This is a genomic window from Parendozoicomonas callyspongiae, from assembly GCF_023502345.1.
GTDB lineage: Bacteria > Pseudomonadota > Gammaproteobacteria > Pseudomonadales > Endozoicomonadaceae > Sansalvadorimonas > Sansalvadorimonas callyspongiae.
This window is the reverse complement of the sequence record NZ_JAMFLX010000002.1, coordinates 230,685-274,720: the sequence shown is the minus strand read 5'-3', so window position 1 is coordinate 274,720 and position 44,036 is coordinate 230,685. Positions and strand designations below refer to the sequence as shown.

At 44.4% G+C, this 44,036-nt stretch carries 38 protein-coding genes (1 of these 38 only partly in view); 21 read left to right on the top strand and 17 right to left on the bottom strand.

Annotated elements, in window-relative coordinates:
• A partial coding sequence (locus M3P05_RS02640; protein ID WP_249697678.1) for a hypothetical protein occupies positions 1-1,589 on the top strand: 1,589 nt, incomplete at its 5' end.
• A gap of 296 nt (positions 1,590-1,885) precedes the next feature.
• Here the strand turns inward: M3P05_RS02640 and M3P05_RS02635 are convergent.
• The 5 genes from M3P05_RS02635 to M3P05_RS02615 all read right to left on the bottom strand — a co-directional run bounded on the left by M3P05_RS02635 (position 1,886) and on the right by M3P05_RS02615 (position 5,118).
• The gene (locus M3P05_RS02635) at positions 1,886-2,665 is read right to left on the bottom strand and encodes a heme ABC transporter ATP-binding protein (protein ID WP_249697677.1); all 780 of its coding nucleotides are present in this window, start codon (positions 2,663-2,665) and stop codon (positions 1,886-1,888) included.
• 2 nt (positions 2,666-2,667) lie between these two features.
• Complete coding sequence (locus M3P05_RS02630; protein WP_249697676.1) at positions 2,668-3,717, bottom strand: FecCD family ABC transporter permease; 1,050 nt, start codon at positions 3,715-3,717, stop codon at positions 2,668-2,670.
• Complete coding sequence (locus tag M3P05_RS02625) at positions 3,717-3,872, bottom strand: hypothetical protein (protein WP_249697675.1); 156 nt, start codon at positions 3,870-3,872, stop codon at positions 3,717-3,719. Before M3P05_RS02625 ends, M3P05_RS02630 begins: the two co-directional genes overlap by 1 nt.
• A gap of 5 nt (positions 3,873-3,877) precedes the next feature.
• A complete protein-coding gene (locus M3P05_RS02620) occupies positions 3,878-4,090 on the bottom strand; it encodes a TroA family protein (protein WP_249697674.1) in 213 nt (70 codons plus the stop codon).
• A 332-nt stretch (positions 4,091-4,422) separates the two neighbouring features.
• Positions 4,423-5,118 (bottom strand): Fic family protein, encoded by a 696-nt coding sequence (locus M3P05_RS02615; RefSeq protein WP_249697673.1) that lies wholly within the window; start codon positions 5,116-5,118, stop codon positions 4,423-4,425.
• A gap of 318 nt (positions 5,119-5,436) precedes the next feature.
• Between M3P05_RS02615 and M3P05_RS02610 the strand changes: the two genes are divergently transcribed.
• Complete coding sequence (locus tag M3P05_RS02610; RefSeq protein WP_249697672.1) at positions 5,437-5,733, top strand: PAAR domain-containing protein; 297 nt, start codon at positions 5,437-5,439, stop codon at positions 5,731-5,733.
• 6 nt (positions 5,734-5,739) lie between these two features.
• Positions 5,740-6,228 carry a type VI secretion system lipoprotein TssJ gene (gene tssJ, locus M3P05_RS21185; RefSeq protein ID WP_408635850.1) on the top strand — a complete coding sequence of 163 codons (489 nt, stop codon included), beginning with the start codon at positions 5,740-5,742 and terminating at the stop codon, positions 6,226-6,228.
• A gap of 35 nt (positions 6,229-6,263) precedes the next feature.
• Here the strand turns inward: tssJ and M3P05_RS02605 are convergent, their stop codons facing one another.
• On the bottom strand, positions 6,264-8,291 hold the full coding sequence (locus M3P05_RS02605) for a type VI secretion system Vgr family protein (RefSeq protein WP_249697671.1): 2,028 nt from the start codon (positions 8,289-8,291) through the stop codon (positions 6,264-6,266).
• A 322-nt stretch (positions 8,292-8,613) separates the two neighbouring features.
• Here M3P05_RS02605 and M3P05_RS02600 point away from each other — a divergent pair, with 322 nt between their 5' ends.
• The 15 genes from M3P05_RS02600 to M3P05_RS02530 all read left to right on the top strand — a co-directional run bounded on the left by M3P05_RS02600 (position 8,614) and on the right by M3P05_RS02530 (position 26,368).
• Positions 8,614-9,258 (top strand): YopT-type cysteine protease domain-containing protein, encoded by a 645-nt coding sequence (locus tag M3P05_RS02600; RefSeq protein ID WP_249697670.1) that lies wholly within the window; start codon positions 8,614-8,616, stop codon positions 9,256-9,258.
• A gap of 131 nt (positions 9,259-9,389) precedes the next feature.
• Positions 9,390-10,382: a hypothetical protein gene (locus tag M3P05_RS02595; protein ID WP_249697669.1), complete on the top strand. Its 993-nt coding sequence runs from the start codon at positions 9,390-9,392 to the stop codon at positions 10,380-10,382.
• 11 nt (positions 10,383-10,393) lie between these two features.
• Entirely contained in the window at positions 10,394-10,996 is a 603-nt protein-coding gene (locus M3P05_RS02590; protein ID WP_249697668.1) for a DUF6931 family protein, read from the top strand.
• A gap of 75 nt (positions 10,997-11,071) precedes the next feature.
• The gene (locus M3P05_RS02585; RefSeq protein WP_249697667.1) at positions 11,072-12,196 is read left to right on the top strand and encodes a hypothetical protein; all 1,125 of its coding nucleotides are present in this window, start codon (positions 11,072-11,074) and stop codon (positions 12,194-12,196) included.
• A gap of 127 nt (positions 12,197-12,323) precedes the next feature.
• Positions 12,324-12,875, top strand: coding sequence for a type VI secretion system tube protein Hcp (locus tag M3P05_RS02580; protein ID WP_249697666.1), 552 nt, complete (start codon positions 12,324-12,326; stop codon positions 12,873-12,875).
• 28 nt (positions 12,876-12,903) lie between these two features.
• Positions 12,904-13,410: a type VI secretion system contractile sheath small subunit gene (gene tssB / locus M3P05_RS02575; protein WP_249697665.1), complete on the top strand. Its 507-nt coding sequence runs from the start codon at positions 12,904-12,906 to the stop codon at positions 13,408-13,410.
• Positions 13,411-13,490: 80 nt separating this feature from the next.
• Complete coding sequence (gene tssC, locus M3P05_RS02570) at positions 13,491-15,014, top strand: type VI secretion system contractile sheath large subunit (protein ID WP_249697664.1); 1,524 nt, start codon at positions 13,491-13,493, stop codon at positions 15,012-15,014.
• 19 nt (positions 15,015-15,033) lie between these two features.
• The gene (locus M3P05_RS02565) at positions 15,034-16,272 is read left to right on the top strand and encodes a type VI secretion system contractile sheath domain-containing protein (RefSeq protein WP_249697663.1); all 1,239 of its coding nucleotides are present in this window, start codon (positions 15,034-15,036) and stop codon (positions 16,270-16,272) included.
• Complete coding sequence (locus M3P05_RS02560) at positions 16,265-16,612, top strand: hypothetical protein (protein WP_249697662.1); 348 nt, start codon at positions 16,265-16,267, stop codon at positions 16,610-16,612. Before M3P05_RS02565 ends, M3P05_RS02560 begins: the two co-directional genes overlap by 8 nt.
• A gap of 2 nt (positions 16,613-16,614) precedes the next feature.
• Entirely contained in the window at positions 16,615-18,375 is a 1,761-nt protein-coding gene (locus M3P05_RS02555; RefSeq protein WP_249697661.1) for a type VI secretion system baseplate subunit TssF, read from the top strand.
• A gap of 2 nt (positions 18,376-18,377) precedes the next feature.
• A complete protein-coding gene (locus M3P05_RS02550) occupies positions 18,378-19,322 on the top strand; it encodes a type VI secretion system baseplate subunit TssG (protein WP_249697660.1) in 945 nt (314 codons plus the stop codon).
• 113 nt (positions 19,323-19,435) lie between these two features.
• A complete protein-coding gene (tssK, locus tag M3P05_RS02545; protein ID WP_249697659.1) occupies positions 19,436-20,761 on the top strand; it encodes a type VI secretion system baseplate subunit TssK in 1,326 nt (441 codons plus the stop codon).
• A gap of 2 nt (positions 20,762-20,763) precedes the next feature.
• Positions 20,764-21,561, top strand: coding sequence for a DotU family type IV/VI secretion system protein (locus tag M3P05_RS02540; RefSeq protein WP_249697658.1), 798 nt, complete (start codon positions 20,764-20,766; stop codon positions 21,559-21,561).
• Positions 21,545-24,877, top strand: a complete 3,333-nt coding sequence (locus M3P05_RS02535; protein WP_249697657.1) for an ImcF-related family protein — start codon at positions 21,545-21,547, stop codon at positions 24,875-24,877. Before M3P05_RS02540 ends, M3P05_RS02535 begins: the two co-directional genes overlap by 17 nt.
• 414 nt (positions 24,878-25,291) lie before the next feature.
• Positions 25,292-26,368 carry a 3-deoxy-7-phosphoheptulonate synthase gene (locus tag M3P05_RS02530; protein WP_249697656.1) on the top strand — a complete coding sequence of 359 codons (1,077 nt, stop codon included), beginning with the start codon at positions 25,292-25,294 and terminating at the stop codon, positions 26,366-26,368.
• A 42-nt stretch (positions 26,369-26,410) separates the two neighbouring features.
• On the opposite strand, the gene M3P05_RS02525 is transcribed toward M3P05_RS02530, so the two are convergent.
• Together M3P05_RS02525 and greB are read right to left on the bottom strand one after the other, a co-directional pair.
• Positions 26,411-26,671, bottom strand: a complete 261-nt coding sequence (locus M3P05_RS02525; RefSeq protein WP_249697655.1) for a hypothetical protein — start codon at positions 26,669-26,671, stop codon at positions 26,411-26,413.
• 242 nt (positions 26,672-26,913) lie between these two features.
• Entirely contained in the window at positions 26,914-27,399 is a 486-nt protein-coding gene (greB, locus tag M3P05_RS02520) for a transcription elongation factor GreB (protein WP_249697654.1), read from the bottom strand.
• Between the two features lie 179 nt (positions 27,400-27,578).
• Here greB and M3P05_RS02515 point away from each other — a divergent pair, with 179 nt between their 5' ends.
• Positions 27,579-33,116 carry a hypothetical protein gene (locus M3P05_RS02515; protein ID WP_249697653.1) on the top strand — a complete coding sequence of 1,846 codons (5,538 nt, stop codon included), beginning with the start codon at positions 27,579-27,581 and terminating at the stop codon, positions 33,114-33,116.
• Between the two features lie 53 nt (positions 33,117-33,169).
• Here the strand turns inward: M3P05_RS02515 and M3P05_RS02510 are convergent, their stop codons facing one another.
• Complete coding sequence (locus M3P05_RS02510; protein ID WP_249697652.1) at positions 33,170-34,408, bottom strand: aminotransferase class III-fold pyridoxal phosphate-dependent enzyme; 1,239 nt, start codon at positions 34,406-34,408, stop codon at positions 33,170-33,172.
• Positions 34,409-34,907: 499 nt separating this feature from the next.
• Here M3P05_RS02510 and M3P05_RS02505 point away from each other — a divergent pair, with 499 nt between their 5' ends.
• Positions 34,908-35,222 (top strand): SCP2 sterol-binding domain-containing protein, encoded by a 315-nt coding sequence (locus tag M3P05_RS02505; RefSeq protein ID WP_249697651.1) that lies wholly within the window; start codon positions 34,908-34,910, stop codon positions 35,220-35,222.
• 131 nt (positions 35,223-35,353) lie between these two features.
• Entirely contained in the window at positions 35,354-36,892 is a 1,539-nt protein-coding gene (locus tag M3P05_RS02500) for an OprD family outer membrane porin (RefSeq protein WP_249697650.1), read from the top strand.
• A 158-nt stretch (positions 36,893-37,050) separates the two neighbouring features.
• Here the strand turns inward: M3P05_RS02500 and M3P05_RS02495 are convergent, their stop codons facing one another.
• The 8 genes from M3P05_RS02495 to M3P05_RS02460 all read right to left on the bottom strand — a co-directional run.
• Complete coding sequence (locus M3P05_RS02495) at positions 37,051-38,337, bottom strand: Y-family DNA polymerase (protein WP_249697649.1); 1,287 nt, start codon at positions 38,335-38,337, stop codon at positions 37,051-37,053.
• Between the two features lie 3 nt (positions 38,338-38,340).
• Complete coding sequence (locus tag M3P05_RS02490; protein ID WP_249697648.1) at positions 38,341-38,796, bottom strand: LexA family protein; 456 nt, start codon at positions 38,794-38,796, stop codon at positions 38,341-38,343.
• A gap of 184 nt (positions 38,797-38,980) precedes the next feature.
• Positions 38,981-39,535 carry a disulfide bond formation protein DsbB gene (gene dsbB / locus M3P05_RS02485; RefSeq protein WP_249697647.1) on the bottom strand — a complete coding sequence of 185 codons (555 nt, stop codon included), beginning with the start codon at positions 39,533-39,535 and terminating at the stop codon, positions 38,981-38,983.
• A gap of 31 nt (positions 39,536-39,566) precedes the next feature.
• The gene (locus tag M3P05_RS02480; protein ID WP_249697646.1) at positions 39,567-40,178 is read right to left on the bottom strand and encodes a thioredoxin domain-containing protein; all 612 of its coding nucleotides are present in this window, start codon (positions 40,176-40,178) and stop codon (positions 39,567-39,569) included.
• Positions 40,179-40,363: 185 nt separating this feature from the next.
• Complete coding sequence (locus tag M3P05_RS02475) at positions 40,364-41,188, bottom strand: carbohydrate ABC transporter permease (RefSeq protein WP_249697645.1); 825 nt, start codon at positions 41,186-41,188, stop codon at positions 40,364-40,366.
• Between the two features lie 3 nt (positions 41,189-41,191).
• Complete coding sequence (locus tag M3P05_RS02470) at positions 41,192-42,310, bottom strand: carbohydrate ABC transporter permease (protein ID WP_249697644.1); 1,119 nt, start codon at positions 42,308-42,310, stop codon at positions 41,192-41,194.
• A gap of 102 nt (positions 42,311-42,412) precedes the next feature.
• Complete coding sequence (locus M3P05_RS02465) at positions 42,413-43,672, bottom strand: ABC transporter substrate-binding protein (RefSeq protein ID WP_249697643.1); 1,260 nt, start codon at positions 43,670-43,672, stop codon at positions 42,413-42,415.
• A 16-nt stretch (positions 43,673-43,688) separates the two neighbouring features.
• Positions 43,689-44,036 carry the final stretch of an ABC transporter ATP-binding protein gene (locus tag M3P05_RS02460; RefSeq protein ID WP_249697642.1) on the bottom strand. It continues 834 nt past the right edge of the window, so 348 of the gene's 1,182 nt are visible here — the last part of the coding sequence; its start codon lies off the right edge, out of view; it ends in the stop codon at positions 43,689-43,691.

Below are 44,036 nucleotides of genomic sequence, written 5' to 3'. Positions count from 1 at the left end.
AGACTACTAATGACTCTTTAACCACACAAACATATCTTAGTTCCAAACGCCCAGTCCTGAGTCGCACTGACTTGACCCAGAAGCTTCAAGCCAGAAACATCCAAGAAATTTCAGTAGATGATCGCGTAAATCCATTAGATGAAGCTTATACCACTCACTATCAGTCGATGGTTGGTACCGACGGATATGTTCCCCCTAATATAGTTGTAAGTTGTCATAGGGCAGATTCACTTAAAGGCCACTGTGGATGGGGTGATCTTGCTTTTGGCAGAAAAATGAGTGAGGCAATGTTGCGGCGGTTTCCTGATACAACAGTAACTCTGATAGGTGGTGCCAAGATAGAGCCACAGCAGCGTCGAATTGCTGAAGAAATTCTGAATGTTCAAGGCGTAAAATCCGTTTTTATTGACGAAAAAGAACCTCACCACGATATGAAGGGGGGCGAAGCTAAGCATGCTGTTGAACAAGCAGATGTCGTTATTGTCGGGCCATCTGAGGTGGTTGAAGAGATAGCTGATGTACTTAGTGAAAACACTGTTCATATAACAGAGTATGCAAGCAATACATGCCTGAATAACCCTCGTAGCGAAAAGCCTGTAACAACGGGGATTTTTGGTGCTGGTGTATTTGTCGAACAAAATCCGCTTATCACCCGTACCCCAAAAAGCGCCATTTTAGAAAAATTTGTGGGCAACCATATTGAACATTGTGGTTTTGAGCGTCCTTCAAATGGATTGTATTTTACCTATAACTCTCATGACCCTATTGGGACAGCACTTTCTCTTGCGCAAATTCATGAAGATACACTTGGCAATATTAAACTTGTGTGTCGATTGGGGCGAGAAGATAGAGGGAAAGGTCTGCTGGAGAGTGGAAACGATGAGGCTTTTCTAAAAAACCTTGGTAAAAAGGGAATAGAAAAAGTTGTAATTGTGCATAAGGGTGAAGAAAAAGTTCATAGCACTGGAGCTGTTTCCTCAGAGGGAAAGACACTATTCCTTATAGATCCGTTTCCTTTAGCTGGTGAAGATATCCACCTTCTGGTTGATGGGAGTGGTCCTATTATCGGTACTACAGGAGATATCAGTTTTTCTGAAGTTATCGCATGCGGAAAGTTACCAATTCCCCACGAGACGCAAAAATATGAATTGAAAAGAGACTTAATGTCATTATCAGTAGCAATTCTTGGAGCAGATCATCCTTTAATTAGGTATCTAGCTTTAACTTCGAGTATGCATTCATTATCACCTTATATTCTCAGAAGAGTGTATAGCACTAAACCAGATTGTGACATGGCCAAAGGCTCCAAAAAGATTGCTGCATTACTCAAAAATGAGGATGAGCGTTTACAGATCCAGGAGGGAATAGAAGTTGTGTTAAGTGTTTTGCGTACCCATTACAATTTGGAAAAATACCTCCACACTCAGGTATGCAAAACCTTACTTCATCGACAGTTCCCAGAGCTGACGGACTTCCACAAACAACTCGTGGAAAACCAATGCTTAACTCAGCAGGAAAAAAAAGCGCAACTTGCTGAGTTTATGCAATTAGTTCGGAGTTCAAGACGAATGGATGAACAACTAAAATGAAGGCGCATTCAGCCATGTAAGCATTTCGTATGGAAAACGGGAATTTTCTATTTTTGGCCCTTTAAAACAATGGGTTAACCGCGATGTGGGTCTGAAAAGGGTAAGTATTCGGTGAACCCATGTCATATCCCCAGTTTTCAAGGGCTGTAGCAACATAGTTACTTCGTACCAAAAAAAAGAACTCCTCTGGTACCAAGGGATTGCGAGCTCAGCAAATGGGTTCACCGAATGTTTACATTTGATGGCCATACCTCCGATTCTTATCTAAAAGCGGTCTCAAAATTTCTGCATAGCGGCTATTCAGCAAGAACTACCGGATTGCCGTTTACGGGGTGGGGCAGAATGCAGACATCTATATCCAGTAACTGCTTCAGCAACTCTTTGGTTAATACTTTCTCGGGTTTACCATGAGCCTGCAGTCTGCCTTTCGATAAAAGAACCAGACGATCGGCGTACTGGCTGGCCAGGTTCAGATCGTGAAGAATCACCACGACTGCTACCCGGTGCCTGGCAAACTCTCGGGCAATGCGCAGGGTCTGATGCTGGTGGGCCGGATCAAGGGCTGATGTCGGTTCATCCAGAAGCAGAAGACGTGCGCCCTGCTCCGGCTCTGTCCAGATCTGAACCAGAACCCTGGCCAGATGAACCCGTTGCTTCTCACCTCCCGACAAGGTTGTATAGTTGCGGTCCTGAAGATGCCAGGCATCAACCTTTTCCAGGGCTTCCTTCACATACTGGTCATTCTGTTCACTGCTTGTGCTACAGGGGGAACGACCCAGCAGAACAACTTCCTGCACGGTAAAAGGAAAATTCAGGGAAGAAGACTGAGGCAGAATACCAACGACCTGGGCACGTTGTTCAGGAGCCCAGTACTGTACCGGGGTGCCGTGAAGAAGAACGTTGCCACTATCAGGTTTCAGTTCGTCGGTGATAACCCTGAACAGGGTGGTTTTACCCGCACCATTAGGGCCGAGTATCGCCACAACTTCTCCGGGTTCAGCCAAGAAAGAGACATCCTCCAGAAGCTGATGGTTTCCAAGGCGAACAGAAACATTTTTGACGTCAAGTCCGTCCATGATTACCCGATCCTGTTTCTCTGCTGCCACAGCAGCGACATAAAGAAAGGCGCACCCAAAAGCGCAGTGACAATACCAATAGGCAGTTCAGCAGGCGTAACGATAACCCGGGCGATAACATCAGCCAGTGTCAGCAAGGAACCACCCAGCAGGGCTGAAGCAGTCAGCAGATAGCGGTGATCCGGACCTATCGTCATACGGACAAGGTGCGGAACAACCAGCCCGACAAAACCGATCATTCCGGATACAGAGACAGCAATTCCCACACCAAGTGCGGTCAGAATAATCAGGCGTACTTTCAGATTCTGAATATTAAAACCCAGATGTCTCGCTTCCGATTCCCCCAACAGCAGTGCATTCAGACCTTTTGCCTGGGCTATAAGAAAAAGCTGTATACCCAGCATAATGGGAATTATCACCAGCAGCTGTTTCCAGGTTGCACCTCCCAGACTGCCCATCTGCCAGAAGGTCAGATTGCGCAACATGGTATCGTCAGAGATATAAGTCAGAATGCCCATACCCGCCCCACTCAGGGCACCAATGGCAATACCGGCCAGCAACATGGTGGCAACCGACGACCCATGACTGGTTGTTCCGATCTTGTAAACCAGCAGCGTGGCACCAAAACCGCCTAGAAATGCCAAAAATGGCACGGTATAAATCTGCAGAGTTAACACAAAGGCAACCGGAAGCATTCCCACCAGGATAATGCCAACCCCGGCTCCCAGAGCTGCACCGCTGGATACACCAATAATGCTTGGATCGGCCAGTGGGTTTCTGAATAACCCCTGCATGGCACCACCACAGACGGCAAGTGTACTGCCTACCAGTATTCCCAAAAGAGTTCTTGGCAATCGGATAACTTCAATCACCATCTGGCTTTGTGACCCGGCACCTTCATCAGAAGCGAACCCGAGCCACTTCTGCAGCAGCTGAAGAAAATCAGCCAGCGACACCGGAACGGCGCCGATGGAAATGGATAAAACAATAGTTGCTGGCAAAATCATTGCCAGTGCAGCCATAAATAAACGTGCTCTGCTTTCCCTGGTCATCACGGCTTCGCTGTCGGTTCCATTATATACATCTGTTTTGCCAGTTTAAGAGCCACCTCGCCAATACGGGGGCCAAGACCAGCCTGAATAACGCTGCCATCAATAATAAACATCTGCCTGTTTCTTCCTGCCGATGTTGCTTTCAATCCAGACATCAGTTTCAGCACGGCATCCAGATCCTTCTCTTTGCGGACAGTGTCGACTGGCTGACAACAATTACATCCGAAGCCATTAAAAGCAGAGGCTCACTGGAAACAGGCTTGTATCCGTCAAAATTTCTGGCAGCCGGATTACTGGCACTAGCCATTTCAATCAGATTGTTAACCGTGGTTTTGTTTCCTGCCAGCAACGGTATACCGGAATGTACCATCATTCACCTTTTCGACGGGGCTGGCAGTGACCAGAAAATGTCCCGTAAAAAGATGAAGAGGCAAAAGCTGATAGAATACATTGCAACACTGGAGTCTTGCACTATACGCTCGCACACACGGAAATGTCGCTGTAGTTGCACTGGCAAATAAGTTAGCACGTATTGCTTGGGCTTTTCTGACAAAACAGACCACTACAGAGCAGTTTGAGATTAGCTCAAGCAAGTATTTGAAATAGCTCCGACAATTAATTGCGAAGAGAATGTATTTGATCAGCCTGAAATCTGGTACTGCCTAATGACTTAACAGAGAACCGTAGTTACCTGTTAGCCATGTATCACTGGAAGTTTTCTATGATTTTTGGGTTGATACACTCACGCAGAAATTGATTCATGGGAGCCATATTGCCGGAGCTGTAGAATTCAAGCATGAACTGGTTGAATTCTTTCTGTCTTTTGGCTGGAACATTAATAATGGGGTAACCGGCTTCAAGAAGAATTCCATTCATCATGAACCTGCCCATGCGTTTATTCACATCCCAAAAGAGCTGTGCCCTTGCCATTCTCAGAAAGGCGGTAACTGCCCGATCATAGATGTCATTGCATGAACTCACTTCCTTTTCAATGTCAGCCCAGATTTGATCCAGTTCTTTAGGAGAAGGTGGTTCATAACTTGAACCACTGATAGTTACGTTACCAGTACGAAATGCTCCCCACGCTAAAGCTTCTTCTTTACAAGCAATTTTATGAATGTCTAAAGCGACTGGTTTTGAAAAAGAAAAGGCATTGTCTGATACCAGCTTAAAAAGGTGTTTCCATGCATCAGCCTGGTTTAGAGCCATGTTCTGATCGCTGATTTTGTGACCACCAACAGTTATCCCGTCCAGAAGCGTCTGCACCTCTGGTAAGGTCATCGCTACACCTTCAAGATTTACAGCATCATAAACGAGGGACGGAACATCACGAACGGCAAGCTGCTTGGCCATCGCAGGATTGGGATTCATTCCCCAAACTGTGTCTTTTGCCGTTATCATTGGCGTTTCTCAGGAATTCTATGGAAATTCTTATCATTATATCCGGATGAGCATTTCTCGTCATTCTGGGCTGGTGCCTGAGTATGCTCCTGAAGGATATCCCGAAATGCCTGAGAGCAATATTGGCTACCCCTGTCACTGTGGATTATGAACAGGCTCTTAGAGAGGTGTCCATAACTACTGCCCCGCATCACTGTTCCGCAAAGAAGTAGGGATGACACCCAAAAAATTCAGGGACAGAAGCCCAGCTTCAGCAGGAAGCGAGTTTTGGCATTTTGGCCTAACATAGTACCTTTAATTTTTGCGGAGTTGTTTATTATGCCAATGCCTGCTGCCCGAGCTGGTGATATGCACATGTGCCCAATGCAGACACCCGGTCCGGTTCCTGTTCCTCATGTCGGTGGCCCGCTGGCCCCCATGCCCTCGACTGTTATGATCGGGAAGCTGCCTGCTGCAACTGCTGGTCAACCCGGTGTCTGCGTTGGTCCCCCAGATGCAGTGCCGATGGGCAGTACAACTGTTTTAATTACAAAACGTCCAGCATTAAGGCTGGGGGACTCAAGCAGCCATGGCGGTACTATTGTTATGGGTTGTCCAACGGTAATGATCGGCTAGATTCCCATGATAAGGTTCAAATTCAAAAATAAAGCACCTCTATTTTTTTTATTACTGCTGCTCTCAGCATGCGGTACCTTTAAGCGTGAACAAAAGCAACCTACTCTTGAACTCACCATATCAACCAGTCAGGGAATAAATCCAGGGATAGACTACCCAAGTAACCCTGTTTTTCTGCGTATATATCAGCTGGCAGGTTATGAATATTTTCAGCAGGCACGGTTTCTGGAGTTATACAGAGGAAGCGCTTCACAGGCTTTGGGAAACCAGCTTGTTTTGGAACACCCGCAGATTGTTCTCAAACCTGGCGAGACAGCAACTTATAAGTTTACTGTTCAACCGCAGACAGCCTTCGTCGGAGCATTTGTGCAATTCCACCAGTTTGAAGGTGCCACAAACAAGGCCTGGATTCCCATCAGCAGAGAACCCGGCAAACAAAACAGAGTGAACCTATTCATCTCAGGCTTAACCGTCAAAATTGAGAGTGGCAAATAAGACAAACTATCAGGCTTAAGCGGATATGCTGCCAATTAATTTATCATCGTGATTCCTCCTTTTGCCATCACCATGGCATCCCCCTTGAGCTCAGCTAAAGTGCTTGCTGCAATCTGCACAATAAGCCCTTTCAAAGCCGCTTGAGCAGTGGCCTCCTGTTTGATATTCAGAGCTTTCAGCTCCATAACTGTTTTTGCATCCAGAGTGACCTTCATACCATTGATAGCAATACCAGAAGGTGTCAACTGAATTTCAGAACTCCCGGCCTTTAACGTGATACCCTGTGGAGCCTCAATGGTGACCTTGGTTTTTGCCTTAAAACTACCCTCTTTCCCATCAAGAGTAATCGCATCTTTAGACTTAAATTCTGCCGCCTTGGTTACATCAAAACTCAGGGCATCATCTGTCTTGACTGAAACTGCCTTTTTGGTTTCCACCGCAAGTGCTCCTTCAAGAGAACACTCAGCATCTTCCTTAACAGAAACCTTGCTGGTTTTCTCGATTTCCAGTGTATGCTCGGCTGTGACCTTTGTTGTTAGATTGTTTTTTACTTCAATATTCATATCTTTCTGAGCCTGAACAAAAAGCTCTTCACTGTCTTTCGTATCAGTTAATCTTAATATGTGCCCGTCTTCCTTACCCCCATCTGGCGTTGAACGTGTTACCAGCTGTATAACTTCTGCATTTGTTTCTGGCGGTTTGTTGGCTCCATTATGCAACGTGCCAATGATAACCGGACGATCCGGATCACCATCAAGAAATGATACAACGACCTCCTGCCCCGTTCTCGGAAGAATATGAGTTCCAAATCCAGTACCAGCCAGAGAACGCATAACCGGAAGCCAGCAGGGTGTTTCTGCATCTTTATCCCAATGAAAAACAACCTGAACTTTGGCCTGATCATCAGAAGCACACTCTTTATCATCGGCATTTTTAACCAGTGCACTGTGTACACCCGCAAGCTGCGGTCTTGGACAGACAGCTGGTCGCAGAGGAAGCTCAACTGGCTGAAGCTGCAGATCACACACGTAGCTATAATTTGCCGATGCGTTTGTTATTTCTGCATCTGGCGTACGGATAGAATGCTCGACACTGGTGATAACGTATTCTCTGTTTTGTTTGGGATCAGAGTGACCTTCCAGAGAGAACTTCATGCCAGCATTAAAACCGGGAATGGTTGTGGATGTTATGACGCTGCTGCTGGCGCAATCATCCCTTTCAGCCTGTCGTTCAGCCCAGGTATTCAAAGCATCCTCATCTTGTAACTGGCCCTCCCAGACATGGCCAGCCGCCAGAAGACCATGGGTATTACTGCCTGCTGGTGACACAGACTTGCCGTGTATAGCTTTGGCCCTTTCCGAATCCCATGAACTGGCTTGTTGTGAAGCGGCTCCCAAGGAATAAAGCGGCTCCCAGTTTGTCAGGCTTGGTTGATCAGACTTTTCCAGGGGAGGCAGACGCATCGTGCTGTGCGGCGCATCAGAAAATTCACTGTTTGTGGTGCAGATAATCATTTCATGGGCTGATTCTGCCTGCGAAAAATAGTATGACAACCCTTCTTCACTGAGCAACCTGGTCAGAAACTGTTGATCTGTCTCATTGGCCTGCGTACAGATTTTTCTCTTGGAAGCAGGCTTAGTACAAAATCGAAAAGGGTGTTCAAAAGAGTATTCCGATAACACTTTATCAAAGATTTCACTGACATCAGCATCCTGAAAAATCCGGTAATGCGGTGCGCGTGACAAAAGATCAAACCAGCTGCATATTTTGAGCTGATAGACGTAGTGCTGGGTCATTATTCCCGGAGTCACTGCCTGTATGCTTTCGACCAGACCATGAAAGTAATAGCAGGTGTTCCCGTCTGACTGCTTCGGCTGAAATTTAATTTTCAGTGCTTTACCTAGAATCTGGTCTGCATCAAGTCGTTCCCGGCATAGGAGTTGAAGCTGGGAGGAAAGTGGATTATTGACAGCATGGTGAAAAACCATGCCCCGGCAGACATGAATTGTGCCATTGCAGTCTTCCGCTGTTAAAACACGTCCGACAGCAGAAAGCTCACCCATTAGAACCTGACTCTCAGAAATTATTGATTTAAGTAACCAGTAGTAAAGTAGATTACCCTAACGCAAAACGTATAGTTATCTTTCTTACAACGTCGTGTGCCGTACGCAAGCTATCCATTACGCAGAATCTTGTTACTGGAAAACTTCTAAAAGATGAACCACGCTTTCCATCACTCTCAGAGTGCGGCTGATGTCGTTTTATTTAAGACAGGCACTACCTTTTTAAAGGAAAGAAAATATAAACAGTGCTGTATTTAGCAAAAAAATATAAGACGTCGCCCGCATTTCTCTAGACTGAACTCATTTCTACAGGAGCCGCAGTATGCCTAACTGGGAACTTCAAGCTATTGAGATGGAAAGGGTGATAGCTGACCTGAAGGGGAAAAAAGTACACACCTTTGATCAAACAGCCATAGAACATAGGCTGGATACAACGGGAGCGGGCCTTCCTGATGACGCTAAGGGTGGTCAGTGTTTCGCTTACAGCACCTATTTTCTTGAGTGCGAGTGCGACTGGCAGGATTTCACCGATGATGTCGCTAACAATAAAGCAGTAAGGAGCAAGATCAGAGGATATCAGCAGCTGCTTTGCGCCCGGGGAATTCAGGTCTGGAATATGACGACACATAGCAGCGCACATACGGATCTTTTTTACAGAGCCGCTCATGATTTGGCCGCCATAATTTTAAAGAGGCAAGGTGCTTTCCTCATATCTGATAAAAAGCCCGATATCTGCAAGTTTATTAACAATCAGCCGTCGGGCTCTATGTTTCTATTTCAAATAAGTACCCCAGGTTCTTCTCATGCAATTGCCTTTCGCAAAAAGACAAGCGAATTTATTTTTTTTGAGCCAAACTATTACATCGCCACCTTTCCCATTAACTATGCACATGACATGATTGAACGGTATATGAATGACGCTTGGTCAGATGCCAGCTATTATTTCGCTTCATGTTTCTCTGTTTAGGCCACTCCATGTTTCACACAACATTCTGTTGTCACGTAGTACACAACATTCTGTTGTCACGTAGTTGGCTTGTGGTTCGAGTACTATGCCCCTACCAACCCGAAACAGAATATGAAACGTACAGTGACGTTATGATGAAATACTTAAAATCACATGCAAATCTTCAAATCTCCATCCTGTTATTTGGTCTGCTCTGTTTTATGTCGGCCCAAGCGACAGGATGGATATGCGAAGATGGGCACATTAGTAACCTTACTACAGCGATATGTCCAAAATGCGGAAAAGACCAGCTTGACAGCCAGCTATGGAACATACCTATTGATGAAATTTTGCAACCGAATGCAAGCACAGCATCACCTCTGAATTTATACAAATCATGCTTTGAATATATTGATTCCCTTAGAAAAAGCCGTTCATATCAAAAAAGAAATAGCAAGATTGAGCTGAAAACGCCTGATGCAAATGCATTTACTCGCGCCATTACTGACCAGGAAAAAGCCTTAATGCCAACCCTGTTGGTATTGGCCCACAGACAAAATCCTGTTAGTGACGATTATGAAAGCAACCTTGAAAATTTATTTGAGGAAGTGCAAGCGGGCAGGCTCCCGGAAGTAACAGATGAACTCAACAGTAGTCTCGGTGGTGATTTAAAATCAGCTTTAGATATCCTCAGTAAATGGATGGTAGCAATAGATCCTGCCGCTACCGCTTTACTTGAAGTGGCGGCAAAACCGACAACCCAGCTTTTGGAACCACTGGACATTAAAAATGATCCCGCACAGGACTTAGTGGTAATAAAAGATGGAATTCCAGCGCCGTATAAAATTGTTCGCATAACAGGCACGGGGACAGCGATCCAGCTATACAGATCAGAAAGCACTGGTGATTATAGCTTTCATTTAGGAGCTATTAGTATAAAAAATCTAACCGCTTCTGATCTTTTTGGGCTATTTGATTACCTGCAAGAAAATAGTGAGTTTTCTGAACAACAAGAACAAGTGAATGGTTTGCAACTCTCTCCCCCCGCCCGCTTTCAGACCGAGCCTATTACCAGCGATGAGAATCCCCAAGCAGGGTCTCAAATAATCAAAATAACAAATGCAGGCACAGGCACATTAAAGTAATAACATACATTATGACTTTGAATAATAACGGTATCGATAAAACCATTAAATTGTGCCAGTTATCTCAACTGGCTATTGATCTGGCTGAAAACGCACAAGCGCATCAAGAGTTTATCAACTGTTTGCTTGAGCATCAGTGTTACCGTGACTGTATTGACTTTATGGCACATGCCCTCGAAAAAGACAAAGCTATATGCTGGGGGTTTGAATGTCAGCAAAGCGTTGCTGCAAACCATAACCCTAAAGAAGCCCGCTTAATGGACCTGATTAGTGAGTGGCTCAACTCACCAACTGATGAAAACCGGCGTATGCATGAATCCAGCCTTGACACTATTGGTGTTGGTTCGCCTGTCGCGTGGCTATCTATGGCCATATTCTGGAGTGGCGGAAGCCTGACCCCTGTTGGATCTGCCGTTGTTGAAGCACAACCCTTTATGACAGGCCACGCCGTTTCTGGCTCACAATTGCTGACGATCTATGATCAAGATGCAAAATATCAGGATAAGCGGTTCCATCTTTTTATCGAGAAAGGCGCGCAACTCATCAGTCATAGTAAACGTCACAATGCCACTAATGATCAACCCCAGGATAGGGGCTGGGGGTCATTAGACTAAGCTAACGGTTAATGCCCACCTTCACAGGAATACAGTGTCACCTTCTGCAATATTACCGAAAAATGTGAGGTTGTGATGTCTGACGAGTATCAGCTTCTTATCCAGGAACTTTGGGAATTGCTGGATAGTGACCAGCATGAATTTCGCATGACAACCAGCAGTGCCAAATATGATCAATTTCGTCCCATGCTTCGTGTAGCTCAGAAAAGTCTTAGCGACTGGATAGATGAGCCCGACGAACAGGCGAGAACCGCACTGGCTTTAGATAATGCTCTTGCCTGGCAAACGCTGTTCGAATGGCTGGTTACGGCTATGAAAAGCGGAGACTGGAACCCGGAATGGCTTGGATGGTGCTGTTACGGCTTGCTGTTTGGGCCATCTCCCTTGGAGCATCATAACAATATGCTTGAAGTTATCCTGCTCTGGATTGAAAAACATAAACAGCCCGAAACATCTGATCAACAAAGAGCCTACTCTGCATGTTTCCAAAAAATGGAAGCAATTTATTGCGATAGTCAGGGTGAGCCGCTGATTCTGGTACCAATAAGGATGATTCCTCTAACAGGCCACGTGGGCTATGCAGAATTATCCAGTTACAGCCAGGAGCAACTGACGGAGCTTCGAGATGAAATCGGCTCCCCAGGCTTGCAAAATATGGAAGCAATGAGAAAGCTGGTCACCCAGGCCAGGTTGCTTTACCAGAAAATTTTTCAAATTTCACAGAAAAAAGAACATCCGTTACCCATCAACATGGTAGAGACCGAACTGACATCTATCTCAAACCTGATGACAGCCATAATTGGTGACAGCGGCATTGAACTGCCAGAGTCAAGCGAAGCTGAGCAGCAACATACGCCAGATGTCGTCTCTCAATCTCTGAATGAACTTAATGAAACAGCCTCCTCAAGCGAAACGACTTCCTCACTGGCGACAGCAATTCCTTCAATCGACAATATACAAACCATGCCTCAAAACAGAGATCAGGCCCGAGCAATTCTCAAGACGCTGGTGCAATTTTTTCAGGCCACTGAACCATTAAGCCCCGTTCCCTACCTACTGGATAAAGCCTTACGCTGGACGGGATATACCTTACCACAGTTGTTAACGTACGAACTGAAAACAGATTCAGAAACAAGGTCAAGGTTATGTCAGCATCTCGGTTTGCATGAACTTTCTGGCAAACACACAAATTCTGTCTAAGCTTGCGCTCTGGGTTCAGCTCCATTTGCAACTGTTACAGTTGAGCGACTCTGTGGGTACGTGGGTACGTGGGAATGCGTGCTTGTGAGTTCGTCAGTATATTAGCCGTAATAATTTGGGATATGTTATGTCAAACCTGTATATGACGATCAGCAACAGTCAGGAAAATTTAAAAGGCGTCAGCGATATAAAGATACAAGGCGGGCGTGATGTTGCTGAGAAAAGTTGGATACCTATCTCATCTGCCGGGACCGTAGTTGTCAGGGGGGTGCAGATGGGGGTTGGTAAGCCCTTACAGGATACAGGCAAAGTAGACCTGCGCCCTTACACAATAACCAGATCAGTAGACAGGGCGACTGAAATCTTGAGAAGCCTCGTGTATCAGACCGAAAAGGTTGGATTTGATCTGACTATTGTACAGACGATGCAGGCTGGAAAAATTGACAAAGGATTTCATGTTCATCATCAGATTGATCTGTTCAATTGCAGGTTTGCAAGTTATGAGGAATCGATTATTGATGACCAACTAGGAATGGAAACTATAGTGGTTGCTTACCAAAAGATTCAGGAAGAAAACTACTTTGCCAAACCAGGTGATGATGAGCCGGCAACATCGCATGGCCCTATTGATTATGATATCGAAACAGGGGCTGCATCATCGGTTATTGCAGCCAAGTAATTGGCACATAAAAAATTGGTTATTAATTATGGCACTTGATTCACAGCATAAGCGTATTCGCAAAAACAGAGTTAGCATTACCTATGATGTTGAAACACTTGGCTCATCTGAGAAAAAGGAGTTGCCTTTTGTAGTTGGTGTTATTGGCAATTATTCCGGGGAATGCCCTGATGATGCCAAAGTTCCTATTGAAGAACGGGAATTTATTAATGTCACGAAAGATAACTTTAATAAGGTCATGAAGCGAATTGGACCTCAGTTAAATATTGAAGTTGAAAACACCTTATCAAAGGAAGAAGATGCCGATGCTCTTGTATGTTCATTAAAATTTGAATCGATAAAGGATTTTTCACCACCTCATTTAATTACCCAGATACCTGAGTTAAATCAACTAGTCAGTATCCGTAACCAATTACTGGTATTGCTTGGCAAGGCTGACCGGTCACGTGCTTTAGAGAAGGAACTTAAAGATCTACTGCAGAGCAATGATAATGTTCAGAGCCTCGCTACTGAGCTTGGTGTTGAATCAGGTTAAAATCATAATTGCCAAATAATTAGTTATTACCACAAAACCTCAGAATATACTCATCTCAATTGATTTTTGAGTTAAATACAATGGTCGATCCAAAAGAATCAGATGCTTCTGGTAGTTTCACTGAAGTAGATCCCGAACGGGAAGAATCATTACTTAATGAAATACTGTCTTCTGCAGAAGACAGCCGACTGCGGCGTTTAACATTGGCCAGAGGGCAGGCCGGCGTTGAAGAGGTAAAGAGCCTATTTCAGGTTCTTGCAAGCCAGGCACTTGATGGCACTGTTACCTGGAACCGTAATCTTACGGACACTATACGTGACGCAGTTAGAAAGATAGATGAGACAGTATCCAACCAATTACGAAAAGTGTATCAGGCTGATAACTTTCGAGACCTTGAAGGTCGATGGCTTGGTTTTCAGAAACTGGTTAAAGAAAGTGAGCTTGGTAATGACCTGAAAATAAAATTAATGGACATTTCCAAAGACGAAATACTGGATCAGTTTGACAGTGCTCCAGCCATTGACAGAAGTGTTTTTTTTAACACAATTTACCAACATGAATACGGTACTGCCGGCGGAGAACCCTATAGCGTAATGCTTGCAGATTATTATATGGGGTTTGGTGCGCGTGATGTAAACCTGATGCGCTACCTGGGTGAAGTAGGAGCCGCTTCCCATTGCCCAGTGATAACAGCTACAAAACCCGATATGTTCGGATTAGCAGACTTTAAAGGATTTGCAGAAGGGCGACCAATTGCCTCGGGGTTCAGTTCACCGGCTTATGCTTCCTGGAACTCCCTGCGTGACAGTAATGATGCGCATTACCTTGTGATGACTATGCCCCGGGTTCTGGCAAGAATGCCCTATGGTTTGGACAACCCCGTGTCAGAATTTGAATTTAACGAAATTAAGAAAAAAGAAAATAACTTATATGATCTGGATTCAAACAGAGACTTTGTCTGGAATAATGCCTGCTATGAATTCGGCTTAAGGATGACTGAAGCATACTATAAATTCGGCTGGTGTACGGCAATTCGAGGAATGGAAAATGGCGGCAAAGTTGAAAACCTGCCTAATTTCACCTACGACTCTGAAGCAGGTGATATTATCCAGCAGTGTCCGGTCGAAGTAAATTTAACTGACGAGCAGGAGAAGGAACTCAGCGATTTAGGATTTCTTCCTTTAATTCATTACAAATCCAGAGACTTTGCAGTTTTTATTGGTGCGCAGACAATCCAAAAACCGAAGAGATACACTAACCCCGACGCAACAGCCAATGCAGAAATTTCGGCCAGGCTGCCATATGTTATGGCTAGCTCGCGGATTGCGCACTACATGAAGGTAATGGGTCGCGATATGATTGGCTCCAGCATGACCCCAGCGGACGTGCAGACCTCATTAACAAATTGGCTGAACATATATACAAACGCTAATGCCGTTGGAAATGAAGCGCGTGCAAAGTATCCTTTAAGTGAATCAAAGGTGTCTGTTATTGAGCAGCCCGGCAGGCCGGGCTGCTATTCGGCTGTAGCTTACCTGAAACCCTGGCTTCAACTTGAAGAGTTGACTACATCCCTGCGAACTGTAGCCTCAATTCCTGGTTAAATAAGTACCTGATATCTGTATGTTCGATTCATTAACTACTCAGCAGTCAAAGCTCTATCAGTTAATTATTCGCATAAATGATTTAATTAACAAACAAGTAAGTACTATTGTAAAATCTCAGGAATTTAAATTGCTTTGGGCAACATGGTACGGGCTTTTTTATCTAGCATCAGACGCAAATGAAGGTCAGGCTGTCATCAGAATTCTTAACATGTCGTGGCCTGAATTAATTACTGATATTACTATGAAATCACATAAAAATTCACGCCTGTATCATCTTCTTCATGGGAGGGAGCTTGATAGCCATGGAGGAGAACCTTTTGGACTGATATCTGTAAATTACAACCTGTCTATACCTGACCAACCTTTAGCTGAAAAAGTCATTTCTTCAATGGCAGACCTTGGGCTTGAAGCTCTCTGCCCATTTTTGTTTGACCTGGACGAGACTTGGTTAACCCCTCAGAATGAAATACTTGCTTATAGTAAAGCGCGCCTTGATCGATTCTACGAAAATGATTCAATGATGAAATTTCGACGGCTTCGGACAAAACAGTCAAGCCGTTTTATTGGGATCGTATGGCCGGGTATCTATATCACTCCATCTAATTTTGAAAGCTGGGACAGGGTCCCGCACCAAAGACCTGTAATAGGAGGATCCATAGCCCTTTTGGCGTGCGTTCTGCGTGAGTATAATCTCTTTGGCTGGTTTTCCGGGCTACAGGCTTGGGGAAATGAAACCCCGGGGGGAGCTATTCTTCCCCCTGCCAGCTCAGGTGGTCCTGAACCCTGGCTGGTCCTGACAGAGGCTCTTGAAGAGCAATATGACAGCCTTGGAATAATCCCTCTCGCAACGACCTGGTATGAGCATTATCCTGCTTTTTTTAGCCAGACCATGCTGTATTTTGGCCAAGACCAATATATGAAAACTGTAACGCTATGTTGCATGCTTATGGTTTGCCGAATAGGGCATTACCTGAAAGTTATTTTAAGGAAGTATATTGGTGTAACCAAGTCAGCTTCCGAGTGCCAGTGGGAACTAAATAGCTGGCTAAATCAGTACTGCGGAGGAGCTTCCGTTAAAACTCGTGAGTACCTTTCCAAATACCCTCTACAACGTGCAAGAGTTGAGATATCACCCTCACTAGAAGAAGTTGGCCATTACAAAGCTACAGTCACAATACAACCCAGCCTTCCCCCCAATGTTGTGACTGGAGAGATTGTTATTCATATCTCATATAAGCAGGATCGGGATGATTGAATTATTTACAGAACCCAAAAGGCCTGAGCTGGAGCACGTTAAAGCGTGTGTTATAAATTCGTTGTCAGCTCTGTTATCGACACGAGCACCAGTTGTTTCGGCCAGTAAGGCATCTTCTATCCCATTACTTGGCTATGGAGTTCCGTGCTGGCAGTACCCGACTTGTGACTTGGAAGAAATAGGTGAGGAACTCACTCGACGAATAGAACATCATATCCATAAATTGGAAAAGGTAGTTGTCAAACCGCTCAGTTTATCAGCCAAAAGGGGTGTAGGTTTCGTTGTAGAAGGTTGGATTTATGTTAACCGTGATTATGTCCACATAAGACACATTATTTAATTATGAATATCTGGCAGTTTCTTCGTGAAAAAAATAACTTTCAGAGCTACGTAGAGCAGGAAATAGATTTCCTGAAGTCTTATTTAAGGAATTTTGCTCAGCTTTACCCTGACATTGCTGAAAAAATTGGTATTACCGGAGGCCTGCCAACAGATACGGATATGACCTTACTGCTGCAGGGTATGGCACATCTTACAGCGGGTCTAAACCAGAGAGTTGACGACGGTTATAGTGACATCTGTCGCCAACTGCTGGATATTATGGCACAGGATCTGATGGCACCACTCCCTGCGGTAGCGGTTTCCGAGTTTACAACCTTACAAAACGATCAATCTGTAGTACTTAAAAAAGGCACCCGCTTCTCTATACAAGGTGATAGAAAGACTTACGATGCAGTTTGCCCCGTTGACATTAACATTTCGCCATGGTCTGTTGAATATGTTGACCTTAATCGTGGTCCTTTTCCCACCAATAAGCAGATTTGCCCCTCGGCAGGAGCCGGGCTCCACCTTACCCTGGCTCCACTTCAACCCGGACTGACTCCGGCTGAAAGTAATTTGAGCAGGCTTATGTTTTACATGGATCCTAATGCAGCACAGGCCAATGTGTTATTTGACCTGTTAATGGGTCACTTAACATCAATTATTATCAGTATTGGGGGTGAATTATATGAACTGGACTCAGAATGTCTGACGGTTTCAGGCCTGTCAGACAAATGGTGGATATTGCCTGATCAGAATATGGTTTTTCCCGGATTACGCTTGTTACAGGAATTTTTTGCTTATCCCAACTGCTTTCGTTTTATTTCGCTGGACATAGAAGTTATCGCCTCACAAGGTAGAAGCTTACCATTAGAAATCTGGTTCTTACTGGAAGATGCTCCAACAACTCTGATTGGTAATATTGGCGCACAACATATTCGCTTAAACTGTTTTCCACTTATTAACACTTTTTCAACTCGTTTAGGACCACAGGTTCTAGATCACCAGCAAATTTTGCTCCCCCTTGACTCCGGGACTGTATATCCTGACTGCCGGGTCTACAGTATTCAGCAGGTGACGAATATATCTACCCCCAGCAACCCACAAACAGTTCCATGCACTCATAATTATGAACCTCAAAGTGATGCTTTAGGTTGGACTATGATACGGCAGAAGGATAGTGATGCCTTATTATTTTCTGATACAAGACGGGATCGAAACAGTGCTGAACCAACCCCATTTGTCGTAGATGCACTTTGCTTTGACAGTGAGGCCAAGGGCTTTATCCCAAATGCCCTTGCTGATTGTCACTCCAACATTTTTCCTGGAGCTGAAACGCGCCTTATTGATTCAGGTTATTCACTAAGAAGTCAAAGTCCACTTGATATGCAGTCTCCATGGAGTCTTATGTCTGCACTCATGCTGAACTGCCAAGCATTATTCAGAGATAGTAAAACGGCACAGAGACTCAACCATTTGCTGGGCTTGTTCTACTGTAGAGATTCAGGTATTGATAGTTCAATACTAACTGCAATAACAGACTTGGACTACAGTCAGGAAATTATGCCAGCGCAAAGTCAAGGTTGTTTCTATACTGCTCTTGGCTGTCGTTACTGGTTGAGGATCAATGAAAAGAGCATTCATGGTGTACCTGTCTTACTTTTCATCAATGTAATTGAACGGCTATTACGATACTGGCGCCCTTTTGGTGATTACACCAGTCTGACGGCTGGTTACACCAACGATGCAACATGGCGCTGGACTTTTAGTGAGAATTCCTGAGCATGACTGTAAACAGCGGTTGGTATGCCCGGTTAAGGGCAAATCCAAAAAACTTTGGATACTCACAGGTGATGCGTCTTCTGGACGGTAATCGAAATATTAGAATTCAAATCAAAGCACAAAAAATAGGTTATAACGGCCAGTGGGATCTTTTTGATGTCTATGATAATAATCTAAGAGATATAGTTCTTATTACCAACAGATGTTCACTGATAGGAACCGGCAGCATTTTGCCACACTACATTAATGATGCGTCCAAGCATGCTTATTATGATCTCGATGATTACTCCCTGGACAGCTTCTTCCAAATATTTAATGAACGATATCTAAGGCTTGATTACCGTGTTGAAATTTGTAGATATCTCCCCCTCTATTTTGAAAGAATATGGTTAAGTAATACAAAACCACCCAAGCATTTCCTTGATTTTTCCGGACTATTAACAAATACATCACACTGGATGCTTTCGTATTCTTTGCGTTGCCAGATAAAAACCAGAGCGCTCGAAGGTGTTGCGAGTCATCTCTCCAAGTTGATAAACCATCCTATCACAGTCGAACAGCAGGATCTGTCAAGATGGCCAATAACACTTGAACGAATATGGCATCTTAACAATAAATTCAAACTTGGAAAAAACATAATGATTGGTAGTTTTTCCTGGATTAAGGGGCAAATAATAAGAGTCATTATTCACGTGAGTTCTGCTGACGAATGGATCGAAATCAGTAAAACAACACTACTCCATACTCGAATAGAATTTCTTTCCCGAGCCCTACTTCCACATCGATATATAAACTACTATGTAGAATTATTGCAGACATCAACTGAACCTCCTAAGCTTTCTTGTCAGCAAAAAGGATATAGACTTTCATACTTTAATAGTGACACTACCAGAGCCCCCAGGGGCTACGTACGTATAGCCCTCCAAACAACAAGCAAAGACAGCTAACAAGGTGTGTAGTGTGTAATCTACAGGTCATTTTCTTAGCGATTTTTTAGTATTCACCCACAAAAAATGAGCAAACACGACAAGTCATATTGCCAGCGAGAAAGAGGTGCATCTTGATACGAATCGATCCAGTTGCCTGGTTAGAAGGAGCCTACGTTTCCCCACAACACTTTCAACAGCAGGAGAGATACTATGAAAACTACATCTCTCGCTTCTTCTACCTACAACACCCTGGGGAATTTGGGTTTAGTGAACTTGTTATTGCAAAGGAGCTACTACGGATAGGTAAGTTTGCAATTCGACAGGCAGAAGGGATTTTCTCAGATATGACACCCTTTGTGCTTAATCAGCAGCTCGTTATTGATATTCCAGAGGATTATAAAGACAGTTATGTATATCTTGTTATACCTTTAAGTAGGCAAGGGGATCAGGAAATTGGTTCTTCCGAATCAGACGCTGGAAGGTATCGTTACCATCTTTATCAAGAAGAGCTGATAGACAATACCAATATACATAATCCATCAGTAAATGTTCATATTGCCCGCCCCCATATCAGCCTTATGCATGAGGGAAAAGATCTAAGTCTGTTTGCCTATCTTCCAGTTGCAAAAGTTAAGAACGTCGACAGTAATTGTAATGTAATATTGGATCACCAGTTTATCCCACCCATTTTGAATATCCACCTGAGTGAGTATATTGATCTATGGATGCAGAATTATCTTGCAAGATTAACACAACAAATAGATATTCTTCGAAGGCGGTTAACAGAAGGCTCAAATTATAAAAGCCCACACACGCAATATAAAGACCAACTTTGGCTTATATCTATTGCCCAATGGGAGACTATTTTAGTAACTTTAGTTGAATCGAGGCAGGTTAACCCTCGTATGCTCTATATCACACTCAGATCACTGGCAGGCACACTCGCTGGTTTAACACTAACCAGTCCTCCCCCCCCGAAAGAACTGAATCCCTATAAATTAAATAATATCTTTCAGCCCCTTTTTGAGTATCTGTCAGAGTCTATGCAAGATGCAGGAGCAGAATGGATAGAAGAATTGACGATAATTAAAGAAAACCTATCAACAACAGGGCTTCTTGAATATCAACTTCCCCGCATGCATGATAATGATCGTTTGATCATTGCCGTTCAGGAAGCAAGACTATTGAATTTGGATAGTGATGCAAGTAAATACATTACTATTGGGCCTGTTTCTTTAATACATCAACTTGTTCTCAATGCTGAACCAGGTGTACCGTTAAAAAGGCCTGCGACACCGCCACTAGAGCTTAACCTGACCGGCCAGATTTTCTTTGAACCTCTTAAAAGTTCCTCTTTATTCAAACAGATTATAAACCAAGAAGAAAACCTTGCAGTGCATCTTGATGAAAAACTGGAAAACACTGTTCTTAGAATATTCTTGATCAGGCATCAGTAGTTATGACAGGCAATCTGAATCCTCCTTTACTAACCGAACGGTATAACATTCAAGATAATATTGGTTTCAAGGAGCTTCTTCTTTTTGACAGCAGCGACAGTCTGGTCAATAAAGCATCATCAGTTTTAGCTTTAATCGCATTTTTAGGGCGAGTAAAATCATTAGAAAATCATTGTAACATCTACTCTCATCTCATTGAGCAAATTGAAAGCATTCGCTTGTCAGGTTCAGATTCCCCTGATTATGAGGGTGTTTGTCTATGGTTAGCCGCAACAGCAGATGAGATGCTGGCCTTATCACTTGGCCCTGAATCTTTGAATAGAAAATCATTTTGCAGTGAACTATTTAAACGTAGGGATGCTGGTGTATATTGCTACGTTTTACTGGATAAATGGCTTGTTCGCCATGAAATGTATTTATCCCACCTTCAAATTGCTTACCTTTGCATGAAAGTTGGTTTTAAAGGGCAGTACCGTAGAATAAATCAGGAATTCTGTATTGAACTACAAATCAAAGCCCATACAATTCTTTCTGAAAACAGCTGTTTTCAAACGATTAAGCCATCCTCACCGCGCATTAAAAAAAACGAAAAAAGAACAAACAGAATTTCTCTTAAAAGAGCAATATCAATATCATTACTCTTAATAATTTGCAGTACAACAGGTTCGGTAATATTATCAAAATCCGAACAAGAATCGTATATCAAACATTTAACCAAAATTCGTACAGAAAACAAAACCTCTCTTCATCTTCCTTCCTCTCATTCTCGGAAAGAAATTCGCGATGCGTTCTATCAATGACCAAAACAAAACAAACTTAATTATACTTTGCTTATTCTGTATCAGTATAATTTTACTTGCTTTTGGAATCACTGCCTCATCACTTGATTTCTACTGGGGTCGCTATCTAATTCTTACGGCAGTTGTTTGCACTCTTGTTTTGTCTGGGGTCTACACGGTCATATTATTTATACGTCACAACAAGAAACCCATGCATTTCCAGTTAATTCGTGATTATTTCTGGTTACTACGCTATCGCGCATCAACTTTGTATATTGGTAATATTCTGACAGCTCCTTGGTTCTATCTTTCAAGTTTTAGTGATACAGAATCAACTAAATCGGCCTTGGAAGCTATAGGTATGAGTTTGTTCCCGGCAAAAAATTCAGAAGTCTATGAACACTTGGAAATATGGGTTAGTCCAAAATGTGTGGTTTTGATCACAGGATCAGGATGTACTGATACAGAGCGATGCTCACAAGTTATGAAACTTGTTTTGTTACATGTACGGCGCCTGAGAAGGCAACAACCACTTAATGGGATTCTTGTACATGTAACACCTCACTTCCTTCTTCACCACCCACCATATTCAGAGGATATTATCAAGCATTTTGAGATGGTTTGTGAATTTTGCAGGCAAGTATTACCACTTGTGCTGTTTTTGTCCGAGCTTGATACTTTGGTTGGATTCTCAACCTTCAGCCGTTTTTTCCATAAAGATGAACTCAGTCAATCTTGGGGCGCGTGGCGTGAAGATGAAGCGTCTGACCCGGTTCTTTGGTTTGAGCTTTCCTGGAAAAAACATTCGAACGAAGTATATCAGACTAACTGCGAAGTTAGTGGTGGAAATAACAGAAGTATTGCTTTTATCTTTGAGTTCATTCTACTTGGCCATCAACTTAAAGTGCTGTTCGAACACATTTGTACTCATAATGAAAAGAAATGGATGAGCCCCAGAGGTTACTTCCTTCTCGGAAGTCTTGGTAGTCACGTCGAGGACTTTTTATCAGCTTTCTGTCAAAAGCATTATGGAATTTCAGAAAGTAGAAATTCAATTCAAGAGCCATCACCGGAACGATGTTTCAATTCAGCTGTCGATTCTTCAATCCTTATTCCAATGTCGCATTATGCTGGTTTCAATTTCAGGGCATCCCTATTGAGTAAAGCAATACATAGAGCGGGTTTTCTTATTTGGATCTGTGCCGCTTCAGGTGTCTCATATTGGGCTTATAAAAATCAGAAGTACTCTTCAGAATTTTCTTTAAGGTCTTTAGATGCAATAAACAATTATATCGTAGGAGTTACGACATTAACCAATGAAGAACGTGAACAATTTACACCGGTTCTTGAAAATCTTAAGCTCCTGAGGCAAAGAGTAGTCGAAGGAAGAGTGATACCTCAATGGATGTTAATTACAAACTGGGCCACAATGCGCATAAGACATAATACAGAGGCTTATTATCATGACCAGCTGAAACGTCTTGTTATGCCATATAATGAAAAATCTCTTAGGCTAAGATTGGCTAGCGGGTTAAAACATCATGATCCACAGATAACATTCGAGAACTTGCACTTATACAAAATGATCTTTGTTTCTGAAGGCTTACATAAAAATGAGTTAACATCCGTTTTGATGTCATCTTTAAGTACTGAATATAATCTGTCGAAGTATTTTACTGAGTTATTATCTCAAATGCAGCAGGATCTTTTTTCAAATAATGACTATCCATCAGTTTTACCACATAACCAATATCTTGCCCTTGCCCGCAATAGATTACAGGGTCTTTCTGACGAGCAGCTCATATTTCACCGGCTAAAAGCTGATCCTCAGTTTTCTCGACAAGTACCGGTAACTGATTTTACCGGGGCGAACTTTGATCATGTTTTTTCCTTTCGAAATAATCAGTCAGGAGGTGGAACTTATATTCCCGTGTTGTTTACTAATAATACGTGGCTTCTAGACATTTTTTCTGAGAATTCTAGCAAGATTACAGAGAGCCTTAATGACATAAATTTAATACAGGGCGGTAAACTGGTAACCAGTCCCAGTAGACTTAGCCGAACTGTTAATGAATTAGGGAAGCAATATGTAATCGAATATATTAGTCATTGGCATAGTTTTATCGATAGCATTCAGATCAAGAGTCTTGATACTGTTGAGGAACAGATGAATGCAATAAGGTTTCTTTCCAGATGGCATACATCACCAATCATAGCAATACTTGAAAGCCTTACAAGAAATACAAGGTATGTTCAAAATGAGGATAATGAAAGCAATAAATTTACTTTTCAACTTTCAAAAATCACAGAAAAATTTGAACCATATCATAAAATAATCAGTGGTGATCAGTCCCAAGTATATTCATCTGAATTTCAGGATATCTTCGGAAAACTATATAGAAAGCTCGAAGCGCAACATCTAGCTAATAACTCACTCGAAGCATTCAACCAACTAAAGGAGATTGGTGAGGGTACCCACCCACTTAATGCTCTAAGCATACTCGCTAAAAAAATGCCCGATGTTATAAATCGGTGGTTAAATGAGCTTATATACCAGATCATTGAAAGCCAGGTCACGGAATCACGCGATTATATTCAGAACTTGTGGCTATCAGAAATAGTTGAACCATTTCAACAAAGCATGGCAGGAAAATTTCCATTTTCTCCACTGGATGCATCTGATGGAGAAGCTTCGGCGAAGGATTTTATTGATTTTTTTCAACCTGGTGGAAGAGCTGATCGATTTATAACCATGAATCTTACACCACTATTACGGAATGGTGTCGACAAACCCATTTTAAGGGATGTGACATTTGTTATTAATCGTAGGGTAGTCAGGCAGATAGAACAAATTCATAAAATCAGGGAAGCATTTTTTGAGAATGATGGTTCGCTGAGAAACCATTACAATATGAGAGTTCGTAGCATCAGCCCTAATGCTTCTCACTTTTTTATTGAGGACAATAGTAACATAATCACTTACAACCACGGACCTAGCTTATGGCAGCCTTTTGATATTTCATATATTAATGACAATTATGTAAAACTTTCTCTATACGATAACCAAAAGATTATTACCCAAAAAATTTACCGGGGGGAATGGGCCTGGCTAAAAGTATTTGAAAACAGCAGCTCTAGTGCTCATCCTGGCCGCAATTCTTTAAATGTAACTTTACTAAATGAGGGACAACCAGTTGCACTGGAAATCAGAAACTCAGAACCACATATAAATGCACCATTACCTGACCCGAAGTTTTTAATGACTTTTCAGATTGATGAAGATCTTGTACCACAGTTTCATAAACGGACTAAAGTGACAGCAACGACTGAACTTTAGAGCCTGTGCGTAAAACACCACATCATTCACGCAAATGATAAGACAAGCATACGCCTGAAACTGTATACTCGTTAACGCAGTTTTCTTCTTGATAATAGGACTGATATATGAATAACCAATAGCCAGACTACTGCAACGGCTCCGGTATCAGTTTCACAAACTGCTCTTGTTGAGCATGATTGCAACTTAAGCGGTCAAATTCCGGTGTCTACAGAACCCTGAAAACGTAGACTATGTCAGCAATTCCCGCCAAATACACGCCAAAAGCCTTATAATGCATGCCGTTTCCCCATATAACGATTGTGACTAATGCCTATTTTTAATAGAGTGTGGGCTCTTGGTACCTGTAACATCCATAAACAATAACTATTTTAATGCTAGAAATTAGAAATACTCAGAAGGCAGACTGTTGAGATGACCCAGCACAAAGTTGAAGATCTGAATATTGCATCACAATCGGTGCTGATTACTCCTCATGACCTGAAACAGGAAATGCCTCTTTCCGATAATGCCCGGCTGCATATGGAACAAAGCCGCAGCGTGATTCGCAATATTCTTGATGGTAAAGACCACCGTCTGTTTGTTGTTGTCGGCCCCTGCTCCATCCATGATCTGGAAGCCGCCCACGACTATGCGAAAAAACTGAAGGCTCTGTCAGAAGAACTGAATGATACTCTTTACCTTGTTATGCGGGTCTACTTTGAGAAGCCGCGTACCACAACCGGTTGGAAAGGCCTGATTAATGACCCGGATATGAACGACTCCTTCCATCTGGATAAGGGTCTTCATACCGCCAGAAAACTGCTGCTGGATCTTGTCGAAGAAGGGTTGCCAACAGCAACAGAAGCTCTGGACCCCATCACTCCCCAGTACCTGCAGGATCTGATTACCTGGTCAGCTATTGGCGCCAGAACCACTGAGTCACAGACTCACAGGGAGATGGCCAGTGGTCTCTCCTCCCCTGTCGGTTTTAAAAATGGAACTGACGGTGGTTTAACCGTTGCTATTAATGCTTTACAGTCCGTATCCAGCCCACACCGTTTCCTGGGTATTAACCATGAAGGCCAGGTTGCAGTTACCCATACCCGAGGCAATGCCCATGGTCATGTGGTTCTGCGAGGAGGCAGCGGCAAGCCTAACTATGACTCCGTCAGTGTGGCTGTTTGCGAAAAAGAGCTTGAGAAAGCGAATATCAAACCCAACCTGATGATTGACTGCAGCCATGCCAACTCCAATAAAGATCCGGTCCTGCAGTCGCTGGTGATGGAAAATGTCACCAACCAGATTATTGAAGGAAATAACTCGATTATCGGTCTGATGATTGAGAGTAATCTGGGCTGGGGCAATCAGCCCATACCTGAAGATCTCAGTGAGCTGAAATATGGTGTCTCTGTTACCGATGCCTGTATTGACTGGAAAACCACCGAGACAGGCTTACGTCAGATGGCTGATAAATTACGCGAGGTTCTTCCTAACCGGGTCAGAGCGTAATTTCTGATTTATTGTTCTTCAGGCAGGTGAAAGCCTGCCCTTCTATATATCAAGTCCAAGCTGACAGATAGGCAGTTCATACTGACGAGGTTCCTGATCAGGAAGCCGCCCTTTGCGATGACCAGGCATGTTGCTGATCCGCTGATCAAGAATGGCTTTGCAGATATGGCAGGTTTCGGACAGATGAGCGTTACTCAAGACCTCAAAGTCCACACCTTTTTGAATCATATTCGTGCAGAGGGTTCTTTCGCCAAGATTTTCAATATCGTAGTTAGCCTCGACTATATGACGCGGGCCAGACATTCCTCGTGTCACAAAGTAGTCTGACAGGATACTTTGCTTATAACGCTTCATGTTCGACCAAGAAAGCAACAGTTAAGAAGGCGGAGTAGACTACAGCAATTCTCCGTCCGTTTCTATTGCGCATAAACCCTGATAATTGATGGAGCATTGACTATTCCCTGTCGCCTATTCTGATTTATATCACCCCATACAAGACAAACAATCACAAAAACACTCAAATTTAATTGAACATTTAGTTTATTTTATTGCTGATTGAATGATTGGTATTGAATTTTGTTAATCAGCCAGACTTTCTTTCCTGTCGGGGTTTGCACCATCACTTCATCATCAACCTGTTTACCCAGCAAAGCCCGAGCCATCGGAGAATCAACGGTAATATGACCTTTTCTGGTATCAATTTCATCAGTTCCTACGATCCGACACTGAAGAATCTCCCCCTCATCATTCTCCAGTTCCACCCAGGCACCAAAAAAAGCTTTTCCTTCCTGCTCTGGCGAGTACTCAACTACTTTTAAGGCTTCAAGGCGTTTACGCAGAAAACGTACCCTGCGATCAATCGACCTTAACTCTCTTTTACCTTCCTTATATTCAGCATTTTCGGATCGATCTCCCAGTGCAGCAGCTTCCGATACAGCCTGAGTTACCTCGGGGCGTTTCACTCGCCACAGGTAATCAAGCTCTTCTAACAACGCATCTTTACCGCTTTGGGTAATAAATTGTAGTTTCATGAATGAGGGGTTTACCATGGGATTTCCCGATACTAACTACTTTACCACAGCCATGTTATAAATACTTTCACTCAAGTCAGCAAAATTAACCCGCTAACCCTATTGTTCCTCAAACCGTTTCAACGATTGAAAAAATAAAGGGTCTAAGCAATCAGTATTCACCGATACGATCATGATTCATGCAATATCAAAGCATTCAAGCCGAACCAGCCATTTCAAAAAATAGTGCCGTGGCTGACCAAGCGCCTTTTGAAGACCCAAAGAAAGATATGTTTCCCTGGGCTGCATCTCTGCGCCCGCAAACTTGTGGTACTAAACCGAAAGATCGTACTCTTGATTCCCGGGTTATATATGCTGTATCAGACTTCAACATGCGAAAAAAAAATTCTCTCTGCGTTGTTGGCTCCAGAGTTTTGCAAAGAATTATTGCCACCAGATATTTAAAAAGTAAATCAATTGAAGATGGCCGAGATTATTACCATACAACTGATATTGATGTTTGGATGAGGTATCCCGGCCAGTTGGATCAACTTATTGCACACTTGGAACAATCCCTTCCTCATATAGTATCTGGGTATTCTATAACATCCCATCAACAAACATTATTCGTTGCTGGCCTTCAGTATGCATCTGTTGCAATAAAGTCTGAATGTGAAACTTCCAGAAAACCAAAAGAGTTGCTAAGTAAAGTTGATATTACAGCACCCCTACATAATGATTGTATTGTCTGGGATAAATTCAACAGTTGTATTCTTGAAGCAGAACGCCTGCCTATGGCAGATTTTGATGCTAACAACTACGCACAAATAGACTCCCTCAGTGACCTAAACTATCTCAAAGCGCAAAGGCTTGCCCTTGAATCTTTGCAAACTACTCTTCATGAAAAAGATGAAGCAACACGCAAGAAGCTGATTGAAGTCACACTTCCTTTTCTTGTTTATATGGAAGTAACAAGATATTTATCGGATTGCAATGAGCCAGATTCATTTACTGTCGAACTTCTCAAATTATATTGTGACTACATACCTGAGAAAGCACATGAACTGGGAAGAATCCTTTCAGTCCAATTTCAAGATCAATGGCAAAGGCTTAAAACGATCCATCCTGGCCTGATAGCAGATCCAGCTCCGGAAGTTAATACAAGCCCCGCAGAAAAACGAACAGATGAAAAAACTCCCCAGAGTTATGCTGCAGTTGCATCCAGCCCTTCAAAAACACCGGATACTCCCGGTATGCAACTTTATCAGCATTCGCCTTGCGCCAAAAAAACTCGCAAATCTCCCTTCCAGCCTACCACTGCGTCCACAACTGAGTCTACCCGAAAAAAGGGCAGCACAAAAAAAAAGGAAAAGAAGAGGAAGTCCGTTCATCCTGCTCAGGCTGAAACAGATTTCTTTTATTCCGATCCATCAACAATCCCCCAAAAACAACTGCAAACAATTATCCAACGGCTATTGCAGGAAACAAAAATTGAGAGTCGAATATCCATTCTGGAAGAAAATGGGTTAGATGTTGATATTTTATTAAGTAGCAATGACACCGATTTAGCAGAGGATTTTCAGATTATTGCCACTCTGATCACTCAACCTGCTGAACAGCTATCCAATCCAGCTTATTTACAGAAAACAGATGAATATCCTAGTCAAATCGATCCTTTAACGAGCCTCTCTCCAGAGGTCATTCAAGACTTTGAGGATCAAACAGAAACAGAAAGCCCCCAAGCTTCCAAACCGAAAAAGTTAACCTGTTACGATTCTCTTAGGAGGACACTGGAAGGAACTCCTTCTATAAAACACAAAAAATGGAACCCGGGAGAGTTTGAACTTACAAGGCAATTGCTTTCTTTTCAGCAGCATGCCCCCCCCCTCTCCCCCAAACCAGCGGACAGCCTGGAACAAAAAGCCAGCAATTTCAGGAGTATTATCTCCCCACTGATACTCGAACAAACTGAAGTCAGAAATTCACGGGAAAGATACCCTGTCATAATACTTTCTGAACTAGCTAAATTAAGGACTGATACTCTACATAAATTACAGTTTGCTGATCTCAATAATATCCCTTACGCCAATTATCTACAGGGCATTTTAACACTTAAGGGTTCAAAAACAGCAGCCGCTTACCATGCTCTGTTTCATGCCGCTAAGGCTGGCGTCACCGGTGCGGCTTTGGAGCTCTTGCGGAAATCACTGACAAATAATAATTTTCCGATTCCAACAAGCGCTATTATGAGGCTGCTGAAATCCTGTCTGGAACGGCCAAAACCACGCCAACTTCCGCTACGATTTCAATATAAACCAATACGTGCTCCTTACGATGTGGCAGACTTGGTGATTGCGGCCATTGAAAAGGAAATTGTATCCCCCATATCCAGACAGGCGTGGCAGAAAATTGGGGACAGACTGAAAACAGCCGGATGTACTGAGCTATCCATACCTGATGATATTGAAAAATGCCTTTTGGTGGCTACCTGCTCTTATAGCTTTGCAGAAAATTCTTCGCTTGTTTCAAGCTGCCAGAAAAGCATCCCAAAACAGGCAACAACGCAATCGAATCTTATTCGAAATTTTGACTGGTTTATTCAACGCCTGCCAATTCAAACAGATCAGGCATCGAAAATCAGTGGGCAAGAAGAAGCAACGTGCCAGCATCTGATGAAAGACAAGTTTAAGCTACCTGCATCAATTACAGACTGGCCTCAGGCCGTTTTTCTGGTTAATCTGCTGACCGGAAATGATTCCGTTCTGGAAAAATCTATCGAAAGTCTGGATAACAAATTTTTCTGGTATGACTGGCTCCCTTATTGCCTTTCCGAAAATCATGATTTTGATTGGCTCAAAAGCATGCCTGAGCTGCGAAGCCACTGGAAACAAACACAACGAATAAGGAAAATCTGCGAAAAAGAGCAACCGGTTGTGGTAGATTGTCCACCAAATGACTTTCAACCTGTTCAGCCATTTCCAGCCCGCTCTTGGGTTTCTGATGCAGATGAGCAGTTTTCTTCAAAAATTCGTAAATTCGCTTCAGCCTATGCCACTCTTGACGAGCAGATTTTAAGCCTGCCGACCAAAAAACCAAGCTCTTCTCGAGAACTCAATCCTTCTGATTCTGATCCGCTTCAACCAATGGTTTTCAATGGATCCCAACTCACAGTACAAGCACTGAAGGCTCTTGGTGCGTCACCCAATAAATCAGCAAAAAACCAGATTGATATTCCATTGTTTTCCGAAGATCAGCGAACGCAAGCTATGAAGCTGTTAGCTCAGGCAGTGACAGAGTACGGTAATCCTTATGCCTGTTGGATTTACGCACGCCTGCTGCGCCCGGAGCTCAAGAATTACCTGGCTTTGCCAGAAGTTGAGGAGCAGTGGTATAACGATTACCTTTCCCTGTTGGTATTTGCAACATCAATGGGCGTTGCTGGAGCGAGCGATGATCTCTTTGCCGAACTCCTTGAAGGTCGAGCCGATGCCCTCCTCGAGACGGTAATCGAAAAATTCATAGCACGCTACAGTATGAGCAGGGTGTTTTCAGTTAAATTCAATTTTCCACCTCTGACTCGCAACCATTCACACCAGCGTGTTTGCTCCTATACAGCAAATGAGAGCGATTCAAATTGGGCTGATTGGATAGCACAGATTAAGAGTTGCTACCCTATGCAAAGCTCTGATATACAGAAAACTGGTCAGCCGAAAGTTGACACATTGCACCACAACAGGCTTGAATGGATCGATTTGATTCTTGGCATTTTTCTGGATATTCAGAATAGCTCTGTGAATGCAAGCAGTTTGGTAGACATGAATTTTAGGCAGGCAGCGATACCGCTGCAAATAGCTATCAAGTGCGCAGTCGAAAAGATCACAATCAAAAATAAATCAGCGCTTTTACAGAGACTGAATATTTTCCTTTCCCATGATCTCAAGTTACTTATTTCTGACATGCATAAGGATGAGCAAATACATACTGATCAGCTAAATGATCTTCAACTTGAAAAAATAATTCGTTATCTTTGTTGGCAGCCACTCTCACCCTACATGAATAGAATCTGGGACCCCATTAAAGACAAGATTCATCCGTCAAAAAAAGCAGCATCGGACAATGCCCGACAGCTGATAATGTTTTGTGACTACACCACTCTTTGTGACACCGCTAAACAAATTCCCGATCCTGCACAAGGACATATCAGGTCGATCTGGAAATGGCTGGTTCTTTATCAACAGCTGCGCCAAGGAACCTGTGAGCAAGCGGTTCTGGCATTACCTGACCTTACGCAACAGGCCAGTGATATAAGCAGAATGGATGACTTGCTGTGGCAGCATATTACAGGAAGAGCTGTTGAAGACCCGGATTATCAGTCTCTTTATGAAACTCTAAAAAATGCTCTGCTTGATACTGAAAATGAACATGGTCATAAAAGCGTGTTTCTGACAATAGCATCTACAAGCGCGGAAAAGCTTATTGGATTGGTAAGCCAACATGCCAGAAAAACGGTTGATCCTTATTTTCCCCTTCTTGCTGGTTTGGGGCTGGAGGCTAAAGACGATCCCCGTACTTTCCAAATAACCACGCTAGTTGCAGGCTATCAGTTTTTCTATTCCTGCCTGCTCGGAAGTGATAGTGCTGCCAGGCATCTTGGAAGGCTGGCTTTCAAATATTACAATTCTCCTGTTTCAATAGAAAGAGTTCTGAATTGTTACCTGCTTCAAGCCGTACGGAAACGCAGGCATCGTATTGATTTTATTTGCGAAAGTAGTGCAACGTGCTCCTCTGGAGCGGAAAGGATATTGGATGCGTTGGACCAGGTATGCCTCCAGGCAGAAAAAGGTGGCGAATCCTCCCAGAGGACAGCTTTAGACATCATCGATCAATTGATTCCGTTATTGAAACAAATCAGGTTCGATAGCAAGCACAGTGACTTGCGGTCTCAACTCTCACTCATGCTCAGTCACTGCTATAAATTTTCAGGTGTTTGCAAATTGCGATCACTTTTTGATACAAGTGATGCCGAACATTGTTCTTACAGCACTCTTCATCAATGGAAAATGCATATAACCTCATTCGTAAACGAAGGTCAAATTGCGAAAGAAACGGTTAAGTCTGTATTAAACGGCATAAATAAAATGTTAAAAAAGTTCGGAGAGGAAGGCCAGATATCCGCGCGGGTCTCGCCGTTTGTGACTGTTTATGGACCTGAAAATGAGAAGGAGGAGAAGCAATGCACTGCCTGGAAAGTGCGAGAGGGTTATCTGTTTGATATTCCTGTTATGCTGGGGCAAAAAGAATGGCACGATTGGAGCAAAGCACTAAATGAATCACAAAGCTGTAGCATATTAGGTGATATTAAAACATTTGACCACTCTCCCGTAAACATAGAAACCAAAAGGCTTCATTTTAATCAAATGTCCATACAACTTTCTATTTTCGATGCTTTGCTAACCAGCGATGTTCTACAGATTCCCTCTTTTGAGTCACATCTGGAGACTACTCAGCAGCAGGCTTACGATCAGTATCGTATAGAAAAACAATATCTGGAGCTGAAAAACAGTTCTGAAACACAACCGGAAGATTGCGCAACAGCAATCCCCCCTTCTGCCTCAAAGAAAAAACGAAAGAAAAAGCACCCTAAAAAGAAAGAGCCTGTAGCCGAAATAACCGAAACTGTGGGGGGCCCACTCAACCCCGACGGTAAGGTCACGACTCCTACAGACAAGACGGACTAAGACCAAGAATTTTAAGGCAACCAGCAAACCGGCTGCCCTGATATGATCGAATCCTAAACCCCTGCTTTCTGCATCGCGGCAAAAGATTCATCGGCTGCCTGTAGAGTCTGCACAATCACATCCTCAGTATGAGCCGCTGACAGGAACATATTGTGCCATGGATGGAAGTACACACCGTTCTTCAACATTTCAGTACAGAAGAAGTTACCCTTCTTGCGAATGGCATCCTTGTTAAACAGCAGCATGGGAATGGCCGCCGGACCGGTCTGCTTGAGTTCATAGCCATACTTTCCAGCCAATTCGTCCAGCCCCTGACGCAGCATCATGCCATTTTTTTCCAGCATTACCGGCAGATTCAGACGCTGGATTTCCTTAATTGTAGTGATTGCAGCAGCCATAGGCGATGCAGCAAACCAGTAGGAACCCGTGCTGTAAATCTGGCTGGCAGCTGTCTTGAATTTTTCACAGCCAAGTACAAAGGAGATGGGATGGCCATTGGCTATGGCCTTGCACCAAGCACTCAAATCTGGCTGCACACCAACAAACTTGGCCCAGGACACATCCAGTGAAACCCGGAAGCCGGCCCTGACTTCATCAAGAATCATGGCTGCGCCGGTATCATCACACACTTTACGAACATGCTGGGCAAATTCCCTGGTCGGAATTTCCTGATCCATAAAAACATCATGTTTGAAAGCGGAAACGATCACACCGGCCAGATCATCTCCTGCCTGTTCCACGGCTTTATCAAAGCTGGCGATATCGTTGTACTTGTAATAGATCATATGGGCACGATCTTCAGGGGTGACACCGGCAGGAATCGGGGTACACCAGGGATCAGCGCCATGATAGGCAACCTTGGCCGCCAGAACTTTCTTCTTCCTGGTGGCTGCGCGGGCAGTGGTGACACAGATTGTGGTGGCATCAGTACCGTTCTTGGCAAAGAAAGCCCAGTCGCAGTGAGTTACGGTATTGACCAGAAGTTCTGCCAGCTCCACCATCTTTGGAGAGGGGCCGGTCATACAGTCACAATCCTTTCTCTGCTGATTGACGGCTTCTTCAACCAGCGGATAGTTATAACCCAGCATATTGGTGCCATAACCACACAAGTAATCTATGTACTCTTTACCGGTCACATCCCATAAGCGACAACCTTCAGCTTTTTGAAAAAACTGGGGAACACCGGGGTTCATCATAGCAACGTTCTGATGCCCGTAAACACCATTCGGTATTACTTTCTTGGCACGTGCCAGAAGTTCTTCAGAATTATAAATCGGATTCAGATTTGTCATTATTGTTCTCCTGCTGGAGTTTATTGTTCTTTTTCCCTACACCTGTCGTGATCTATTGTCCGTTGGATGCAAACCTTGCCTGAACAGCCTCAATTTCAATACAGGTTAATTCCTTGGCACCACCTATTGCCTCAGCATCTCAGTAAATATGGGCCTGCTCTTCAACTTTTTTGTGGTTCTCCACCCTGCAACCTTATAAGGGGCTGGGACTCACTTTTGACAGCTTTTGGCATTCGAGTATTGACGTAGATCATCATGTGAAGGTTATTCTTATTTTTATTTGACAGAGTGCCAAATCACGCAGCCTTATAGGTGCTTATAGATGATTCTTTAGTATTTATCACAATTCTATGTGATACAGATCAAACTATTACATTGACTTTTTTCTTATGTTAACTCTCGGTTGATTCCAAATTTTGCTGTCAAGCAAGTCTGACTCTCAGCCAGTAAATAAACAGATAACAACTGAACAGCAACAACAAGAAATGAGGTGTATGCAATGTCTGATGTTCAAGCAATCATGGCAGTTATGCGTGACAAGTTTGACTCAGAAGCCGCACAGGATCTGGATGCGACTCTGCAGTTTAATCTGAATGATGGCGGTGAGTTTTTTGCCATTATTAAGCAAGCCACTATTGATGTCGTTGAAGGCAAGCAGGACGACCCAACTGTTATCTTGATGATGGAATCCGATACCTTGTCCGATATTCTGGAAGGTCAAGCTGATGGCATGACCTGCTTTATGACCGGTCAGCTTCAGGTTGAAGGTGATATGATGCTGGCAGGACAGATTACTGAACTTTTTCCAGCCTGATAATAACCATGTTAATTAATGAAAAAGCCACTGCTGATTCAAGGTGGCTTTTTCTCTTTAATTACATCTAATAATAATGCATCGAATGCCTCGCAGGAAGATGTCAAAAGATATTCGCCAGGTAAATAAGAATGCTTAGAAAAACAACCACTCTTGCTACAGCCATATCCGCCATCACACTCGCCATGTCAGTCAATACCTTCGCAGACAGCCATGCTGCCGATGGTGTTTTCGACGGAGCCTTCAAATCAAGTTGGGATCAGTTTGTTGAAGACTCCTCTTTTGATTATCGGGTGAGGTTATCTCATTTTGATTTGTCACCGCATAGAGGAGATATTACCCACCAGTTAACCCGCGATGAAATTAGTGCACTTGAAAGTCTAGGGCAGGTTCCTGCAGGTACAACAGCTGTACTTGATAATCCTCTGGTTCCTGATGCAAACAAACAAGCTGCTATTGCTCAAATCAGTCAGGGTGCCAGTGCCGATGCAACAGCTGGAGTCAAAAAAGACGGGGATGTTCGGGAAACAGGTGTAGGTTTATGGACCCACTTTAAATCTGGCTACCTCTTTGATTTTATCGGATTTGATCTTGGCACTAACAGCGGCAAGGTTATTGCCAGTCCCGGCACCGGCAGTAAGCTGGCACCCGATGCTGGTAGTTCGACCATGAGTCGTATTGCCATTGCAAACGTCAAGTTACGCTATGGTGATGAAGACCGTTACATCGGCCTGCGTCACGGTAAGATGCAGCTTGGACTGCCTCACTTCTTCCGCGATCCCAATGAGTGGCTTCTGGACCATCAATATAAAGGCACAATGATTGATGGTAAATGGGATAAATTCTATGTCTATGGTCTGGATCTTGAAGCTTATTCAGACGTGAACAAGAAGAAGTTCATTGATATCAATGATGTCTCTTACTTCAATCGAGCTAACTTTGACAGTACCTACTCCCTTGGTAGTGACTATAAATCTGACTACGGCACACTGACTGCTGAAACCACCTGGTCAGATAACTACATGCGCAGCAACCTTATGCAGGTTGAGACAGGTCTGCCACTGGCCAAAGTAGGTATGAATGTGCCAGATAATATGGATCATATGCTAATCTTGGTGGCACAACATAGCTGGCAGAAAGCAGAGAAAGATTTTGTTAACCAGTTTGGCAAGCATCTGCCAGATCATAAATCCACAACATCAGAAGTTCTGCTGGGTATGCAGTATGACGCACTCTTTGTAGGTGCTTCTGTATTGCAGATTGGCGATAAAGGCTTCTTCCATCCTGGCATAGGTAAGTGGAATGGTGGTCTGATTGATATTCTGACCGATGAAACCCTGATTAACGAATGGAACCAGCCAAATCAGCGTACCATCTCTTTCGCCATTGATTACAACTGGAAAAACTTCGGAGTCCCTGAGTTCCGTACCGGTATGATCACCTCCCATGCCAGCAAGATTGATATGGACCAGGTATTGAAGAATGGCGACGCCCAGTACTACCTGACTGGCAAGGACAAGTACAAAGAGACAATCTTTGAAGCTGAGTACAAATGGCAGGATGGCCCTCTTGAAGGTCTGGGTGCCCGTGTCAGTGCCGGCTGGGAAACCAACCAGGCTGAACTCAAAGGTTTCGGTGCTTTCATAACTTATGATGCAGCACTGTTCTAGATTTTCATTCACCTTCAGCAAGAGCCCCTTTTCAGGGGCTCTTTTTTGGGGCGGCAATTGTGTTATTCCTGTTTTTTGCTTTTTTGTTGAAGTGTTTCGATATATATGCGTAGGGAAATTATTTGTAATAATATATGATTGTATAATATTGTTAGTTTTTATCGGCATTGAACGACAGGTATCTCATTCCAGCAGGTTGTATACCGGGAACAGAGATGCTGTTGCTTCATATGCCAGCGGGCCGGTGTAAATCCTGATACCGCCGGTTTTAAAACCTCACGACCAAACCGCTGGTTTATCTGGTCCATTACTTTCATGCTGCCAGTGCTGCTCTGCCCTGATTCAAACAGGTCCCCCTGGTTAATGGAGCAATCACTAATATTGAGAAAGACAAAACCGGCCTTGCGATAGGCATAGCCCTCGCGGAAAATCCTGTTTACCCCTTCCCTCACCTTTTTAAGCCATGCCTGAGTACTGTCGCTGGCCTGCGGCAAAGATAAAATCAGGTTGCCGTAGTACTGCTCCGATTTCTCCTCAAATGGATTAGTACGAATAAACAGCATGGCCTGGGAAGCTTTCTTATTCTGCAGGCGCATTTTTTCACAGGCCCGGCTGGCATAAGTGGCAACAGCCGCCTGTACTTCCTTCTTGCTTCTGACTGGTTCACCAAAGGAGCGGCTGCACATAATTGTATGCTTATTACCAACACTCCCCTCTTCCCAAGGGAGGCAGCTTTCACCGCGCAACTCTTTGACCAGACGCTCTTCCGCAATCGAGAACTGTTTGCGGATGCGGGATGGCTCTTGGTTAGCCAAATCAAGAGCACAGCGAATCCCCTTCTCTTCCAGACGCAACCGCAATCTGCGCCCTATTCCCCATACCTCACCAACAGGGGTAATTTCCATCAGCTTTTTCTGTCGTGCCACAGACGTCAAATCCACAACACCGCCAGTTGCGGGATAACGTTTGGCGGCATAATTCGCCAGCTTGGCCAGAACCTTGGTTGTTGAAAGGCCGACACCTATCGGTAACCCTGTCCACTGTCCTACCCGCTGCTGGATTAACTTCCCATGTTCAGCCCAGTCTGCAATAGAAAAGCCATCAAAGCGCAGAAAAGCTTCATCAATGCTGTACACCTCAACATCCGGAGTAAAGCTGCCAAGCACCGTCATAAAACGGTCTGACATATCACCATAGAGAGGGTAATTACTGCTACGGATATAAATCTTCCGCGAGTTAAACAAACCCTTCACCTTAAAAAAGGGTGTTGCCATGGCAATATTCATGGCTTTCAGTTCAGGGGTTCGGGCAATAATGCAGCCATCGTTATTCGACAGCACACCCAGTGGCTGCCCCCGCAATTCCGGCTCGAAAACCCGGTGACAGCTGCAATAAAAACAGTTGGCATCACAGTGGGCAATAATGGCAGGCGGTGTCTGGCTCATATATCAGCGAAAAGAGTGAATGGTGTGAACCACAACACCCCAGACCTCCAGGGTCTGACCATCTTGAAGCCGTATCGGGCTGTAAGGTGGGCTGGCACTGTGCAGTTCAGTGGAATCAGGTGCCTGCATCAGGGTTTTGATACAAAGCTCACCATCCAGCAGACACATAACAATATCGCCATTGCGGGGCTGCAGTGATCGGTCAATCAACAGTATATCGCCATCAAAAATACCTACCCCTTCCATGGAGGATCCCTGGGCACGGGCAAAGAACGTAGCAGCTGGATGCTCAACCAGAAGGTCATCCAGTGACAGGCGTTGCTCAAGATAATCCGCCGCCGGGCTGGGAAAGCCGCAGGAGGCTGGCGATTTATAGAATGGATAGCTGTTTACATCACTTGAATCAGGTTTTTGTAAAACCTTGATATCCATTCCTGCTTCAGGAACACGGGTTTCCACGATGATGCCTCATATCATAACTGTATGTATATACAGTATTAAATGAGCGCAATATTTTCAAGAAGCAGAAGCCCGCGTTAACAGTTGAGGAGAGGCAAAAAAAGAGAATATTTATCAGGAAGGAAAGTGGTCAGGAGTTGTACCCGGAGCAATATACGCAGCTCCGGGCACAAAATTTAAGGCGTTAACTGTCTTTCTTAAAGAGACTGACAATACAGAGAACAAAAGCCAGAATATAAATGCCGAAAATGACACACATCCACTGAGCCATATTCTGTCCCAGGAACAACCAGTCATCCTGGCCGCAAAATCCTGTTGGCATAAACATATCAGGCCACCAGTCGTATAGAGGGAGCCCAAAAGGAAAGTCAGGCAAAATCTTGCAGGTCAGGAACAGACCCTCATCACCGTAATATCCTATCTGCTTCATGGCTGCCTGCAGCCCATAGAGCGCACCGGTGATCCAGATCAGGTAACCAGCTCCCCGGACGAACCTGTTTCCAGGTTCGATCAGCATGACTATGGCCGCCGCAGCCAGCAACATGACGGCCAGCCGCTGATACACACACATCTCGCAAGGATCCATCAGCATCACATACTGGAAAAACCAGGCGGTTGATTCCAGAGAAATAGCCGTGACCAGCATAATCAGCCAGGTCACTCGTGAGTTTTGCCAGCTGCGAATAGCTCCGAGGGGTGAAGATCGAAAGTCGTTCAGCATTTTTGCCAGTGTGTTCACGTATAAACGGCTCCGGGATAATAATCAGTTTTTATGACTGTGCCAGCAGATAGTCAATCAGGGCATAAAACTGGTCAAATGATTCCAGACTATCCATCTTGATCAGGTATCTGCCATTAACAATAAAGGATGGGGTAGATGGTACATTCTGCTCATAACCTTCCCACAGTTTAAAGGTATTTTTCAGTTCTGGGTTGCTGACATTCTTTTCAAACTCTTTCTGGCTTAAACCTGCTTTGGCCAGGGTGGCGAAAAACTGCCTGTCCGACGTCCAGTCACCAGCCATTTCATCATGCACACTTGAAAACAGTGCATTTTTTACGGCCTTCAACTTACCCTGCTTTTCCGCCACCAGTAATGCTTTACTGACCTTGTCACCATATTCAGCGACATAAGCAATATGAGCCTGGTTGAAGACCACCTTCTTGCGGGCCATATCCTGCTTGACGGTTTGAACCAGATTCTTTTCCCATTTATAACAGTGACCGCAGTATATCGAGTAGACCTCTGTTAAAGTCGGCTGCGCTGTTTTCCGGAAGTTCTGTGGCAGCTGTACATAGTTCTGACCTTCTGAAAAGTTATAGCCAAAGGCTGCAAACGGCAGTGTCAGCAGCAAAAATGCTGCGGCCAGTTTTCTCATCATTACCAGCTCCCCTATCGATGCGTTCTTGAAGATTTATCTGAAATCGAATCTTCAAATATATGAATTTATTTTCATATAAGGGTTTTAACCTATCACTTTTCGTGAGCAATTAAGGCAGATAAGAGAACGAAGAAACAAGAAAAGTAAGGGGGGGGGAAACACACACCTTTCATAAATATCACGCATTACCCTTTAACAGAACCAGCCAGAAGACCACGGATAAAGTAACGACCCAGAAAAACATAAATCAGCAGCACCGGAATCGCCGCCAGAATTGAGCCCGCCATTGGCAGATTCCAGCTGACAGCCTGTCCACCAGCAAGTTGCGCCAGGCCAACCGTAATCGGGTTTTCGGAATGGCGGGTCAGGGTGATACCCCACAGGAACTCGTTCCAAATCTGGGTAAACTGCCACAAGCTTGTCACCACAAAACCGGGGATAGAGAGCGGAAATACCACCCGGGTATAGATGGAGAAGAACCCTGCCCCATCCAGTCGTGCAGACTCAATCAAAGCCGTTGGAATCTGGGCATAGAAATTCCGGAAAATCAGCGAGGTAATCGGCAGGCCATAAACCACGTGGGCCAGAATCAAGCCTGGCAGTCCACCATACAGGTTCATGGCCCTCAGGGTTTGGAACAGCGGAATCAAAATCACCTGGTAAGGGATAAACATCCCGAACAGGAACAGCGTGAAGATAATCTCACTGCCCCGGAAGGTCCATTTGGAAAACACATAACCATTCAGGGACCCCAGCACTGTTGACAGTGCCGTGGCGCAGACCGTCAGAATCAAACTGTTAACCAGGTTTGGTTTCAGCAAATCCAGGGCTTCGGAAAAACTGCTCCAATTGATAACGCTTGGCCATTCCCAGGCCGTGGGCAGGCTGATCTCGGCCGGTGATTTTAAAGCCGTAACCAATGCCATATAAGCCGGCATCAAATACAGAATAACCAGAATACCGAGCACGACATACAGCACAATTGTTGCGGGGGAAAGCTTACGTTCCATCTTCTACTCTCCCTTCTGCTGGCGGTAGGAACTGATCAGGTACGGGATAATAAACATCGCTGCCACCATAAACAGCACGATGGCAATCGCCGCGCCTTTGGCAAAATCATTGGCCCGGAAAGTCGTCAGATACATATTCAAAGCCGGATGTCCGGTCTCGGCATTATCCGGTCCGGTCATGGCAAAGATCAGGTCAAACATCTTCAGGGAGATATGGGACAGAATAATCACCGCGCTGATGGTGATCGGTTTCAGCATCGGAATCGCTATACGACGATAGTAATCCCACTCGGATGCACCATCCAGCATGGCAGCATGACGAAGGTCCTGGGAAATACCATTAAAACCAGCCAGATACAGTGCCATGGTATAACCGGAATACTGCCACACTGTCGCCAGGATAATACCGAGAGTGGCCAGGTTCAGACCATGCATCTCTTCCATAATCATGGCCTGCGGCAGAAGATCACCAAACAGCCAGACTATGGCCCCAATAATCACGCCAGGAAGAATCCAGCGTTTCATGGCCCGGTTAGGATCTCTCTTAAGACCCAATAAGCCAACAATAATCAGAATAAAAGCTGCGATATAAAGAATAATGCCCAGCAGGTTCTGCCAGTTAAACAACAGCACCGACTCTTTACTGGCCAGCCACTGGAAACTTAACGGTTCCATACCGGCATAAGTCGGTAGAATATTTACCCCGCCCTGGGGAGCCAGCAACCAGCGCCAGATAGTACCGGAAACAATAAACGACAGAGACATGGGATAGAGAAAGATGGTACGAAGAAAATCTTCCCCCATAGGTTTTCTATCCAGAAGAATAGCGATAAACATGCCAAGACCAACAGCCCCGGCCAGCAGCAGAACCGAGTAATAAACCGCGTTCACCAGGTCCTGACGGAAACGGCCTTCCAGAAAACCGGTAAAGAGATCTACATAGTTCTGGAAGCCTATATAACTGATCTGCGGATCTTCCGCGAGTGCGCCAACACCACCCCAGTCAGTCAGGGAGATCCAGATGGTATTGCCAATAAATCCGTAAACAAAAATACCAATCAAAACAATGGAAGGCAGGAGGGTTAAAAAAGCCTTGATCCTGTCCCGGGAAACTTCACGCATTGTTACCCTCAACCCATATCAACATAAGCAGTCAGACTCTTGTTTGGCTCTTATGGAAAACAACGAAAAGCCGGGAGCAGAACTCCCGGCTATAAGACTGTCTTACTGACCAATCTTGTTCTTCATGGCAATGCTAACCATCGCTTTACCAGCCGCATCAGAATTGCGGGTCTTCAGGTACATTTCCATAACGGTTGCGAAGTCATTCATAAAGCCTTCATTCGCAGTCACACCGTGAGCCAGGGAGCCGACGATACGATCATGACTGAAGTCCTTGGAAGCAGACTTGGCATAGTCGTTGTACTTGGACAGGTCACTGTCAGTACGGGCAGAAATAGAACCTTTCAGTGGGTTGAATGCATCGGAGCCATCTTTAGAGCCGAGGATCTTCAGCCATTCAATCGCTTGATCACGGTTTGGTGATTTCTTGGGCAGACCGAAGGAGTCAGCCAGGAACATGAACTGACCGTTGGTACCAGGGCTGGCAACCCAACCAAAACCAGTACCAGGCTTCAGCTTCTTGGTCGTGCTCATGTAACCAGCAGCCCAGTCTCCCATCACGTTAAAGGCCGCACGACCATCAACAACCATATCGGTAGCCTGCTGCCAGGACAGGGAAGACGCATCAGTGTTGGTGTAGTCAAGCACCTTACCGAACAGATCCCATGCTGCTACAGCTTCAGGGCTGTTGAATGGCAGCTCGCCAGTCCACAGTTTGTCCCACTTCTCGGCACCGAGAGAGGCCAGAGCAACGGATTCCCACAGGTGGTTGGCAGTCCAGTTCTGAGCCAGCGCCAAAGGAACAACACCCTGGGCCTTCAGCTTGGGAGCGATTTCAATAAACTCTTCCCAGTTCTGTGGAGGACGAACGCCCCACTTGTTGAGATTATCAGGCACATACCACATCACGTTGGAGCGGTGAATGTTGACAGGCACAGACCAGATACCGTCATCAGTACCGATCAGCTTAACCAGACCTTCAGGGAAGACATCCATCCAACCCTCTTGCTCAAACAGAGGAGTCAGGTCTTCCATACGGTCAGCCTTTACCCAGGTACCGATCAGTTCCTGACCGGCATGAACCTGGAAGCTGTCGGGTGGGTTACCACCAAGCATACGGGTTTTCAGAACGGCCTTGGCATTCACACCGGAACCGCCGGTCACAGTGGCGTTAACCACATCAACCTTGGGGAATTTCTTGCCATGGATATCAATCAGGGCTTCCAGTGCAGGGCCTTCATCACCGGCCCACCAGGAGAAAATCTCCAGCTCGTCGGCAACCTTGTCAGCAGCCTGTGCAGGAATAGCACCAGCAGTCAGCATTGCGGATGCGCAGACAGCGATCCCCAGTTTTTTCAACATAGTCCGTCCCTCCTTCTTAATTGGTATGGACTTCAATTTCCTTTTTATGAGCGATGTCTCTTTCCGGGGTGGTTCCCTCAGCTGTTCCTTCGAGCTGGGCCACAGAGGAAAGGGCCTCTTCCGTTTCAGGGTCGAACAGCACGACTCTGTCGAAACAAAAACCGACTTCAACTGAAGAACCGGCCTGCATCTGCACCCGTCCTTCAACTTCTGCAATAAGACTGATTTCGTCGTCCACCACCAGATCCAGCAACGACTGACCACCGAGAATTTCCGTGAGCTCCACCTGGGCGGTACAGCGCCATTCGGGAGGGATACGGTTCAGGCTATCTCCAATCTTGATGGCATCCGGACGCAGGCCAAA

Bases quoted from the DNA above. Each gene is read 5' to 3' on its own strand.
- M3P05_RS02635 (WP_249697677.1), bottom strand. From the start codon at position 2,665: ATGGACGGACTTGACGTCAAAAATGTTTCTGTTCGCCTTGGAAACCAT.
- M3P05_RS02630 (WP_249697676.1), bottom strand. From the start codon at position 3,717: ATGACCAGGGAAAGCAGAGCACGTTTATTTATGGCTGCACTGGCAATG.
- M3P05_RS02625 (WP_249697675.1), bottom strand. From the start codon at position 3,872: ATGTCTGGATTGAAAGCAACATCGGCAGGAAGAAACAGGCAGATGTTT.
- M3P05_RS02620 (WP_249697674.1), bottom strand. From the start codon at position 4,090: ATGATGGTACATTCCGGTATACCGTTGCTGGCAGGAAACAAAACCACG.
- M3P05_RS02615 (WP_249697673.1), bottom strand. From the start codon at position 5,118: ATGATAACGGCAAAAGACACAGTTTGGGGAATGAATCCCAATCCTGCG.
- M3P05_RS02610 (WP_249697672.1), top strand. From the start codon at position 5,437: ATGCCAATGCCTGCTGCCCGAGCTGGTGATATGCACATGTGCCCAATG.
- tssJ (WP_408635850.1), top strand. From the start codon at position 5,740: ATGATAAGGTTCAAATTCAAAAATAAAGCACCTCTATTTTTTTTATTA.
- M3P05_RS02605 (WP_249697671.1), bottom strand. From the start codon at position 8,291: ATGGGTGAGCTTTCTGCTGTCGGACGTGTTTTAACAGCGGAAGACTGC.
- M3P05_RS02600 (WP_249697670.1), top strand. From the start codon at position 8,614: ATGCCTAACTGGGAACTTCAAGCTATTGAGATGGAAAGGGTGATAGCT.
- M3P05_RS02595 (WP_249697669.1), top strand. From the start codon at position 9,390: ATGATGAAATACTTAAAATCACATGCAAATCTTCAAATCTCCATCCTG.
- M3P05_RS02590 (WP_249697668.1), top strand. From the start codon at position 10,394: ATGACTTTGAATAATAACGGTATCGATAAAACCATTAAATTGTGCCAG.
- M3P05_RS02585 (WP_249697667.1), top strand. From the start codon at position 11,072: ATGTCTGACGAGTATCAGCTTCTTATCCAGGAACTTTGGGAATTGCTG.
- M3P05_RS02580 (WP_249697666.1), top strand. From the start codon at position 12,324: ATGTCAAACCTGTATATGACGATCAGCAACAGTCAGGAAAATTTAAAA.
- tssB (WP_249697665.1), top strand. From the start codon at position 12,904: ATGGCACTTGATTCACAGCATAAGCGTATTCGCAAAAACAGAGTTAGC.
- tssC (WP_249697664.1), top strand. From the start codon at position 13,491: ATGGTCGATCCAAAAGAATCAGATGCTTCTGGTAGTTTCACTGAAGTA.
- M3P05_RS02565 (WP_249697663.1), top strand. From the start codon at position 15,034: ATGTTCGATTCATTAACTACTCAGCAGTCAAAGCTCTATCAGTTAATT.
- M3P05_RS02560 (WP_249697662.1), top strand. From the start codon at position 16,265: ATGATTGAATTATTTACAGAACCCAAAAGGCCTGAGCTGGAGCACGTT.
- M3P05_RS02555 (WP_249697661.1), top strand. From the start codon at position 16,615: ATGAATATCTGGCAGTTTCTTCGTGAAAAAAATAACTTTCAGAGCTAC.
- M3P05_RS02550 (WP_249697660.1), top strand. From the start codon at position 18,378: ATGACTGTAAACAGCGGTTGGTATGCCCGGTTAAGGGCAAATCCAAAA.
- M3P05_RS02540 (WP_249697658.1), top strand. From the start codon at position 20,764: ATGACAGGCAATCTGAATCCTCCTTTACTAACCGAACGGTATAACATT.
- M3P05_RS02535 (WP_249697657.1), top strand. From the start codon at position 21,545: ATGCGTTCTATCAATGACCAAAACAAAACAAACTTAATTATACTTTGC.
- M3P05_RS02530 (WP_249697656.1), top strand. From the start codon at position 25,292: ATGACCCAGCACAAAGTTGAAGATCTGAATATTGCATCACAATCGGTG.
- M3P05_RS02525 (WP_249697655.1), bottom strand. From the start codon at position 26,671: ATGTCTGGCCCGCGTCATATAGTCGAGGCTAACTACGATATTGAAAAT.
- greB (WP_249697654.1), bottom strand. From the start codon at position 27,399: ATGAAACTACAATTTATTACCCAAAGCGGTAAAGATGCGTTGTTAGAA.
- M3P05_RS02515 (WP_249697653.1), top strand. From the start codon at position 27,579: ATGCAATATCAAAGCATTCAAGCCGAACCAGCCATTTCAAAAAATAGT.
- M3P05_RS02510 (WP_249697652.1), bottom strand. From the start codon at position 34,408: ATGACAAATCTGAATCCGATTTATAATTCTGAAGAACTTCTGGCACGT.
- M3P05_RS02505 (WP_249697651.1), top strand. From the start codon at position 34,908: ATGTCTGATGTTCAAGCAATCATGGCAGTTATGCGTGACAAGTTTGAC.
- M3P05_RS02500 (WP_249697650.1), top strand. From the start codon at position 35,354: ATGCTTAGAAAAACAACCACTCTTGCTACAGCCATATCCGCCATCACA.
- M3P05_RS02495 (WP_249697649.1), bottom strand. From the start codon at position 38,337: ATGAGCCAGACACCGCCTGCCATTATTGCCCACTGTGATGCCAACTGT.
- M3P05_RS02480 (WP_249697646.1), bottom strand. From the start codon at position 40,178: ATGATGAGAAAACTGGCCGCAGCATTTTTGCTGCTGACACTGCCGTTT.
- M3P05_RS02475 (WP_249697645.1), bottom strand. From the start codon at position 41,188: ATGGAACGTAAGCTTTCCCCCGCAACAATTGTGCTGTATGTCGTGCTC.
- M3P05_RS02470 (WP_249697644.1), bottom strand. From the start codon at position 42,310: ATGCGTGAAGTTTCCCGGGACAGGATCAAGGCTTTTTTAACCCTCCTG.
- M3P05_RS02465 (WP_249697643.1), bottom strand. From the start codon at position 43,672: ATGTTGAAAAAACTGGGGATCGCTGTCTGCGCATCCGCAATGCTGACT.